56 protein-coding genes (2 of these 56 only partly in view) are annotated in these 57671 nt (G+C 36.1%); 51 read left to right on the top strand and 5 right to left on the bottom strand.

Features of this window, described 5'->3' with window-relative positions; translation table 11 throughout:
* From ACZSMY_RS08490 to ACZSMY_RS08365, 26 genes are all read left to right on the top strand, one after another.
* Positions 1-1236 carry the 3' portion of a helix-turn-helix domain-containing protein gene (locus ACZSMY_RS08490; protein WP_042533064.1) on the top strand. The gene continues 33 nt to the left of window position 1, outside the view, so only the last 1236 of its 1269 coding nucleotides appear in the window; its start codon lies beyond the left edge, outside the window; the stop codon is at positions 1234-1236.
* 956 nt (positions 1237-2192) lie between these two features.
* Positions 2193-2483, top strand: a complete 291-nt coding sequence (gene gatC / locus ACZSMY_RS08485) for an Asp-tRNA(Asn)/Glu-tRNA(Gln) amidotransferase subunit GatC (protein WP_042533066.1) — start codon at positions 2193-2195, stop codon at positions 2481-2483.
* 18 nt (positions 2484-2501) lie between these two features.
* Complete coding sequence (gatA, locus tag ACZSMY_RS08480) at positions 2502-3968, top strand: Asp-tRNA(Asn)/Glu-tRNA(Gln) amidotransferase subunit GatA (protein WP_042533068.1); 1467 nt, start codon at positions 2502-2504, stop codon at positions 3966-3968.
* Positions 3968-5398: an Asp-tRNA(Asn)/Glu-tRNA(Gln) amidotransferase subunit GatB gene (gene gatB / locus ACZSMY_RS08475; protein ID WP_465147659.1), complete on the top strand. Its 1431-nt coding sequence runs from the start codon at positions 3968-3970 to the stop codon at positions 5396-5398. The genes gatA and gatB overlap by 1 nt, the downstream gene beginning before the upstream one ends.
* Before the next feature lie 495 nt (positions 5399-5893).
* Positions 5894-6808 (top strand): diacylglycerol kinase, encoded by a 915-nt coding sequence (locus tag ACZSMY_RS08470; RefSeq protein ID WP_193063861.1) that lies wholly within the window; start codon positions 5894-5896, stop codon positions 6806-6808.
* A gap of 146 nt (positions 6809-6954) precedes the next feature.
* Positions 6955-8352: a 23S rRNA (uracil(1939)-C(5))-methyltransferase RlmD gene (gene rlmD, locus ACZSMY_RS08465; protein WP_368901396.1), complete on the top strand. Its 1398-nt coding sequence runs from the start codon at positions 6955-6957 to the stop codon at positions 8350-8352.
* A 274-nt stretch (positions 8353-8626) separates the two neighbouring features.
* Positions 8627-9688, top strand: a complete 1062-nt coding sequence (locus ACZSMY_RS08460; RefSeq protein ID WP_066186241.1) for a DNA cytosine methyltransferase — start codon at positions 8627-8629, stop codon at positions 9686-9688.
* An 82-nt stretch (positions 9689-9770) separates the two neighbouring features.
* On the top strand, positions 9771-9965 hold the full coding sequence (locus ACZSMY_RS08455; RefSeq protein WP_066186238.1) for a hypothetical protein: 195 nt from the start codon (positions 9771-9773) through the stop codon (positions 9963-9965).
* Between the two features lie 19 nt (positions 9966-9984).
* The gene (locus ACZSMY_RS08450; RefSeq protein ID WP_066186235.1) at positions 9985-10164 is read left to right on the top strand and encodes a hypothetical protein; all 180 of its coding nucleotides are present in this window, start codon (positions 9985-9987) and stop codon (positions 10162-10164) included.
* 193 nt (positions 10165-10357) lie between these two features.
* Positions 10358-10672 (top strand): YdcP family protein, encoded by a 315-nt coding sequence (locus tag ACZSMY_RS08445; RefSeq protein ID WP_066186233.1) that lies wholly within the window; start codon positions 10358-10360, stop codon positions 10670-10672.
* Between the two features lie 29 nt (positions 10673-10701).
* Positions 10702-11085, top strand: a complete 384-nt coding sequence (locus ACZSMY_RS08440; protein ID WP_066186230.1) for a YdcP family protein — start codon at positions 10702-10704, stop codon at positions 11083-11085.
* Between the two features lie 2 nt (positions 11086-11087).
* Positions 11088-12425, top strand: coding sequence for an FtsK/SpoIIIE domain-containing protein (locus ACZSMY_RS08435; RefSeq protein WP_130860294.1), 1338 nt, complete (start codon positions 11088-11090; stop codon positions 12423-12425).
* A 222-nt stretch (positions 12426-12647) separates the two neighbouring features.
* Positions 12648-13865 (top strand): MobT family relaxase, encoded by a 1218-nt coding sequence (gene mobT, locus ACZSMY_RS08430; RefSeq protein ID WP_042533091.1) that lies wholly within the window; start codon positions 12648-12650, stop codon positions 13863-13865.
* 15 nt (positions 13866-13880) lie between these two features.
* Complete coding sequence (locus ACZSMY_RS08425) at positions 13881-14102, top strand: hypothetical protein (protein ID WP_042533092.1); 222 nt, start codon at positions 13881-13883, stop codon at positions 14100-14102.
* Positions 14103-14267: 165 nt separating this feature from the next.
* Positions 14268-14777 carry an antirestriction protein ArdA gene (locus ACZSMY_RS08420; RefSeq protein WP_042533093.1) on the top strand — a complete coding sequence of 170 codons (510 nt, stop codon included), beginning with the start codon at positions 14268-14270 and terminating at the stop codon, positions 14775-14777.
* Between the two features lie 57 nt (positions 14778-14834).
* On the top strand, positions 14835-15335 hold the full coding sequence (locus ACZSMY_RS08415) for an antirestriction protein ArdA (RefSeq protein ID WP_042533094.1): 501 nt from the start codon (positions 14835-14837) through the stop codon (positions 15333-15335).
* Positions 15336-15394: 59 nt separating this feature from the next.
* The gene (locus ACZSMY_RS08410; RefSeq protein ID WP_042533096.1) at positions 15395-15775 is read left to right on the top strand and encodes a conjugal transfer protein; all 381 of its coding nucleotides are present in this window, start codon (positions 15395-15397) and stop codon (positions 15773-15775) included.
* Positions 15772-18219 carry a conjugal transfer ATPase TcpF gene (gene tcpF, locus ACZSMY_RS08405; protein WP_042533098.1) on the top strand — a complete coding sequence of 816 codons (2448 nt, stop codon included), beginning with the start codon at positions 15772-15774 and terminating at the stop codon, positions 18217-18219. The genes ACZSMY_RS08410 and tcpF overlap by 4 nt, the downstream gene beginning before the upstream one ends.
* A gap of 4 nt (positions 18220-18223) precedes the next feature.
* Positions 18224-20401, top strand: a complete 2178-nt coding sequence (locus ACZSMY_RS08400; RefSeq protein ID WP_465147658.1) for a CD3337/EF1877 family mobilome membrane protein — start codon at positions 18224-18226, stop codon at positions 20399-20401.
* Positions 20398-21429, top strand: a complete 1032-nt coding sequence (locus tag ACZSMY_RS08395; RefSeq protein WP_042533103.1) for a bifunctional lytic transglycosylase/C40 family peptidase — start codon at positions 20398-20400, stop codon at positions 21427-21429. Before ACZSMY_RS08400 ends, ACZSMY_RS08395 begins: the two co-directional genes overlap by 4 nt.
* 17 nt (positions 21430-21446) lie before the next feature.
* Complete coding sequence (locus tag ACZSMY_RS08390; RefSeq protein ID WP_042533105.1) at positions 21447-22358, top strand: conjugal transfer protein; 912 nt, start codon at positions 21447-21449, stop codon at positions 22356-22358.
* Positions 22359-22624: 266 nt separating this feature from the next.
* Positions 22625-22861: a hypothetical protein gene (locus tag ACZSMY_RS08385; RefSeq protein WP_042533107.1), complete on the top strand. Its 237-nt coding sequence runs from the start codon at positions 22625-22627 to the stop codon at positions 22859-22861.
* 363 nt (positions 22862-23224) lie between these two features.
* The gene (locus tag ACZSMY_RS08380) at positions 23225-23593 is read left to right on the top strand and encodes an ArsR/SmtB family transcription factor (RefSeq protein ID WP_042533109.1); all 369 of its coding nucleotides are present in this window, start codon (positions 23225-23227) and stop codon (positions 23591-23593) included.
* On the top strand, positions 23586-25742 hold the full coding sequence (locus tag ACZSMY_RS08375) for a heavy metal translocating P-type ATPase (RefSeq protein WP_042533111.1): 2157 nt from the start codon (positions 23586-23588) through the stop codon (positions 25740-25742). The genes ACZSMY_RS08380 and ACZSMY_RS08375 overlap by 8 nt, the downstream gene beginning before the upstream one ends.
* Positions 25743-25811: 69 nt before the next feature.
* Complete coding sequence (locus ACZSMY_RS08370; protein WP_042533113.1) at positions 25812-26432, top strand: CadD family cadmium resistance transporter; 621 nt, start codon at positions 25812-25814, stop codon at positions 26430-26432.
* A 33-nt stretch (positions 26433-26465) separates the two neighbouring features.
* Entirely contained in the window at positions 26466-27500 is a 1035-nt protein-coding gene (locus tag ACZSMY_RS08365; RefSeq protein ID WP_042533115.1) for a flavin-containing monooxygenase, read from the top strand.
* 360 nt (positions 27501-27860) lie between these two features.
* Here the strand turns inward: ACZSMY_RS08365 and ACZSMY_RS08360 are convergent, their stop codons facing one another.
* Entirely contained in the window at positions 27861-28814 is a 954-nt protein-coding gene (locus tag ACZSMY_RS08360) for an arsenic resistance protein (protein ID WP_042533117.1), read from the bottom strand.
* Between the two features lie 123 nt (positions 28815-28937).
* Here ACZSMY_RS08360 and ACZSMY_RS08355 point away from each other — a divergent pair, with 123 nt between their 5' ends.
* From ACZSMY_RS08355 to ACZSMY_RS08310, 10 genes are all read left to right on the top strand, one after another.
* Entirely contained in the window at positions 28938-29492 is a 555-nt protein-coding gene (locus ACZSMY_RS08355) for an Ada metal-binding domain-containing protein (RefSeq protein WP_078059879.1), read from the top strand.
* A 437-nt stretch (positions 29493-29929) separates the two neighbouring features.
* Positions 29930-30022: a DUF961 family protein gene (locus ACZSMY_RS08350; RefSeq protein WP_434059225.1), complete on the top strand. Its 93-nt coding sequence runs from the start codon at positions 29930-29932 to the stop codon at positions 30020-30022.
* A 96-nt stretch (positions 30023-30118) separates the two neighbouring features.
* Positions 30119-30568 (top strand): MarR family winged helix-turn-helix transcriptional regulator, encoded by a 450-nt coding sequence (locus ACZSMY_RS08345; protein WP_042533119.1) that lies wholly within the window; start codon positions 30119-30121, stop codon positions 30566-30568.
* A 53-nt stretch (positions 30569-30621) separates the two neighbouring features.
* Positions 30622-31668, top strand: a complete 1047-nt coding sequence (locus ACZSMY_RS08340) for a flavin-containing monooxygenase (protein WP_042533120.1) — start codon at positions 30622-30624, stop codon at positions 31666-31668.
* A gap of 56 nt (positions 31669-31724) precedes the next feature.
* Positions 31725-33071 carry an NAD(P)-binding domain-containing protein gene (locus ACZSMY_RS08335; protein WP_235817428.1) on the top strand — a complete coding sequence of 449 codons (1347 nt, stop codon included), beginning with the start codon at positions 31725-31727 and terminating at the stop codon, positions 33069-33071.
* Positions 33072-33129: 58 nt separating this feature from the next.
* The gene (locus tag ACZSMY_RS08330) at positions 33130-33327 is read left to right on the top strand and encodes a hypothetical protein (RefSeq protein ID WP_042533122.1); all 198 of its coding nucleotides are present in this window, start codon (positions 33130-33132) and stop codon (positions 33325-33327) included.
* Between the two features lie 89 nt (positions 33328-33416).
* Positions 33417-33761 carry an ArsR/SmtB family transcription factor gene (locus ACZSMY_RS08325; protein ID WP_042533123.1) on the top strand — a complete coding sequence of 115 codons (345 nt, stop codon included), beginning with the start codon at positions 33417-33419 and terminating at the stop codon, positions 33759-33761.
* Between the two features lie 16 nt (positions 33762-33777).
* A complete protein-coding gene (locus ACZSMY_RS08320) occupies positions 33778-35076 on the top strand; it encodes an arsenic transporter (protein ID WP_042533125.1) in 1299 nt (432 codons plus the stop codon).
* A 14-nt stretch (positions 35077-35090) separates the two neighbouring features.
* Entirely contained in the window at positions 35091-35510 is a 420-nt protein-coding gene (gene arsC / locus ACZSMY_RS08315) for an arsenate reductase (thioredoxin) (protein WP_066186216.1), read from the top strand.
* Positions 35511-36038: 528 nt separating this feature from the next.
* On the top strand, positions 36039-36278 hold the full coding sequence (locus tag ACZSMY_RS08310; RefSeq protein WP_042533132.1) for a hypothetical protein: 240 nt from the start codon (positions 36039-36041) through the stop codon (positions 36276-36278).
* 69 nt (positions 36279-36347) lie between these two features.
* On the opposite strand, the gene ACZSMY_RS08305 is transcribed toward ACZSMY_RS08310, so the two are convergent.
* The 3 genes from ACZSMY_RS08305 to ACZSMY_RS08295 all read right to left on the bottom strand — a co-directional run bounded on the left by ACZSMY_RS08305 (position 36348) and on the right by ACZSMY_RS08295 (position 38822).
* Positions 36348-37259 (bottom strand): C40 family peptidase, encoded by a 912-nt coding sequence (locus ACZSMY_RS08305; RefSeq protein WP_042533134.1) that lies wholly within the window; start codon positions 37257-37259, stop codon positions 36348-36350.
* Positions 37260-37570: 311 nt separating this feature from the next.
* Positions 37571-37918, bottom strand: coding sequence for an AbrB/MazE/SpoVT family DNA-binding domain-containing protein (locus tag ACZSMY_RS08300; RefSeq protein WP_042533136.1), 348 nt, complete (start codon positions 37916-37918; stop codon positions 37571-37573).
* Between the two features lie 298 nt (positions 37919-38216).
* Entirely contained in the window at positions 38217-38822 is a 606-nt protein-coding gene (locus ACZSMY_RS08295; protein WP_042533140.1) for a YdhK family protein, read from the bottom strand.
* A gap of 238 nt (positions 38823-39060) precedes the next feature.
* Here ACZSMY_RS08295 and ACZSMY_RS08290 point away from each other — a divergent pair, with 238 nt between their 5' ends.
* From ACZSMY_RS08290 to merA, 8 genes are all read left to right on the top strand, one after another.
* Positions 39061-39324, top strand: a complete 264-nt coding sequence (locus ACZSMY_RS08290; RefSeq protein WP_042536130.1) for an SHOCT domain-containing protein — start codon at positions 39061-39063, stop codon at positions 39322-39324.
* 177 nt (positions 39325-39501) lie between these two features.
* Positions 39502-40233: a cytochrome c biogenesis CcdA family protein gene (locus ACZSMY_RS08285; protein ID WP_042533142.1), complete on the top strand. Its 732-nt coding sequence runs from the start codon at positions 39502-39504 to the stop codon at positions 40231-40233.
* 9 nt (positions 40234-40242) lie between these two features.
* A complete protein-coding gene (locus tag ACZSMY_RS08280; RefSeq protein WP_042533144.1) occupies positions 40243-41631 on the top strand; it encodes a sensor histidine kinase in 1389 nt (462 codons plus the stop codon).
* Positions 41624-42298, top strand: a complete 675-nt coding sequence (locus tag ACZSMY_RS08275) for a response regulator transcription factor (RefSeq protein ID WP_042533146.1) — start codon at positions 41624-41626, stop codon at positions 42296-42298. The genes ACZSMY_RS08280 and ACZSMY_RS08275 overlap by 8 nt, the downstream gene beginning before the upstream one ends.
* Positions 42299-42398: 100 nt before the next feature.
* On the top strand, positions 42399-44528 hold the full coding sequence (locus ACZSMY_RS08270) for a copper-translocating P-type ATPase (protein WP_042533148.1): 2130 nt from the start codon (positions 42399-42401) through the stop codon (positions 44526-44528).
* Positions 44529-45358: 830 nt separating this feature from the next.
* Positions 45359-46885, top strand: a complete 1527-nt coding sequence (locus ACZSMY_RS08265) for a multicopper oxidase family protein (RefSeq protein WP_465147657.1) — start codon at positions 45359-45361, stop codon at positions 46883-46885.
* A 439-nt stretch (positions 46886-47324) separates the two neighbouring features.
* On the top strand, positions 47325-47726 hold the full coding sequence (gene merR / locus ACZSMY_RS08260; RefSeq protein WP_042533153.1) for an Hg(II)-responsive transcriptional regulator: 402 nt from the start codon (positions 47325-47327) through the stop codon (positions 47724-47726).
* A 38-nt stretch (positions 47727-47764) separates the two neighbouring features.
* Complete coding sequence (merA, locus tag ACZSMY_RS08255; protein ID WP_042533157.1) at positions 47765-49405, top strand: mercury(II) reductase; 1641 nt, start codon at positions 47765-47767, stop codon at positions 49403-49405.
* A gap of 273 nt (positions 49406-49678) precedes the next feature.
* Here the strand turns inward: merA and ACZSMY_RS08250 are convergent, their stop codons facing one another.
* Positions 49679-50191 (bottom strand): CueP family metal-binding protein, encoded by a 513-nt coding sequence (locus tag ACZSMY_RS08250; RefSeq protein ID WP_042533159.1) that lies wholly within the window; start codon positions 50189-50191, stop codon positions 49679-49681.
* Between the two features lie 258 nt (positions 50192-50449).
* Here ACZSMY_RS08250 and ACZSMY_RS08245 point away from each other — a divergent pair, with 258 nt between their 5' ends.
* The 7 genes from ACZSMY_RS08245 to ACZSMY_RS08215 all read left to right on the top strand — a co-directional run.
* Positions 50450-51895, top strand: coding sequence for an MATE family efflux transporter (locus tag ACZSMY_RS08245; RefSeq protein WP_042533161.1), 1446 nt, complete (start codon positions 50450-50452; stop codon positions 51893-51895).
* A gap of 95 nt (positions 51896-51990) precedes the next feature.
* On the top strand, positions 51991-53652 hold the full coding sequence (locus tag ACZSMY_RS08240) for a CoA-disulfide reductase (protein ID WP_042533163.1): 1662 nt from the start codon (positions 51991-51993) through the stop codon (positions 53650-53652).
* Positions 53653-53867: 215 nt separating this feature from the next.
* Complete coding sequence (locus ACZSMY_RS08235; protein WP_374705724.1) at positions 53868-54194, top strand: metal-sensitive transcriptional regulator; 327 nt, start codon at positions 53868-53870, stop codon at positions 54192-54194.
* A gap of 167 nt (positions 54195-54361) precedes the next feature.
* Complete coding sequence (locus ACZSMY_RS08230; protein ID WP_052485021.1) at positions 54362-54697, top strand: metal-sensing transcriptional repressor; 336 nt, start codon at positions 54362-54364, stop codon at positions 54695-54697.
* Positions 54698-54767: 70 nt separating this feature from the next.
* Positions 54768-54974, top strand: a complete 207-nt coding sequence (copZ, locus tag ACZSMY_RS08225; RefSeq protein ID WP_042533165.1) for a copper chaperone CopZ — start codon at positions 54768-54770, stop codon at positions 54972-54974.
* 128 nt (positions 54975-55102) lie between these two features.
* Positions 55103-57529, top strand: a complete 2427-nt coding sequence (locus tag ACZSMY_RS08220; RefSeq protein ID WP_042533167.1) for a heavy metal translocating P-type ATPase — start codon at positions 55103-55105, stop codon at positions 57527-57529.
* Positions 57530-57531: 2 nt separating this feature from the next.
* A protein-coding gene (locus ACZSMY_RS08215) for a hypothetical protein (protein WP_244882382.1) crosses the window boundary here: on the top strand, positions 57532-57671 show its 5' end (the start). 763 nt of this gene lie beyond the right edge of the window; the window shows 140 of its 903 coding nt (coding positions 1-140); its start codon is at positions 57532-57534; its stop codon lies off the right edge, out of view.

The raw sequence follows: 57671 nt of genomic DNA, 5'->3' as shown, positions 1-57671 counted from the left end.
CGTACAAAGCAGAAAATGACTCTAGGGGAGCTATCGGAGGGAATTGTTTCTTTATCCTATTTATCGAAGATTGAGAATCAAAAAACAGAACCGAATGAGGATATTATCCGAAGGCTGTGTCACCGGCTTTGTATTACAATAGATCAGAGCCAGGAGGAGAAAATCGGCGAACTCTGTAAGAATTGGTATGAGATGCTTGATGAGAATACCAAAGAAAAAGACATGGAAGCTGCCTATCAGGAAATCCAGATGCTGATGGATAAAAATTATTCTAATCATCTCATTATGTTTGAGATTCATAAGATTAATTATTTTTTATTCATTGAAAGAATCGATTTGGCTGCCAATAAAATTACGCAGTTAAAAGAGGTTGTAAACACGTTTAGTGTAGAAGAACAGTATTACTGGTATTTATTTAATGGACGCTACAGCTTTGCGGTGAAGAATTATTATCATTCCATGTATCAATATAAACGGGCAGAAAAAATTACAGAGGATCATCGCCTGGAGGAAAAGGCAGAGGCCGACTTGAAGTATTATATTTCGATGGCACATTCTAAGCTGAGGAACTCCCTTGAAGCAATCGAATATGCAGAAGAGGCTCTGGAAATGTATATGAAGCAATATAGCTTCCTGCACTGTGCACGTGCCCATAATATTTTAGGAATTTGTTATACTCATATTAAGCTTTATGAAAAGGCAATTAAAAATTTCACACTTGGTCTGCAGCTTGCAGAAACCATTCATGATAAAAAAGTCGTTCAAAAGATTCACCAGAATCTTGGTTATCTATATGCTTCAAAGGGTGATTCGACAAAAGCGATTGAATACTATAAAGGGATTTTAAATGATTCAGACGTGTCAGCGAATACCAAAGTGGAGATCACAGCTTCACTCGTACGTGAATATTATCATTCGAATTATTATGATGAGGCAGAAGAGTATATTGATTACGGATTAAGTGTATTCTATGATTTAAAGGATAAACAGCCATACCTTGTGTATAAATACATCTTGCGCAGCTATAATTATCTGCTTGAAGAACAGTTCAATCTGTTTGAACAATTATTGGTCAAAGATTTACTTCCATTATTAAAGAAGCAAAAGGACTACGGGAATTTTATTCTTTATTCCGAGCTGCTGGCAAAACGCTATGAAGGTAATAATAATTACAAGGACGCGGCACAGTATTATAGAGAAGTAAACCAAATGTATAAGCATATTGCTCACATTTGATATAATTTTATGTCTAAAACCAAGTTATTCTATAATGTTAATTATAAATTATAGTATAACTTGGTTTTTTTGAGGTGTAAGAAAGATAAAATTTTGCATTTTAAATTATTTATTCAAAAATAACCATGTCCAGATCCAAGCGCCAAAAATCAGGAAACTTCACGTTGTGCCCTACGATAAAGAAGACTCAGCGATTGGCAAGCCGTCAGGCGCAGACAGAGCTGAAGCCGCACTTATGCTCCGCGAGCGAAAGTCATCATCGGTTCGTTACCTCACCGTGATTCCTTTATCTCGTAAGTAAAGGAAGTTCGACCAAGGTCGAACCACCCCCAAAGACCGGGGGCGCAGTTTCTACGTTTTTAAACGGGCGCTTTGCGCTTTTCGTTCTTATGCAGCAATATAAACTTGCCTTGTATAAGCAAGTTTTGCTATTATCATAAGTGGAATCCGTGTTAATAACGGTATTATTGCTATATAATTTGAAATTAATATTCTATCTTCTAGCTATCGCTGCCGAAAAACACTACGCTTTCCATGGGCCCCGAGCTCATCTCTTTCAAAGAAGACTTGCTGATTGGCAAGCCGACAGGCGCAGACAGAAGCAAAGTCGCACTTATGCCCTGTGGGTAGAAAAAAAGAAGTACGCTTTTTTCTGCGGGGTCTTCACCTTGGGACTGGGACTGCGATTACTCGCCCCATCAAAACCGTCGCTAGTTAGAGTGCTTAATTATAGGGGAAATAATTTATTTTACTTGGAGCAAAAGGTAAATTAAATAATTTGTCTTATAAAGCAACATTAATATCATTATTAATATAAAACATCTTATAAAAATGATATAATGTTGTTTTAATGAGTGTATAGGCTGAATGATGTTTATTCTAAATGCACGCTCGAATATAAGTGCTATTTTTATAGCATATTATAAATAAATACGATTATTTTGGAGGTTAAGCAAATGGCAGAGATTTCAAAAGAGCAAGTAAAGCATGTAGCTAATCTCGCACGCTTGGAATTTGATGATGAAGCTGTGGAACAAATGGCGAATGAGCTGAGTGCTATCATTGAATATGCTGAGCAGCTGAATGAATTAGATACAGATAATGTGAAGCCAACCACACACGTATTAGATTTGAAAAATGTGATGCGTAAAGATGAACCTAAAAAGTGGATTACACAAGAGGATGCATTGAAGAATGCTCCTGACCAAAAGGATGGACAAATCCGTGTTCCATCGATTCTAGAATAAAAGGAGGCAAACATATTCATGTCTTTATTTGACTATACGATAAAAGAATTGGAAGCAAAATTACATAATCAAGAGATTACTGTAGAAGACTTAGTGAAAGAATCTTATCAGCAAATTAAAGAAGTGGACGGAGATGTGCATGCATTCCTGACACTTGATGAAGAAAAAGCGCTGGAGAAAGCAAGAGAACTGGACAAACGTGAGAATAAATCCGGTGTATTATTTGGTATCCCGGCTGGTATTAAAGATAATATCGTAACGAAAGGACTTCGTACTACCTGTGCAAGTCAATTTTTAGATAATTTCACGGACCCGTTATACAATGCAACCGTTGTTGACAAGCTGGATGCTGAAAATCCGGTTGCAGTCGGTAAATTAAATATGGATGAATTTGCGATGGGATCTTCCAATGAAAACTCCGGCTATGAGCCGACTCGTAATCCTTGGAATACAGATCACGTTCCGGGCGGTTCCAGCGGTGGTTCTGCAGCAGCAGTCGCAGCAGGGGAAGTATTATTCTCACTTGGATCGGATACAGGCGGATCGATTCGTCAGCCGGCAGCATTCTGCGGTGTTGTAGGAATGAAGCCTACTTATGGACGTGTATCCCGCTTTGGACTTGTGGCGTTTGCATCCTCTCTGGACCAAATTGGCCCATTGACCCGTACGGTAGAGGATAATGCACGTGTACTGGAAGTTATTGCAGGACATGACAAAATGGACTCTACCAGTGCAGATGTAGAAGTTCCGGCTTATACAGAAGCATTAACTGGCGATGTAAAGGGATTAAAAATAGCTGTTCCTAAAGAATACTTAGCAGAAGGAGTTTCCGAAGAAGTAAAAAATGCTGTTTTAGAGGCGTTGAAGGTCTATGAATCCCTTGGTGCCACTTGGGAAGAAGTATCCTTGCCACATTCTAAATATGCACTTTCAACTTATTACTTATTATCATCCTCTGAGGCTTCTGCGAACTTAGCCCGTTTTGACGGCGTACGCTATGGTGTCCGTTCAGATAATGCAGAAAATATGTTGGATATGTTTGTGAAATCCCGCAGTGAAGGCTTCGGTGATGAAGTAAAACGCCGTATTATGCTTGGAACCTTTGCCCTCAGCTCTGGTTACTATGATGCCTATTATAAAAAAGCACAAAAAGTACGTACATTAATTAAAAATGACTTTGATAAAATTTTAGAAGAATATGATGTGATTGTTGGACCGACAACACCGACACCGGCATTTAAGGTCGGTGAAAAAACAAGTGATCCATTAACGATGTATGTGAATGATATCTTAACGATTCCTGTCAACTTAGCAGGCGTTCCCGGTATTTCTATTCCTTGCGGTTTCTCCGAGGATGGATTGCCAATCGGCTTGCAGGTTATCGGAAACTATTTTGATGAGAGCACTGTTTATCGTGCTGCACATGCATTTGAACAAGCAACAGAACACCATACAAAACGACCTCAACTAGGAGGTGCCAAGTAATGAATTTCGAAACAATTATTGGACTTGAGGTACACGTAGAATTAAAAACCGCATCAAAAATATTCAGTCCGAGTACAAATGAATTTGGTTCCGCGCCAAATACGAATGTCAATCCGATTGACTTAGGTTATCCGGGCACACTGCCAGTCTTAAATGAAGAAGCAGTCAACTTTGCGATGAAAGCGGCAATGGCACTCAATTGTGAAATTGCAACAGATACGAAATTTGACCGTAAAAACTATTTCTATCCAGATAACCCGAAAGCTTATCAAATCTCGCAATTTGATCAGCCAATCGGCGAGAATGGCTGGATTGAAATTGAAGTAAACGGCAAAAAGAAAAAGATCGGTATCACCCGCCTGCACCTGGAAGAGGATGCAGGAAAATTAACACATGGGGAAGACGGTTATTCCTATGTCGATTACAATCGTCAAGGAACACCATTAGTTGAAATTGTATCTGAGCCGGATATGCGTTCTCCAGAAGAAGCATATGCATACTTAGAGAAGCTGAAAAATATTATTCAGTATACAGGTGTATCGGATGTGAAGATGCAGGAAGGCTCCCTGCGCTGTGATGCCAATATTTCACTTCGTCCAATCGGACAAGAGGAATTTGGTACCAAAGCAGAACTGAAAAACTTAAATTCTTTCTCCTTTGTTCAAAAAGGATTAGAATTTGAAGAAACACGTCAGGAAAAAGTATTATTATCCGGCGGAGAAATCCTGCAGGAAACACGCCGTTACGATGAAAAAACAAAAGAAACGATTCTGATGCGTATCAAAGAAGGTTCGGATGATTATCGTTATTTCCCTGAGCCGGACCTTGTACCATTATATATTGATGAGGCTTGGAAGGAACGCATCCGCAGTGAAATTCCTGAGCTTCCAGATGCCAGAAGAGAGCGTTACGTAAGCGACTTAGGCTTATCAGAATATGATGCGAATGTGTTAACGGCATCTAAGCAGATGTCTGATTTCTTTGAGGAAGCAGCAGAGCACGGAGCAGATATCAAACAAGTATCCAACTGGTTAATGGGAGAAGTCTCTGCCTATATGAATAAGCATTATAAAGAGATTGAAGAGCTGGCAATTACACCAGATGCCCTGGCGAAAATGGTTAAATTGATTGAAGACGGCACAATCTCTTCTAAAATTGCGAAGAAGGTATTTGCAGAGCTGGTTGAAAATGGCGGCGACCCAGAAAAAATTGTTGAAGAACAAGGCCTGGTTCAAATCTCAGACCCAGAGCAATTGAAGCCAATCGTGAATGAAATTCTTGATCAAAACGAACAATCTATCATTGATTTCAAGGATGGAAAGAAAAAAGCAAAAGGATTCCTTGTCGGACAAATTATGAAAGCAACAAAAGGACAGGCGAACCCGCCGCTGGTAAATGAAATTCTTGCTGCGGAGCTGGAGAAACGATAAGCTTTCTTGGTAGAATGGTAATAAAATAAAAGAAGCAACAAGGGAAGGCTGTCGCAGAAATGAAATGTGGCAGCCTCTCCAATGTGAAAAAAGATGAAAAGAAAATGGACCATCATTGTAGAAAAACAACACATTTTATCGAGACTTGTTATTTTTTGTTCATTTTGCTTTTCAAACACATCAAAAAAGTCTATGATATGGATTAGACGAGTTTATTTAATACGATTATAATTTCAACATAAAGGAACTTCATAGGTTATTCATGTCAGATCATGGATAAATACTGCTTTTTATTATGAATCTATTTTGAGAGAGATTTCAGTGAATATCACCGTTCTGTAATACGTATAGTAAATATTTGCTATGGAATGTTGTGAGGTTCTCTAGGTTTCCTTTCATCTAAGGAGAAGAAAAGCAAAGAATGAAGTTATACTTTATATAATACGTGTCTGTAAAGAAGCAATTGCAAGATGGACCGTATGGGGAGGAAAGAACATGGAGAAGGCCCGAATCATTTATAACCCAACTTCGGGACGTGAAGCAATCAAAAAAGCATTACCCAATATTTTAGAAAAGCTGGAAACTGCCGGCTATGAAACTTCCGCACATGCGACAACATGTGAAGGGGATGCTATCGACGCTGCAAGAACTGCTGTAGAAAGAGGCTATGACTTAATTGTTGCGGCTGGCGGCGATGGTACGATCAATGAGGTCGTACATGGCGTAGCCGAACAGGAATATCGGCCAAAGTTAGGGATATTGCCTGCTGGAACAACAAATGATTTTGCCAGAGCACTTCAAATTCCCAGAGATATTAATAAAGCTGTAGATGTTATCTTAGAAGGCAATTCGCTGAAATTAGATATCGGAAAAGTCAACGAGCATTATTTTATTAATATTGCCGGCGGAGGAAAACTGACAGAATTAACATATGATGTCCCGAGCAAATTAAAAACAATGTTAGGTCAATTAGCATATTATATGAAAGGCATTGAGATGCTTCCTTCTTTAAAGCCGGCGCATGTCAGAATTGAGTACGATGAACATGTACTGGAAGAAGATATCATGCTATTTCTAATCTCTAATACGAATTCCGTCGGCGGTTTTGAAAAGCTTGCTCCCGATGCACGTTTAAATGATGGGTACTTTGATGTTCTTATTCTAAAGAAAACAAATCTTGCAGAATTTATTCAAATTGCATCACTTGCCCTTCGAGGGGAACATTTAAAAAGTAAAAACATCATCTATACACAGGCAAAGCGAATTAAAGTGACGAATGAGGATAAAATGCAGCTGAATATTGATGGGGAATACGGCGGTATGCTGCCGGGAGAATTCATCAATCTTCAGGAACATATCGAGTTTATGGTCCCAGCAGAATTCATCGAGCATCAAGAAGAGCTGGAATAAAGATGAAAGTCTCTAAACATACAGTTGTTTTAGAGGCTTTTTTGATTGCTCCTGTCTCCTTGAGCATAGGAACAGTTGTTGTTTGTTAAAAGCCTGTGATAGAATAAAGTGAGCAAAAGTGATTACGGAAATAGAGGAAGATGACAATGGCAAAAACAACAGGAAATACCCCTGTTCAAAAAAATGAACAATTGACTATTACAATTGAAGATATTACCCATGAAGGAAGCGGCGTAGGAAAAGTGGACGGCTATCCTTTGTTTATTCCAAAGACCTTACCGGAAGAAGAAGCCGTTATTAAAGTGGTTAAAGCAAATAAAAAATATGGATTTGGAAAGCTGTTAGAGCTGAAGAAAACAAGCCCGGAACGTGTGAATCCAACCTGCCATGTATATTGTGGAGGCTGTCAGCTCCAGCATATGAGCTATGCCCTTCAATTACAAATGAAACAGAATCAGGTCCATAATGTGATGAAAAAAGTAGCCCATCTGGAGCATGTCCCCGTGCATCCAATCATTGGGATGGAAGATCCTTCTCATTACCGAAATAAGATACAAATTCCTGTCGATGAAAAAAACGGTGAATTAATTACAGGCTACTATCAGAAAAGAAGCCACCGGATTCTGCAGAATCAGGACACCTGCCATGTGCATAGTCACGCAATGAATGAGGTGCTCCCATTTGTTCGACACTTAATGAATAAATATGGTGTTCAAGCTTATAATGAAGAAACACATCGAGGCGAACTGCGTCATATTATGATACGGACAGGCCATTTTACAGGAGAAATGATGGTTGTTTTTGTAACGCGTACAGCCAAGCTTCCCGGCAAAGAGCGAATCATCGAAGAACTGACAAAGAAGTTTCCATTTATCCGTTCGATTGTGCAGAATATCAATGACCAGCGCACGAATGTGATTTTAGGGAAGAAGACAAACGTATTGTGGGGAGCAGCTTATATCCACGATACAATAGGCGATTTAACCTTTGCGATTTCGCCAAAGTCCTTTTATCAAGTGAATCCTGTTCAGACGAAGGTGCTTTATGATAAAGCTTTGGAGTATGCAGCTATTGATAAAAATGATGTAGTGATCGATGCATATTGCGGCATAGGAACAATCTCGCTCTTCCTTGCCCAAAAAGCAAAAAAAGTATATGGAATCGAGGTTGTTCCAGAAGCCATTGAAGATGCAAAGAAAAATGCAGCATATAATGGAATAGATAACGCGGAGTTTACCGTTGGACAGGCTGAAAAAGTGATGCCTAAGTGGAAGAAGGAAGGCTTAGATCCAGATGTGATTGTTGTCGATCCTCCGAGAAAGGGTTGTGATCCGGAATTTTTGGATGCGATGATGGAGATGAAGCCGAAGCGGATTGTTTATGTTTCCTGTAATCCTTCGACACTGGCAAGGGATTTGCGTATTTTAGAGGACGGCGGTTATGAGACGAAGGAAGTACAGCCGGTGGATATGTTTCCGAATACGGGGCATGTGGAGGTTATAGTTTCGATACAACGGAAGAATACGTCGAAATCCTTAGTATGACAGTGTTTCACAAGCATTACCAATTTATACCTGATGGTCAAAATGGGCGAAAAAAAGTGCTAAAACATCATGTTGACGTTTCAGTGGGAATCAATCTGGTATATGGAGACACAACAAAATAAAAATTCCATAATAAGTAAGTTTAAAAATTTTAGGCGTTCAGAAAAATGAACGTCTATTTTTTTATGTCAAAATTGGAAATTTATTTTGAGAATTTATTGATTTTCTTATAAAAAATGAACCTCTAATAAATGAAATAAAGGTTGTGATTGATATGAAACTTCTTACGTTAGGAAGTTTATTTGATGGAATCGGTGTATTTCCTTTAGCTGCTTCTTTTTATGGAGTGAAACCTGTTTGGGCAAGTGAAGTTGAGAAGGCACCAATTGCAATTACGAAACGTCATTTTCCTAATATGCTTCATCTTGGAGATATTACAAAAATAGATGGTGGAGAAATACCACCTGTTCATATCATTACCTTTGGTTCTCCTTGTCAGGATTTATCTAACATTGGTAAGCGAGAAGGCCTTGCTGGAAGTAAATCCAACTTATTTTATCAAGCATTACGAATTATTGAAGAAATGAGGTGTGCAACGAATGGTGTCTATCCAGTTATCGCTGTTTGGGAAAACGTCATGGGAGCTTTTTCATCAAATAACAGGATGGATTTTAAAGCCGTGCTGGAATCTTTCACAGGTTCCAAAATTCCAATGCCTACTTCTGGAGGATGGGCAAACGCCGGAATGGTTCGAGGGAACAACGTTGATGTCTGTTGGCGATTGTTGGACGCCCGATATTGGGGAAAGCCCACTCTCGCTCAAAGAAGAAGACGTATCTTCCTCGTGGCAGATTTTAGAGGAAACCGTGCCAAAGAAATATTATTTAAAGCCCGTGATTTGCAATCGTTTCCTGCGTCTTGCGGAAAAAACAGGCTGTCCTCCGCCGGCTCCTGTGGAATACCTGTTAAAGAAACAAGGAGGAACATACCCATCATCCGACCCTTTCAAGAAAGACGTATGCGAAGTGCCGCAAAAGAAAAAAACGAAACAGGATTCATTGGAAGTTTCGGAAAGACAGATGACCCTTTTCCAACAATGCTAGCTGGTTCCGTTAATCTTTTTTCGTTTTGGTATGAAGGGAAAGAAAAAGAAGGTTTTATTCGGCAGCTTACTCCATTGGAATGTGAACGTTTGATGGGATTGCCCGAAGGCTGGACAGCTTTTGGAGAACAAGAAAAAGCAATCAGCGATTATGCCAGATATAAAGCACTTGGAAATTCAATTGCTGTACCATGTGCCGAATATATTATGGCTGGTGTTGCAGAAAGTTTATAGATAATTAATTTCTTAGCTTGTTGGATTATGGTCATCTGACATGCTTTTTTAATGGATAAAGACGCAGGAAAGGAGAAGGAACATGATGTCTTTGAAAGAGGAAGAAATATACGAAGATAAGGTCATGGAATGGATTGATGACCATTTTGTGCTGAATGAGGTTGAGATTGAAGAGTATCCGTTTTTTCTTCATGGAAAATTAGTGCGTGATAAAAAAGGGGAATCCATGATTGTTTTTTGGTGTGTAATATACGGACGTGTTGATTATCGTTTTTAATTATAAAAGGAGAATGATTATGAATATCACAACTTTTATTTGTGTACTTGATGATAATGTAAAGGCAGAAATAGAAAAGGATTTAAGAGCAGCAGGTCATTCAGAAGAAGATGTACAAAGAGGATTGGATAGCCGTCTTTGCGATTTAGAAGACACAATAGATATTCAAAAATATAAAGAAATGCTTCAAGATAGTTAATTTATGTAGCTTAAAGATTCTTTTATAGAATTCTTTCTGTATAAAAAGAATACAGAGAACAAGTATTTGGTTAAGAAAATGAAGTGACAGGAGGTCATTTGATATGATTATTTATTATTCACGTTCTCCTCCGCTTTTATCGTTTTTGTTATGTATTTAAGAAATAAAATAATAAAGAAAAGAGGTCATTATTATGGAACTAAAATATGTCATCCCAAATATGGAGAAAACATTTGGAAACTTAGAATATGCAGGAGAAGGAAAAGTAGAACAACGACGGATTAATGGACGTATGACAACATTATCCCGCAGTTATAATCTGTATTCCGATATTCAACGGGCAGATGATATTGAGGTTGTTCTCCCGAATGAAGCTGGGGAAAAATTCTTTGAACATGAGGACAAAGTAAAACTGGTGAATGCACGTATTACCGCAGAAGGCTATAAAATCGGTGATCGTGGTTTTACAAATTATATACTACATGCTGACAACATCGTCAAAGCATAACATAGTCAACATATAAGGAGGAATATCACATGAGATTAGCACAAGGAATTGTGATTGATAAGGAAAAAACATTTGGGGTATTGAAATTTTCTGCTTTACGACGCGAAGTGTTCCTTCAAAATGAAGATGGTACTGTTTCTACAGAGGTAAAGGAACGCACGTATGATTTAAAGTCCAGGGAACAAGGACGCATGATACAAGTAAGTCTTCCTGCTTCTGTTCCATTAAAAGAGTTTGATTATAATGCAGAAGTAGAAATTATGAACCCTATTGCGGATACGGTCGCCAATGCTACCTTTCGTGGTGCGGATGTCGATTGGTATATAAAAGCCGATGACATCGTGTTAAAAGGAAAAGCAACTTCAACTATTGGAGAAAAACCATCAAAAACACCACCTAATAAGGATAAATAAGAATGAAACCTTTCAAAAAACGAGGGAAACGTATTAGAGAAAAAGACGCTTCTCTCGTTTTTCAATTTGTGTTTATATCGCTGGTTGGTATATGGCTTCTATTCTTCCTCCCTTTTCACTTATCTTTTTTATTGTCTACAACATGGGAACTTGAAGAACTACAAGCACATTTTATTAGCAAGTATGGATTAGTGGCGTTGTGTATTAGTCTCGTTTTAACGGCAGCTTGTGCTTTTGTTTATTATCGTTATTGCTATAACCACTTCAAACAGCTTATTCATCGTCAAAAACTTGCTAAAATGGTTTTAGAAAACAGCTGGTACGAAACAAAACAAGTCACGCAAGAGAGCTTCTTTAAGGATATCCCATCTAATAAATCAAAGGAGAAAATCAGTCATTTTCCGAAAATCTATTATCGGTTTGAAAAGGGTTTGTTTTACATTCAAGTAGAGATTACACTTGGCAAGTTTCAAGAACCATTATTAAATTTAGAAACCAAACTGGAAAGCGGTTTGTATTGTGAATTGGTATCGAAGGAATTACGTGATTCCTACGTGGAGTACACGCTTTTCTATGATATGATTGCGAACCGCATTTCCATTGATGAGGTTATCGCACAGGATGGAAGTTTAAAATTAATGGAGTCTTTTTATTGGGAGTATGATAAGTTACCGCATATGTTGATCGCTGGCGGTACAGGTGGCGGAAAAAGCTATTTTATTCTGACACTGATTGAAGCTCTACTCAAAACAGACGCAAAACTATATATCCTAGATCCTAAAAATGCTGATTTGGCAGACTTAGCTACCGTTATGCCTGACGTGTACTACAAAAAGGAAGATATGACAGCTTGTATTGATCAGTTCTATGAAGACATGATGAAACGGAACGAAGAAATGAAGCAAATGCCAAATTATAAGACTGGTGAAAACTATGCCTATTTAGGCTTGCCAGCCCGTTTTTTAATCTTTGACGAGTACACCTCATTTATGGAAATGGTCGGGAAAGAAAGCGTCAAAGTCATGAGTAAACTGAAACAGATTGTTATGTTGGGTAGGCAGTCAGGCTTCTTCTTAATTCTTGCTTGTCAAAGACCAGACGCAAAATACCTTGGGGATGGGATTCGTGACCAATTTAATTTCAGGGTAGGTTTAGGGCGTATATCAGAACTGGGGTACGGAATGCTTTTTGGGTCAGATGTGCAAAAGCAATTTTTTCTTAAACAAATCAAAGGACGCGGCTATGTAGATAAAGGAGATAATGTGATCTCTGAATTTTACACACCATTTGTCCCTAAAGGACATGACTTCCTAAAAGAAATAGGTAAACTCACAAACTAAAGGCTGCCCAGTGCGGCGCCGTGCGAAGCGAAAGGCGCTGTGCTGGGTTAAGCCTGCGTGGCGACAGCCACGCTTTAACCCCCCTTATCTAACAGGGGGGTAGAAAAACAATTGAAAACTGTTCCAAAAGCCAATAAAGCCTGATGGCACAACGGTTAGGGATATATCACAAAGATGTCAGCTTTTAAGTCAAAGTTGACATCTTTTTTTTAGTTAGGAGGAATGCAAGTGTATCAAATGCCTTGGTATCACGTATTAAGAGAAAAGAGATTGGAATATGGCGTATCCCAAAATAAATTGGCGATACACGTTGGGATTTCAAGACAATATCTAAGTGAAATTGAGACAGGAAAAGTGACACCTTCAGAAGCTATTCAAACTACTTTGTTTGATATTTTAGAACAGTTTAACCCAGAAGCACCTTTGGAGATATTATTTGACTATGTGCGAATTCGATTTTTAACAACGAATCCTACACCAGTGATTGAAGATATTTTGCAGTTAAAAAAGAGTTATATGCTTCATGAAGATTTTGCTTTTTACTCGTACTTTGAGCAATATGTCTATGGAGATATTGTGGTAATGGTATCTCCTGACGAGGACAAAGGATGTCTGCTTGAACTAAAAGGGAAAGGTTGTCGTCAATTTGAAAATTTCCTTTTAGCCCAACAACGCACATGGTTTGATTTTTTTATGGAAGTGTTTCGTGTGGGTGGTGTCTTTAAGCGAATTGACCTTGCCATTAATGATAAGACAGGAATTTTGGATATCCCCTTTCTCACTCAAAAATGCAGAAATGAAGAATGTGTCACGGTATTTCGCAATTTTAAAAGCTATCGTTCGGGTGAACTAGTTCATGCAGAAGATAAACCTGACATGGGTCATACCTTATATATCGGTTCGTTAAAAAGCGACGTATATTTTAGTATCTATGAAAAAGATTATGAGCAGTATGTGAAATTTGGTACGTCTATCGAGGACACCGAGGTGAAAAATCGTTTTGAAATTCGACTTAAAAATGATCGAGCCTACCATGCGATTGTTGACTTAATGACTTATGAGGACGCAGGAAAAACCGCCTTCTCCATCATTAACCGTTACATTCGTTTTGTAGATAAGGATGAGAAAAAACGGCGGAGCAGTTGGAAAATGAATGCAGATTGGCAACGCTTTTTGGATTTAGGTGTGAATCGAAAAATTTCTTTAACGACAAAACCAGAACCGTACACATTTGATAAAACGTTGAGATGGTTAGCTCATCAGGTTGCTCCTACTTGGAAGTTAGCAACAGAAGTGGATGAAATCAATCAAACCACTGTCATCAAAGATATGTTAGCACAAGCAGAGTTATCGGACCGTCATCAAAAGATACTTTTGCAACAAACTGTTCCTGTAGAGAAAGCGATTCGCCTTCCGTCCACTAAAAATGATGAAAAATAGAAAGGAGACAGTCAAATGAATTTCGGGCAGAATATTTATAACTGGTTTTTGGACAACGCACAATCCTTAGTGTTAATGGCTATTGTTGTGATTGGCATTTATTTAGGATTTAAGCGTGAGTTTTCCAAATTGATAGGTTTTCTGATTATTGCTCTCGTTGCTGTTGGACTAGTCTTTAACGCTTCAGGTGTAAAAGATGTGTTATTAAACCTATTTAACAGGATAATAGGGGCTTAAATTGTACCGTTTGTCTGTGGAAGATAAGTGCTTTCCTTATGTTCTGCAGACAAATGGTGATCCAAGCGGTAGCGCGGAAGGGATAAATAAGTTTATGTGATGTACCAGTAAACACCTTGCTGGTGCTTTTTTTATGATTCTTTTTTAGAAAAGAGGTGAATTTCCATGAGAATGCAAGTTTTTATTGTGAATCTTGATAGATATAAGGAGGATCAAATCAGAGGATCTTGGTTTGAACCACCTATTGATTTGGAGGAAATGAAAGAACGTATAGGTTTGGACGGGGAATACAAAGAATATGCCATTTTTGATTATGATTTACCCTTTGAAATAGACGAATCCACACCTGTTTCTGAAATCAATCGTTTATGCGGAATGGTGCAAGAAATGGAAGGTTCCCCCTTATACGACGCTCTTCCCGAAGTACAAAAACATTGGTTTAATAGCTTAGAAGAATTACTTGAAAATCAGTATAAAATCCTTTATTACCCTGATTGTACCGATTTAATAGATATAGCGAAATTTTGGATGGAAGAATCAGGTATAACCCGTCTATTTGCAGAAGTCCCTTTTAATCTTGAAGACTATATTGATTATCAAGCTATTGGGCGAGATTTTGAGATTCATGGCAATTTTCTTGTGACTGCCAATGGTATATTTGAATATCTAAAATAAATGGAAAAGCAGCTTGTACTAACAGGCTGTTTTTCTTTTGTTAGGAGGCTTTAAAACATGGAAATGCAAGTGTATATAGCAAACCTCGGAAAATATAATGAAGGAGAAACGGTTGGTGCTTGGTTTACGCCACCTATTGATGTAGAGGAAGTAAAAGAACGAATTGGGTTAAACGGTGAATATGAAGAATACGCCATACACGACTTTGAATTGCCGTTTGAAATCCATGAGTACACGCCGATTTCCGAAATCAATCGTTTATGTGAAATGGTACAGGAAATTGAAGGCACTCCCTTGTATGACGCTCTCTCCGAAATACAGAGTTATTGGTTTAATAGCGTCGAAGAATTATTGGAACATCAAGATGCTATTGAATGTTACTCTGATTGTGAAAGTATGGAAGATGTAGCTCGGTATTATATAGAGGAAACTGGAATGCTTAGTGGTGTAGATCCCAGTTTACAATACTATTTTGATTACAGTTCATACGGACGTGATCTTGAAATCAATGGTGATTTTCTTGTTACCTCCCATGGAATCTTTGAATATAAGCAATAAATAGAAAGGCAGCTTGTTTAGACACAGGCTGCTTTTTTCTTTGGAAAGGATGTTAAGACGTGAAAAAATTAAAGAGCTACACACGAATTTGGTCGGTGGAAAAAGTCATTTATGCGATCAACGATTTTCGTTTGCCCTTTCCTGTCACTTTTTCGCAGATGACTTGGTTTGTGCTTTCTCTTTTGGCCGTTATGTTACTTGGAAACCTTCCTCCCCTCTCTTTGATTGATGGAGTACTATTAAAATATGTTGGTGTTCCAGTAGCGTTGACATGGTTTATGAGTAAAAAGAGCTTTGACGGCAAAAAACCTTATGGTTTCCTAAAGTCTGTTATCACGTATTGGTTTCGCCCTAAAGTGACCTATGCAAACAAGCCAGTCAAATTTAAAAAACAATCGGTCAATGAAACCATTACAGCGGTAAGGGGGAAAATCGTATGAGTTATCCAATTAAATATATCGAAAATAACCTTGTTTTTAATCATGATGGAGAAGCATTTGCTTATTACGAATTATTGCCATACAACTATTCCTTCTTATCTGAAGATGAAAAAATGCAAGTACACGAACACTTTCGTCAACTCATTGCCCAAAATCAAGATGGAAAAATCCATGCCTTACAGATAAGCACCGAGAGCAGTATTCGTTCGGTACAAGAACGAAGTAAAGAACTTGTAACAGGAAGGCTGCAAGAAGCAGCTTACAATCGAATTGACGATCAAACAGAAGCCCTTGTTTCCATGATTGGAGAACATCAAGTCGATTATCGTTTCTTTATTGGATTTAAGCTTTTGTTGAATGAAGAAGAAGTCAGTATGAAATCGATGGGAGAATCAGTAACGGCGTCTCTCTCAACCTTTGTTCGAGACGTGAATCATCATTTAATGGGTGATTTTGTTTCTATGCCACATAGTGAAGTTGCTCGTTTTCTAAAAATGGAACAATTATTACAAAATAAAATCACTAAGCGTTTTAAGGTTCGGCCTTTAACGAAAAATGACATGGGGTATTTAATCGAACACTTACACGGACAAACGGGTATTGCCTTTGAAGATTACAGTTATAACCTCTCTTATGAGAAAGGTGAAAAAGAAACTTACGTCAAACGTTATGACCTCATTAAACCCACACGCTGTCTGATTACAGAAAAACAGCGTTACATCAAGTTGGAACAGGAAGATACAACAACTTATGTTGCTTACTTTACCATTAATTCCATTGTTGGTGATTTGGAATTTCCCAGTGATGAAATCTTTTACTATCAGCAACAACAATTCACGTTTCCAATCGACACCTCTATGCATGTCGAGATAGTCACCAATAAAAAAGCATTATCAACCGTACGCAATAAGAAAAAGGAATTAAAGGATTTAGATAACCATGCGATGGATTCAGATAATGAAACGGGAAATAACGTGTTGGAAGCTTTGGAACAAGTCAATGAATTAGAGGATGTCCTCGATCAGACGAAAGAATCCATGTATAAGTTAAGCTATGTCATTCGGGTATCTGCTTCTAGTTTGGATGAACTCAAACAACGCTGTAATGAAGTCAAAGATTTTTATGATGACTTAAATGTAAAACTTGTTCGCCCATTTGGCGATATGTTGGGTTTACATGGTGAATTTATTCCTGCCAGTAAACGCTATATCTCCGACTATGTACAGTATGTCACTTCGGATTTTTTAGCTGGCCTTGGATTTGGTGCAACGCAAATGTTAGGAGAAAATGAAGGCATTTATTTTGGGTACAACTTAGATACGGGAAGAAATGTCTATCTCAATCCTAGTCTCGCTAGTCAAGGTGTAAAAGGCTCTGTCACGAACGCTTTGGCCTCTGCTTTTTTAGGTTCACTTGGTGGTGGAAAATCGTTCTCCAATAACTTACTGGTATACTATGCCGTTCTTTTTGGTGGTCAAGCATTGGTTGTCGACCCTAAGGGCGAACGTGGCGGCTGGAAAGAAGCTTTACCTGATATTGCTGATGAAATTAATATCGTTAATTTAACCAGTGAAGAAAGCAATCAAGGGCTGCTTGACCCGTTTGTCATTATGAAAAATAAGAAGGATTCGGAAAGTTTAGCGATTGATATTCTTACCTTCTTAACGGGTATTTCCAGTCGGGATGGTGATAAGTTTCCTGTCTTACGACGAGCTATTCGAGCAATCGGTCAACAAGAGGAACGCGGCTTAATGCTGGTGATTCATGAACTAAGGAGTGATCCAAATCCGCTTGCTTCCACTATTGCAGATCATATCGAAAGTTTTACCGATTATGACTTTGCCCACCTTCTCTTTTCAGACGGAACGGTTCAAAATTCTATCAGCTTAGAAAAACAGCTCAATATTATACAGGTGGCAGATTTAGTATTGCCTGACGCGGAAACCAACTTTGAAGAATACACGACAATGGAATTGTTGAGTGTCGCCATGTTAATTATTATTTCTACATTTGCCTTAGACTTCATTCACTCTGATCGCAGTATTTTTAAAATTGTAGATGTTGATGAGGCCTGGAGCTTTTTACAAGTGGCACAAGGGAAAACACTTTCTAATAAACTGGTACGTGCTGGCCGCTCCATGAATGCAGGTGTGTACTTTGTTACCCAGAACGCTGACGATCTAACAGACGAAAAATTGAAGAATAATATTGGTGTGAAATTTGCGTTTCGTTCCAGGGATAGTACAGAAATTAAAAAAACGCTGCAATTTTTTGGCGTGGACGCGGAAGATGAAGCCAATCAACGTCGATTAAGAGAATTGGAAAATGGACAATGCCTTATGCAAGATTTATATGGACGAGTTGGGATTATTCAGGTTCATCCTGTGTTTGAAGATTTATTTGACGCTTTCGACACTCGACCACCTGTCCTAGAAAGGCAGTGATAAGATGAACAAACCAAAACTGAAAAAGATTGTATGGATGACGGTACTCATTGGTGCGGTCATTTTTTTATTGTTTCTTTCCCTGTTTACTGTAACACAGGCTGCTGGATTAGTTGATGATACGGTATCAGAGGACAATCTTTATTCCTTGTATCCACTCGACCATTATCAGTTAGATTTTTTTGTGGATTCGGGGTGGGATTGGCTGCCGTGGAATTGGGATGATGGAATCGGAAAACAAGTCATGTACGGACTGTACACGATCACCAATTTTATTTGGATTATCAATTTATATCTTTCCAATGCCACTGGTTATTTAGTACAACAAGCGTATTCTCTTGATTTTATTTCTGAAACAGCAACCGCCATCGGACAGAATATGCAAACATTGGCTGGAGTTACTGCACAAGGTTTTGGAACAGAAGGTTTTTATGTTGGTTTCCTTCTTCTCTTTGTATTGATTGTTGGAATTTATGTTACCTATACAGGTCTCATGAAACGAGAAACAACAAAGGCTTTTCGTGCTATTTTGAATTTCCTAGTGGTGTTTATCGTATCAGCGGCTTTTATTGCGTTTGCCCCAACCTATATTACAAAAATTAATGATTTTTCCGCAGATGTAAGTGAAGCAGCACTTGACTTAGGTACAAACATTCTTATGCCTAACTCCAACAGTCAAGGAAGTGATAGTGACGATATGATTCGAAATAACCTTTTTTCCATTCAAGTGGAGCAACCATGGTTATTATTGCAGTTTGATAACTCGGACAAAGAAGCGATTGGAGAAGAACGAGTGGACGCTTTAGTTTCCATCAGTCCTGATACAAACAATGGAGAAGATCGAGAAGCAGCCGTGCAAGCAGAAATTGAGGATCACGATAATAAAAATTTGACCATTACCAAAACGACTACTCGCTTAGGGATGGTTTTTTTCTTGTTTATATTTAATATCGGGATTTCCATATTTGTATTTCTTTTATCGGGGATGATGATTTTCTCCCAACTTCTATTTATTGTGTTTGCGACATTTCTACCTATTAGTTTTCTGCTTTCCATGATACCGACTTTTGAAAACATGGGTAAACAGGCCATTTTAAAACTGTTTAACGTGATTATGCTGCGTGCTGGAATCACACTCGTGATAACGATAGCTTTTAGTATTTCGTCCATGCTGTATAGCTTAACCAGCTCCTATCCGTTTTTCTTAATTGCTTTTCTGCAAATTGTGACTTTTGCAGGGATTTATATGAAGCTTGGCGACATCATGAGTATGTTTCGTTTACAAAGCAGCGACACCCAACAAGTTGGACGGAGCGTTATGCGTCGCCCGAAACAGATGGCCTATCGCAGTGGTCGAAGGTTACAACGTTCCATTAGTCGTACGTTAACAGGTGTAACGGCTGGAGCAACCGTTGGCAAAATGATGAGTAAATCAGGAAAAACACAACATTCTTTCTCTCTCCGTCGACCTATACAAAGTCTGCACTCTATGCGGTCAAACAAAACAGAGAAACCTAATCAGGAGCGAAAATCATTTAGTCAAAAGATCGGACAAACCACTGGAAAAGTGTTAGACACGAAAAATCGTGTACGAGCGAATATCAACCACAGAAAACAGCAAGTCAAAGATTTACCAACCACAACGAAATACGCTTTGGCTCAAGGAAAAGAAAAAATTCAACGGCCAGGCAAGGATTTTAAACAAGGAGTGTCACAAGCCAAAGAGCAGCGACAACGTGAAAACACCGAACGCACAAGTAAACATCGAAAGACGATTGCGGAAAGACGACAAGCTTTGGATAAAAAGAAGAAAAATATCACTGCTTACTCCAATAAGCCTACGGTACAAAAGAATTCTCCTTCCTCATTCACAAAAGAGAAACAGAAAATGAAGCCGAAAGAAAGTCTGAATCCTGAAAGTCATAAAAGAAAACAAGTGCCTGTGCAAAAAGAAAAAATTCAAAGATTACAGAATCAAAATAGAAAAGTGAATCAGCCTTATCAAGTATCCACAAAAAGAAAGAAGCAAAGTCAAAGAACACACCCTACCCGACTGCCGAAACAAACATCGAAAGGAAAAGAACAACAGGTGATTAAGCGACCTGTCCTTCCTAGAAAACGAACACGTCAAAAAGTGAAACCTCCACGCCAGAGACAAACCGTTAGGAGGAAAAAATCATGACATTCTTAAAGCTTAAAATCATGCTGATTATCGGTGGGATAGGTTTCTTGGCATTCTTAGGATTACTTGCCTTTGTTGCTATCTTTATTTCCGATGAAGCAGGAGATTTTGATTCTTCCATGGATTTAGGTTCACCAAATGATTGGCAAAATGTATCTCTATCCAAAGATGTGCTGGCTCATCAACCAATGGTGGAAAAATACGCAAATGAATATGGAATCAGCGACTATGTGCCGATTTTACTTGCGATTATTGCTGTTGAAAGTGGTGGTAATGCCGAGGATGTTATGCAATCAAGTGAATCATTAGGATTACCACCGAACACGTTAGATACGGAAGCTTCTATTAAACAGGGAACGAAATACCTTGCGAACTTATTGCAGTCAGCAGATACAAAAGGTGTCGATGATTCGACCGTACTTCAAGCTTATAACTATGGCGGGGCTTTTATTGATTATGTGGCAGGACGAGGAAACTCTTACACTTTTGATCTAGCTGAAAGCTTTGCGAAAGAGCGATCAGGAGGAAAGAAAGTCAGCTACTCTAACCCCATTGCGATAGAGAAAAACGGTGGTTGGAGGTACGGCTATGGCAATATGTTTTATTTAGATTTACTTCAACCTTATCTTCGTGAAACGCCGTCCTTTGATGATGATACCTTTCGACTGGTGATGGAAGAAGCCTTAAAATATGAGGGTTTCCCATATGTTTTTGGTGGGGCTCATCCTGATACTTCATTTGATTGTAGTGGACTTATACAATGGATTTTCCGTGAAGCAGGAATTAATTTACCTCGTACCGCTCAAGAACAGTATGAAGCTACAGAACACATCCCTCTATCAGAAGCAAAGCCAGGAGATTTAGTATTTTTCCATTCGACTTACAACACCGCCAACTACATTACGCATAATGGAATTTATGTTGGAAACAATCAAATGTTCCATGCGGGGAATCCGATCGGTTATGCGGATTTAACATCTTCTTACTGGCAAGAACATCTAGTAGGTGCTGGACGTATCAAAAACTAAGGAAAGGTTGGGATAACATGAAGCTGCCTTTTAGTATAAAAGAAAAGCAAAAAAACCCGAAGAAAACGAAAAAGATAAAAGTAAGAACGATTGGGAAACGAAAAAAATCCGTGTTGTTTTTATGGATATTGCTTCTTAGTAGTCTTGCGTTTGGGATCTACAAAAACTTTACAGCGATTGACCAGCATACGATCCATGAAAGAGAAATTATAGAAAGCCGTATTCAAGATACAACTGCCATTGAAAGTTTTACAAGAAACTTTGTAACAGACTACTATTCTTGGGAAAATGAAACTGAAGCATTGGAAGAACGAACCGAAAAATTGAAAGATTATTTAACCGAAGAATTGCAAGCTTTAAATAGTGATATGATTCGAGAGGATATTCCTACTAGTTCTACTGTAAAAGATATAAATATTTGGTCAATAACGGAAGAAACAGAAAATACGTTTTCCGTCATTTATTCCGTACAGCAAGAAATCATGGAAGATAAAGACAGCTCATTAACAAGTTCAACTTATCGTATTGTACTCTATCAAGATGAACAAAAGAATCTGGTCATTACGCAAAACCCTACTCTGTGGAATAAGCCCGAAAAATCTAATTTTACACCAGAACAAGTGGAAAGTGATGGAACGGTAGAATCAGAAACGGCAGAAGAAGTCATGGAGTTTTTAGTGACGTTCTTTTCCTCTTACCCAACAGCAACGAATCAAGAACTTGCTTATTATGTGAAGAACAATGCCTTACCAGCCATTGAAAAAGATTATACGTTTTCTGAGCTTGTAAATCCAGTATTTCAAGAACAAGATAATCAAATTAAAGTATGGGTTACTGTAAAGTATTTGGATAATACCACAAAAGCAACACAACTTTCACAATATGACCTCACATTAGAGAAAGATTCTAACTGGATGGTTGTTGAATAAGAAGATTTTTAGCCGGAAAGTATAAAGAATCACTACCTGTTCAATCTACAATAAATAGGTGATGATTGCCATTTGTTATTATCAGATTTAAATGCTCACCATGAAGTTTAGTGAATGGATAGTTTTTTAACACTAAATTGTTGTCTATAGATTATAGAGTGTGGTTATATCAAAATCTCCTTAAGTGCTGACTTTATACTAGAGGGCACAGTATAATTGATTAAACATTTTTTCACAATGTATGATTAAAAAATAGTAAGGATTTGATGTTATTTAAAAAAACAGAAAGGAATCTACTTGCTCATCAGTTAAATCGAAAGTTATATTTTGCAGAAATAGAAGAAAAATTAATTAAAGTCACCTATTGCCTAATGGCAGATGATCTATATACGGTAGATCATGCTATTCCTGAATTAATTAAGATAATTGACCAATTAGAACTAGAAAAACGGGCAATAATGAATGAAATTGGACGATTAGAGGATTCTGATGGTCGAGCATAGTAATATAGAAATAAAAGAAATTTTGTATAAAGAGTATGAAAAAATGTATAAGCGATCATCACTTGCTCTGTTTGGTACTAGACAAGTGGTGATCGCTTTATACAACCAAATTTCATATATTTTCTTAACATCTTAATTACTTAAAATCAATGATTTATTCTAATGTAAATAAATATGCCATTTGTGAGGAGTCATAAAGCAAATTATCAATACTTATTTTGGTTGGGTAGGAAACTCATATTCCAAGATTTAATAATTGAAAGAAATTTATCCTTCATGATATTCAAATAAATACTTGAATGATTAGAAGAAAAGGACTATACTATAATCAAATAAACATTTGAATGTAATGGAGTGAAGAAAATGAGTAATAAAGATATGTGTGAAATTTTTTGTTATGACGAAGAAAAAGTCAATCGAATACAAGAAGATTTGCTACAACATGATATTTATAGTATTTCTCGATTATTTAAAATACTTGCAGATGAAAATAGAGCAAAGATTTCCTATGCTCTATGTCAAGAGGACGAGTTATGTGTATGTGACATCGCCAACATTATTGGTTCTTCGATAGCTACAGCTTCTCATCATTTACGAACTCTTCATAAACAAGAAATTGTGACATATCGCAAGGAAGGAAAATTAGCATTTTATTCATTGGAGAATGAACAAATTAAACAATTAATGGCCATTACGCTGGTTCAGAAGAAGGAAGTGGAAGCAAATGTCTGAATCATTACCGAAAGAAACAATGAGCACTTATCGTGTGCAAGGGTTTAGTTGTGCAAGCTGTGCCCAAACCTTTGAAGATAACGTAAAAGCATTAGAAGGTGTACAAGAGGCCAAAGTAAACTTTGGAGCCTCTAAAATTTCCGTTTACGGGGAAGCAACAACAGAGGATCTAGAAAAAGCAGGAGCTTTTGAAAATCTTAAGGTGACTGCTGAATATGGAGGGAAAGACCCAAAAAGTGAAGAGCTTGATAAGGAGGAAAAAATTCCATTTTATAAAAAACATAGTACATTACTGTACTCGACCTTATTTATGGCTTTCGGTTTCCTTTCTATGTTTGTAAACGGAAATGAAAATATCGTTACAGCATTGTTATTTATCACATCTATGTTAGTAGGCGGATTATCGCTGTTTAGAGTGGGTTTGCAAAACTTAATTCGATTCCAGTTTGACATGAGAACCCTCATGACAGTTGCTGTAATCGGTGGTGTCATTATTGGGGAATGGGCGGAGGTTGCCATTGTCGTTATACTCTTTGCTATTAGTGAAGCGCTGGAACGGTTTTCCATGGATAGAGCAAGGCAATCCATCCATTCATTAATGGATATTGCACCAAAGGAAGCTATTGTCAGACGGAATGGACAAGAAATAACTATTCATGTAAATGATATTGCAATTGGGGATATTATGCTTGTTAAACCAGGGCAAAAAATTGCTATGGATGGTGTCATTGTAAATGGATATTCGTCTATTAACCAAGCAGCGATAACAGGCGAATCGGTTCCTGTTGAAAAAGCCGTTGACGATGAAGTATTTGCAGGAACGCTTAATGAAGAAGGGCTGCTTGAGGTCAAAATTACAAAGCTTGTTGAAGACACAACGATATCAAAAATTATCCATTTAGTGGAGGAAGCGCAAGGAGAACGTGCGCCGTCTCAAGCTTTTGTGGATAAATTTGCTAAATATTATACGCCAAGCATTATGGTTATTGCAGCATTAGTAGCTATCGTGCCGCCTTTATTCTTTGATGGAAGTTGGGGGAACTGGGTGTACCTAGGTCTAGCCACGCTGGTTGTTGGATGTCCTTGTGCGTTGGTTATTTCGACTCCCATTTCGATTGTTTCAGCAATCGGCAATGCTGCAAAAAAAGGTGTTCTGGTCAAAGGCGGTGTCTACTTAGAAGAAATAGGCGGATTAAAAGCCATTGCATTTGATAAAACAGGAACACTCACGAAAGGCGTTCCCGTTGTAACAGATTTTAACTTATTAAATAAACAGGTAGAAGAGAAAGAGCTGCTTTCCATCATTACAGCGCTTGAATACCGTTCGCAACACCCTCTTGCTTCAGCAATTATGAAAAAAGCAGAGCAAGAAAATATCCCGTACTCAGATATAAGTGTAACAGACTTTTCTTCTATTACAGGCCGGGGTATAAAAGGAATTGTAAAAGGAACAACCTATTATATAGGAAGCCCAAAACTCTTCAAGGAATTATTTGTTCCTGATTTTAGCCAAGATTTTGAAGATAAGGTTAAAAATCTTCAAAATCAAGGGAAAACGGCCATGATTATTGGAACGGAAGAAAATATACTTGCCGTTATTGCAGTTGCTGATGAAGTACGTGAAACCAGCAAACATGTGATTCAAAAGTTACATCAGTTAGGTCTCAAAAAGACAATTATGTTGACTGGTGATAATAAAGGTACTGCTGATGCAATCGGTACACACGTAGGCGTATCTGATATTCAAGCAGAATTAATGCCGCAGGATAAATTGGACTATATTAAACAATTGAGAGCGGAGTATGGTAATGTAGCCATGGTTGGTGATGGTGTCAATGATGCCCCAGCATTAGCAGCTTCTTCAGTTGGAATAGCAATGGGCGGTGCTGGTACAGATACAGCACTTGAAACGGCAGATGTTGCTCTTATGGGTGATGATTTAAGAAAGCTTCCGTTTACTGTTAAACTCAGTCGTAAAACACTAAATATCATCAAAGCGAACATTACCTTTGCTATTGCTATTAAAATAGTGGCCTTACTGTTGGTTATTCCGGGTTGGTTAACTCTGTGGATTGCCATTCTATCTGATATGGGAGCAACCCTTTTAGTTGCTTTAAATGGATTGAGGCTTATGAGGGTAAAAGAATAAAATGAACAGAGCTCTCTATACATCGGGAGCCCTTCAAGATTATATTTAAAATTAAGCGGGTGCATGCTAATGGGTACAACAGTCTTATCTGCTATTGTAGTTTATATAGCGACAGGAATTGATTATTTAATTATTTTAATGCTTTTGTTTACGCAGTCAGTTAAACAAAAGCAAACAAAGCATATCATTGTAGGGCAATATTTAGGTACAGCAATCATTATATTGATAAGTTTGTTGGCAGCTTTCGGTGCAAACTTTATTCCACAACAGTGGGTTATAGGCTTGCTTGGACTATTACCAATATATTTAGGTATAAAAGTATGGCTTAAGGGTGAGGAAGATTCAGATGAGAGCAACATTTTATCTCTTTTATCATCTGAACGATTTAATCAACTATTTCTAACTGTCACCTTTATTGTATTAGCTTCTAGTGCTGATGACTTTTCCATTTATATTCCGTATTTTACAACATTAAATATAGTTGAAATTGCAGTTGTCAGTCTCGTCTTTTTCATCATGGTGGGGGTCTTATGTTATGTCAGCTATCAAATGGCATCTATGAAATATATCTCAGAGAAAATTGAGAAATATGAACGCTGGATTGTCCCGATTGTTTTCATAGGTTTAGGGATTTATATTATGATGGAGAATGGCACCTTCAGCGCATTATTTTCGATTTTCTCAAATTAGAAGATAAAAATATTTCTTATAGGGAGATATTCAATGGAATATGAAGTTATTGTAATTGGTGGAGGGCAAGCAGGGTTAGCTATGGGATATTCGCTAAAACAGAAAAATGTAAGTTTTATAATTATTGATGAGAATGAGCAAACGGGCATTTCTTGGCGAAAACGTTATGATTCATTACGCTTATTTACTCCTAGGAATTACAGCCAATTACATGGGTTTCATGTTCGAGGAGATCCAAAAGGCTTTCCAGATAAAAATGAAATGGCAGATTACTTAAACGTATTTAGAATAAAGAATGACTTGCCGATAGTTCATAATGAAAAAGTCATAAAACTATCAAAAAATGGGGAGAAAAAGTTCTCAGTAATCACTCAAAGTAAAACGTATAAAGCTAAACAAATAGTTGTTGCCACTGGAGCTTTTTACAATCCTTTTGTTCCAAACATTCATGATGGTACAGCAAGTTTTGATATCCATGCTTCTAAATATCGTAACCCTTCCCAAATACCTAAAGGTAATGTTTTAATCATAGGTGCAGGTAATACAGGCGTTCAAATTGCGGCGGAATTAAATAAAACACATCAGGTTACATTGTCCCAAAGTAAACCAATGAAAAGTGTTCCTCAGGTTATTGCTGGAAGAAGTCTCTTTTGGTGGTTAGAAAAATTCCGAATTGGTCGGGCAAAGCCAAATTCTTTTATAGGAAAAATATTAAGGGAAAGAGAGCCGTTAATAGGAAATGACTATAAAACGGTTAAAAAAAATGTAGAAATCGTAGGCAGGCTAATAGAAATTAAAGAAGGTAAGGCATGCTTTAATAATGGTATATCTAAACAGGTTCAAAATGTGATATGGGCAACTGGTTATCGCAATGATTATTCATGGATACAAATCGAAGGAGCTTTAAGTAGTCACGGGAGACCGTTACACTGTTTTGGTGTTACTAATGTAGTTGGATTGTATTTCATAGGGCTAAGCTGGCAGAGTAAAAGAAGCTCAGCCCTTCTATATGGTGTTAGTGATGATGCAAAATATATAGCTGAAAAAATTCAGCAGCAAGAAATGTAAAAGCAAAAACTATCGAGATATTATTATGAGCAAATTAAGGAAACTTTCATTATAGTTAAATTTGCTATTAATTATAACATGTATATATAGGCAGTAACTTAAGGTCAGTAAAAGCTATAGATTTGAATAGATGTAAAGAAAATTACATATATCTATAATCACACCTAAAACGTCATCTGTCGGTAAATACCGTTCAAATGACGTTTTAAGTGTGATTATCTAATGAGAAATCAAGTGATTTAATGTGAACTTTCTTTGCTATCGGTTCTCTCTTTTTATGCAATTTAATAAATAGAAAGATGAGATAAGAAAATATAGAACCTCGAAAGGAGATTATTCTTACATTAAACTAAAGAACATTTACTTTACTAGTTTTCTAATTCTCAATAAACTTTGAGATACTATCGCCAATACTGGTAATTCTATTAAGGGACCAATTATAAGTGCAAGAGCAATTAGTGGTTGGTCTGGGAAAGCTGTTACTACTATTGCTAAAGCAACAGGTGAATTTCTTGCAATAGTTGTCATATTTAAACTTACTGTATCTTCATAGCTAAACTTAAATACTTTTCCTACCGTTTGAGCAACAAAAAAGTTTATTATGAAAAATAGTAAAAGTGGAATAAGGATTAAAAAGATCACTTCCAAATTATTTATTAAATAATAGCCTTGCGAGGCAAACATTGCTACAATAGCTAAACACAAAAATACAATTTGTGATAAGGAAAAAAATGGAATTAATTTCTTTTCTAAGAATGCCTTCTTCTTATTAAATAAATAACGTGTTATATTGGCTAGTAAAAATGGGACAAATAAGACAAAGATGATACTTTCTATTATAGTGGATAACCCAACTGTCTCCATTGTGCCTGCAAAAATGAATAAATAAGCCGGCAGCAACATAACTTGCAAAATTAAGTTAACTGGTAATACCGATGTGGAAAGAGACATATTCCCTCTCGCAATGGATGTAAAGATTAAATACCAATCTGTACATGGAGTAACAAGAAATAAAATAAAACCGAGCCATAAAGCTGGATGATCAGATAAAAAAATTGCTCCTAATCCCCATGCTAACATTGGTGTCCATACAAAATTAAGTACAGTACTTGTACCTAAGAATTTTACGTTTTTTAAAGCAGCTTTAAGGTTTTGTAATGGAATAGTTAAAAATAACCCATACAGCATGAATAATAAAAATGGAAGAATAAAAGTTTCTGCATTCTTTTCAAAGATACTATACTGTCCTAAAAATAGTCCTACTCCTACAGCTATCAAAATCACTACGGATTGAAATTTTTCAATAAAATTCATATAATAATCTCCTTCACATAATGGAGGTAGATGTGCACAACCGACCTTTTGTTTTAACTGTACATGAACTTTTAAAATATAGCATTATAGATATTGACTCCGAATTTAGAAGGAGAGATTGAATTGAACAAGGAACAATGGAAAGCAATCAAAAATAACGATGAAAAATATGATGGTATGTTTTATTATGCCTTATCGACAACCAAAACAGTGTGTCGTCCTTCTTGTACAGCTAGAACTCCTAACCCAAAACATGTCATTATCTATAAAGATTTAAATTCAGCTATTAACGAAGGATTCAGACCTTGTACTAGATGTAAGTCAAATCAAATGGATTGGCTAGGATATAAAGAGGAAATCACAAAAGATGTACTGAAATATATACAAGAACACTATAAAGAAAAGATAACTTTAAAATTGCTAGGTAATATTTTGAATAAAAATCCCTACTATATACAACGTAGTTTTAAAGAAATAAAGGGAAAAACTCCCTTAAATTATATACACGAACTAAGAATGGAAGAAGCCAAAAGGTTATTTTTCTTTAAAGAATTATCAATAACAGATATTGCCTTAGAAGTTGGGTATAGTGACAGTACTCAATTCTCTGTAAAGTTTAAAAGACATCAGGGAGTCTCGCCAACTAATTATAGAAATTCATTATTGGAAAAACAATAGTAATCAAAACAGACTACATGTTTTTATAGAATTATAAACCTTTATTACAAAACCAATAAATACACTTAAAACGTCATTTGATCGGTATTAACCGACAGATGGCTTTTTTGATGTTAGCTAAAAAATAATAGGAGTGATTTACAATGAACGTTTCTCATTCTCGTCCTCTCCTTGTTCTAGTTTTTTTGTAGCTCTATTAAATGAAAAATAAAATTATGAAGAAAAGAGGTAATCTAGATGTAATTAAAATATGTGATTCCGAACATGGAAAAAAACTTTGGAACTATGGAATTGCAGGAGAAGGTCAGATGAACAAAGTTGCATTAACTTACATATGAAAACATTTTTTCGACGCTATAACCTTTATTGGGATATTTAGCGAGCGGATGATATTGAAGTAAGAAGTTGAAGAACAATTTTTAAAAGCCGAACGAGAAATAAAATTAGTCAATGCACATATTACCGCAGAAGGTTATACAATCGAAGATCATGGTTTTACAAATTACATTTTACATGCTATGGCAACTTGATTATGTTAAACTTTAACCTATTAAAGTTCAATTAATAAAATTTACTTGCATTTTGCAAATAAATATTGTATAACAAATAAAAGAGGTGATTTAAATATGGAAAATACTCGTGACCTTTTTCAAATGATAACACGTCGATTTGGTCTTTTGAATAAAAATTGTTGTTCAGCAGATGGACTTGATATCTCATTAATTCAAAGCCATATTCTTTATGAAATCAATCGTCAACTCGCTCCGTCTGTCCAAGAAGTTGCAGAAGCCTTAGGGACGGATATTACTACTTTTAGTCGTCAGGTTCAATCTTTAATAAAAATGAATTTAGTTAATAAGACACCAAGTCTAAATGATCGCCGTATTCATACGCTTGAGTTAACGGCGGAAGGAACGAATATAGCTGAAATCATTGACGAACAGATAAATACTTATTTAGAAGAAATATTTGCCCATATGACTGATTTTGAAAAAGAAACGGTGCTTCGCTCTATTCAGCTACTTAATAATACAATGGGTAAAATTGGTTCTTGCTGTGCTCCTGCTCCAAGATAGATAAATTTATAAAAAAATAATGCTTGCATTTTGCAAATAAAAGGAGGAACAAAATGATTTATGACTCTATCATCATTGGTGGAGGACAGGCTGGCCTTGCGTCGGGGTATTACTTAACAAAATACGGATTGAATTATTTAATACTTGAGGCAAATACGCAAGCAACTGGTTCATGGTCTTATTATTATGATAGTTTAAAGCTCTTTTCTCCTGCACGTTTATCTTCTTTACCAGGCATGAGAATGAAAAATGACAAGCGAGGTTATCCAACCAAAAAAGATGTTATAAGTTACTTGAACACCTACACCAAACGTTTTAAATTGCCCATCTTAACTAATCAACGGGTTTATGAGGTCAGTCGTAACCAAAAAGGATTTTCTATTGAAACTTCTGACGGAAAATCCTATAAAGCAAAAACGATTATTAATGCTACCGGTTCTTTTCATAATCCTTATTTACCACAAATGAATGGCATGAATACTTTTCGTGGCAATTATCTTCATTCTTCTTCCTATCAAAAGCCTGATCAGTATATTGGTCAAAGAGTAATCGTTGTTGGAAGTGGAAACTCAGCTGTTCAGATTGCTATGGAATTATCAGAAGTGAGTAACACTACACTTGCAGTTCGTAAGTCTGTGCAGTTAGTAAAACAAAAAATATTAGGAATAGATTTACACTATTGGGTGAAGGCAATCGGCTTTGATAAGTTTCCTTTCTGGAGGTTCGGAAAAGCAGTTCCAATTCCTAGCTCAACAGTTGATTTGGCTGGATACAAAGAAAAGTTAGAAGTTGGTAACCCTAATCAAAAAAAGATGTTCGAACGTTTCTATTCTGATGGTGTTGTCTGGTCAGAAGGCAACCAAGAGCCTGTAGACACTGTGATTTTCGCTACAGGATATCGTTCTGATTTTGGATATCTAAAGACAATAGAAAAATTTGATGTGGAGGGAAGACCACTACAGAAAGCTGGTATCAGTCAAAATACTCCCGGACTTTATTATGTTGGACTTGAAGGGCAACGATCTTTTTCTTCTGCGACATTAAGAGGGGGAGGCTCTGATAGTAAGTTCGTAATAAAGCATATAAAACAGAATTTATAAAGAAGATAGGATAACAATGGAGAAATAATTAGTGAAAATTTAGGAGGATGATGAACGTGAAACCTATAGAAATTAAAACAAATTGTTGTCAACCGCAAGAAGAACTACAACAAGTAAGCAATCATCAATATAACAAACATTTACCTATTGCAGTCATTGGTGCTGGACCAGTAGGTCTTGCCGCGACAGCCCATTTAGTTAGTTACGACCAACCTTTTATTTTATTAGAATCCGGCTCTAAAGTGGGAGAGAATATTTTAACATGGGGGCATGTCCAAGTCTTTTCACCTTGGAAATATAATATTGATAAGACGGCATTGAAGCTTCTTAAAAAACAAGATTGGAATGTACCGAATCAAAATGAATTACCTACTGGTAAAGAGTTAGTTGACCAATACTTAAAACCGTTATCGAATACACCAGAAATCAAAAATTCTTTGTTTATGAATACTAAGGTTATTTCCATTAGCCGCAAAAATACAGATAAAATGAAAACAGCTAATCGAGATCAACAACCTTTTGTGATTTATGCAGAACAAGGTAACGAACTGGTACAATTTGAAGCAAGAGCAGTCATAGATGCGACCGGAACTTGGGGAAACCCTAATCCTGCAAATTCAAATGGAATATGGTTAAAAGAAGAGAAAGATATAAAAAATCAAATTTTCTATGGCATTCCAGATATTCTTGGTAAAGATAAGGACCGTTATCTAAACAAACGTGTTGCTGTTGTCGGAAGTGGTCATTCTGCTATTAATTCGTTATTGGAATTAGCAAAATTAAAAGAAGAACATCCTGCAACGGAAATTATATGGATTTTAAGGAAAAACAGCGTAAAAGATGCATTTGGAGGAGAAGAACTGGATGCACTTGAGGCAAGAGGAGCATTAGGAAGTCATATACACAATTTAGTAGATGCAAATACATTTGAAGTAATTACTCCTTTTAGAATTCAACGTATACATGAAAAAGAAGGCAAAATAGAGCTTATAGGAGAATCGAAAGGAGAGTTAACAACGATTTCAGATATAGATGAGATGGTTGTTAATACTGGCAATCGTCCAGACTTCTCCAATTCAAGTGAGCTGAGAACCCGTATTGATACAGCAACAGAAAGTGTTAAAGACCTTGCACCTTTAATTGATCCAAATATACACAGTTGCGGAACAGTACGCCCGCATGGAGAAAAAGAATTGCGACAACCTGAAAAGGATTTTTATATCGTGGGAGCAAAAAGTTATGGTCGGGCACCAACATTCCTAATGGCAACTGGACATGAACAGGTTCGATCCATTGTAGCTTATTTATCGGGGGATTATGAAGCCTCTGAGAAAGTCGAACTGGAATTACCTGAAACTGGTGTATGTAGTACGAATTTAAATGCTGCCAATTCGTGTTGCTGAAATAAAAAACAAAGGGAAAGTATCATTTACTTTCCCTCCCTTTTTGGAGGTGGTCTGAATGATTATTAATAAAGGCGGAGATTTAAGCAAAGAATACTTTATGGCATATTTTTCTTTGCTTATGAACAGCAGACAATGTACTTTAGAGAAGGCAAAGGAAATCACGTTTGATCGTCTATTTCGCAATGATGAAAATACGTTTGGAAACATTTCTTTTCAACATTTTATGGAAGCCTATGAGGAATTAAAAGAATAGGAAATAAGATTGCACTAAATTTTTTTATTTGAATATATAAGTGTATAGTTATATACTTATATTATTATTTCATAAAAAGGGGGATTTAAATGCTGCAAACTACAATTGAATTGGAGAAAGCTGCTGGTATTTTAAAATTACTTGGCGATAAAACAAGGCTGACTATGCTGAAATTAATTAATGAACAAACTTGTTGTGTTTGTGAGTTCGTTGAAATATTTCAGTCCAGTCAACCATCCATTAGCCAACATTTACGCAAACTGAAAGATTTGGGGTTAGTGAAGGAAGAAAGAAAAGGACAATGGATATTTTATACGGTTAATAGTAAGAGTGAGTATTATTCATTTATCAAACCGATTTTGAATCAATTACCCGATCAAGATGATAAATTAAAAGAACTGGAAGAGAAAGGCACACGAATTTCTTGTTGTTAGGTTTGGAGGTCTTATTTTGTCAGCAACACTTATACTCGCCATTATAATATTTGTTTTAACCCTAGTCCTAGTCATTTGGCAGCCAAAGAATTTAAATATTGGATGGTCTGCCATGGGAGGAGCTATTATTGCTTTACTCGTAGGAGTAGTGGGATTTAGTGATGTACTTGAAGTTATTGGCATCACTTGGAATGCAACATTATCATTTGTCGCCATTATTCTTATTTCATTAGTATTAGATGAAATTGGATTATTTGAATGGGCAGCATTACATATGGCACGGATAGCAAAAGGGCATGGAATAAAGATGTTTGTATATATTAGCATTTTGGGTGCAATTGTCGCAGCTTTATTTGCGAATGATGGTGCAGCACTCATTCTAACACCGATTGTACTTGCGATGGTACGTCATTTGAATTTCAAAGAAAAAATGATTTTTCCATTTATCATGGCAAGTGGGTTTATCGCTGATACGACATCTTTACCGTTTATTGTTAGTAATTTAGTTAACATCGTTTCAGCCGATTTCTTTGGTATCGGTTTTGTCGAATATGCTTCAAGAATGATTATTCCAAATTTATTCTCTTTAATCGCAACGATTTCGGTATTATTAATTTATTTTAGAAAAAACATACCTAGAGATTATGATGTATCAAAATTAAGAACACCAAATGAGGCGATCAGGGACTTAAAAATGTTTCGCCTATCATGGCTTATACTTGGTATATTAGTAATTGGGTACTTTACGAGTGAATTTGTTAATGTACCTGTTTCTATTATTGCTGGGGTCATTGCGATTTTCTTTATTTTGATGGCAAGACGCAGTACCGCTGTTAATACAAAAGAAGTAATTAAAGGGGCACCATGGAATATTGTATTCTTCTCCATTGGAATGTACGTGGTGGTCTATGGATTAGGGAATGCAGGGCTTACATCGGCACTTGCAAGTATGATTCAAACCGTAGCTGACCAAGGTTTATTTGTTGGAACGGTTGCCATGGGATTTATTGCAGCATTCCTATCCTCCATTATGAATAACATGCCTACCGTAATGATTAATGCATTAGCCATTGCGGAAACAAATACATCTGGTGTGTTACGTGAAGCACTTATTTATGCGAATGTAGTTGGATCAGATTTAGGTCCCAAAATCACACCGATTGGTTCTCTGGCAACATTAGTATGGCTGTATGTATTATCACAAAAAGGCGTTAAGATTTCATGGGGAACTTATTTTAAAACAGGTATTATTTTAACCCTTCCTATCTTATTGATTACATTAGTAGGACTATATTTAACACTGATTCTATTTTAACAAGGAGAATGATTATGTCTAAAAAAACAATTTATTTCTTATGCACTGGAAACTCTTGCAGAAGCCAAATGGCTGAAGGCTGGGCGAAAAAATATCTTGGAGATGCTTGGGAAGTGAAAAGTGCAGGTATTGAGGCACATGGTTTAAATCCCAATGCAGTAAAGGCAATGCAAGAGGTCAATATTGATATTTCGAACCAAACATCTGATATTATCGACCCGGAAATCTTAAACAATGCGGACTTTGTAGTCACTTTATGCGGAGACGCTGCGGATAAATGTCCAATGACACCGCCACAAGTGAAACGTGACCATTGGGGTTTTGATGATCCAGCCAAAGCTCAAGGGAATGAAGAAGAAAAATGGATTGTATTTCAACGGGTTCGTGATGAAATAGGGAAAAGAATCAAACGTTTTGCTGAAACAGGAGAATAGTATATGTATATGTTTATTTCATATTGAAAGGTGAAAACTAGATGATTGTAGAATAAAGAGGAATCGTTTCATAAAAAATATATGTTATCTAGTGAACTTGCCTATTATGTAAAAGATAATGCTTTGCCCTTAATTGATCAAGAATATGCTTTTTCTGAGTTAATCAACCCTGTATAAAGAGAACCAAATAAAGGCCTGGGTAACAGTGAGATATTTAGATTAGACAATAAAGGCAGTGCAATTTTCACAGTATGAATTGACCTTGGAGAAAGATAGGAACTGGTTGATTATAGAGTGAAAATAATCATTTTTTATTATTCTTCGTTATAACTAGATAAAAAAGATGATTCTAATAATAGGAAACCCACATGGATTCATTGTTTTTTATTTATAGGTCTGCCTTATGCAGTTAAACGAATACTTGTTTTAAATTCCTTTTTTATGCTGACTTTCCGTTTTAAGGCACGATATAATTAAATAAAATTATGTGTATGTGCTAGGAAATAGGTTAATTGAAGGAGGAATTAGATGGTTAAAGATAATGAAAAAGGCCGCTTATTAACACATGAATTGAATCGGAAATTGTATTTTGCGGAAATGGAAGAAAAATTGGTTAAGGTCACTTACTGTTTGATGGCAGATGACCTGTATACGGTAGATCATGCTATTCCTGAATTAATAAAAATAATTAACTTATTAGAACAAGAGCAGAGAGCTATCATGAATAGTATTATTTGTATAGAGAAGCAAATAAAAATAGAAAATTGACAAAAGTGTGAGAGTATTATAAAAGCCATCAAATTATGATGGCTCATTTTTTGTTTCAATCGTTTTTTATTATCTATAAGATTTTGCACCAATATAGTGACTTTGCCAGTAATCAATGCTAATATCTGCTACGACAACCCCATTATCTCCGGAATGAATCATTTGATTGTTTCCAATATAGATACCGCTATGGGACGCACCTTGTACGTCATAAGTACCTTCAAAGAATACAACATCCCCCACACTAGGAGAGTTAACACGTACACCAGTATTTACCCAATTATCACGGTGTGTACGAGCAACATCAATGCCTACTTGATTAAATACATATTGAATAAAACCGCTACTATCTAATCCGGAAGCAGTAGTTCCACCCCATACATAAGGTGTTCCGAGAACACTCTCTGCTGCAGCAACAATATTATCATGACTAGGGGAAATAGCTGCCGATTCGCTTGATTCACTAGATACATTTGTGTTAGTTAATTCATTGGAATTTCCAGTCTCTTCAAGGGCAAGTTCCTCATCATTAGTCTCAGATATGGTGTCTTGAGGTAAAGAAGGTGTATCAGCAGGTAATGCTAATGCATTCTTTGTATTTGACCCAATAATACCATCTACTTGCAAACCTTGATCCGCTTGGAAATCTCTCACTGCTTGTGCAGTAATATCACCAAAAACCCCATCTACTTGATAAGAATAGTAACCAAGTGATTGTAGAGTATTTTGTACATGTTCTACCTCAGATCCTACACTGCCTTGTTGGAGTATAGATGTGTTTACAATTTCAGTTGTAGTTGGTGGTTGCTGCTCTACTTGAAAATTGGATAAGTTGCTTTCTTCAATAGAAATATCGCCTTTAGAAGAGCCTTCGCCAGCGCTTGCAAACACACTATCTCCTAAAAATGGAGTTAATGCTATAGAAGTAGCAAGTGCACTTGAAAGTACATATTTTTTCACTCTAAGATTGGGTGTTGCCATAAGTGTTCCTCCTTTTAATGTTAGAAATTCTAGTTATTTTGTAGTTAAGTTTGAAATTCTATGTAATAGATTTTTCGCTCTTAAATAGATTTTAGCATGTGCATATCACAATAGAAATCATAAAAAAATTACATAAAGATTACAAAATGTGATCATATGTTACAGTATTGTATAAAGATTATAACAATAATCGACAGTATTTTATTTTTATGAAGCCTCTTTCGTGTACCTCGTAAAGTTCTAAAAAATTGATAGAAGAAGGAAACGTTTTGAAAACAACTGTCTTTAGCTTGACGATTGAATTGCCTATCTCATGATTGTTTTCTCAACAAAACGATTTGCTTCTCTCTATTAAGGTATAGGCTAAAAATGTCGCCTATTTCCAAATTGAGAAATTTAATAAATTCTTTTGGTACTCTAAATGAGCCTCTTTCATTTAATATCATTATATTTTCTATTGAATTTCCACTAAATTTTTGCACTATTAATTCATTAGATTTATGTTTTGAACTAATTATCACCTCATCTCCAGGGCTTAAGTTTAAAATATCTCTAATGGGTTTTGGAATAGTAACAGAATAACTACTGGTTATCATACAATGTAATCCAGTTGGATTTATTTGGGGATTTTTTTCATTTATAGGACATGAATCGTACATAAATTTAACACTCCATTTGAATATATTTTTTTAATAGTAATGGGAAGTTATGCAGATTCTTTGCAGAATAAAAAATTATAGAAATAATTTTCTTGTCAAATATCAAATCCTTTTATCGTATTCAATAAAAGAAGACAAAAAATTACAGAAGATATCTTTTATAGAAGATTTCTTCTGTAATTTGCTTATAACCCTTCAAAAGGAGGGGACATCTTCCTCCTCTTGAATATATTTTTAAATGGGATTGTATTGTTTACAAAAAGGTGAGTTAGAAATTATATGCTAGTTAATTCTAATTTCATTCTACTGAGGATAATTCACTTTCTGTTACCCATTTGTGGTTTGTGACTTCTTCTCCATTTGTAGTTAAAACAAAATCTACCATATATACCGTGGTTTCTTCTGCTGAATCAATTTCAGCTGTTGCCCCATTCATGCCTTCCATATGATCAGCATTTATAATAGCTTCATCACCAGATTCTAACGGTGTTTCACTAGGGTCTTCTAATTCTTCATGAATGACCCACTTATGATTGGTTATTTTCTCACCACCTGTTGTGGGTATATAAGAAACTGTATAAACTGTGGTATCGTAGGCTCCTACTATTGTTGCCTCAGCACCTTTCATACCTTCCATGTGATCCGATTCAATTATAGCTTGACTGCCAACTTCATAAGTTGGATTGTTTGCTTCCTTTAAACCTTCGGGTACATCTCCAGAGCCAGACATATGCATTTCGGAATGGTCCATGCCTTCCATATCGTCCTGTGTACTTTCCTCGGAGTTTTGTTCCGTGTTATTTTCATTATTTGTATCTTCCGTTTCCGTTTCTCCCGCACATGCGGATAGTACGGAGATTGTAAATAAAGATACTAACCCTATTATAATTTTTTTAATTGCCATTTAATGTTGCTCCTTTCATTATTTTGAATTCATTGTTACAGTACCCTATTATTTTGCAGTTTATGTGCAGATTGTCTAAAGTTCTAAAGATTATTTAATATTTATCTGATATAAAGTAAAGATTCAGCTTTGTAAAACAGGGGAATTCATTTTTCTTGGCAGGCCTGCATATTTTCTTGATAAATAAAAGCTATAATAAATGATAATAGACCAAATGAGAAGGTGATGTAAATTGCATATGATGAATGGGTATGGATCATTTTGGACAGTGATTCTAATGATTATTTTCTGGATAGGATTAATTAGTTTTGGTATTTTTTTAATAGCAAGTTTTATTAAAGGAGATAAAAAGAGAACACCATTACAAATAATTAAAGAACGCTTAGCTAAAGGTGAAATTAACGAGTTGGAATATGAACGACTAAAATCAATAATAAAGGAAAAAAAGAGTAATGATTTGAAAGTGAACAGTAGTATAAGTGAAGGTGATGTAGATAGTTAGCTTTACCATCCTAACAAATATACTTTTTCTTAAACATGTCTTTGCAACGGTATATTATCAAGATAGCCTCATTCTCATTTTTTCGGAGCGACACATATATCAAGAAGTTAAAGAAAAAATCATTTAATTATTACCAAGGTCAAGTGATAAAATTATTATATAGTGAGTTGAATATATATGTTTGAACTATTTAACCAGATAAGTAACACATTAATGGAACCAATAATAGATCTCGCTAATGGTTTAGAACATTTACCATTATTATTTGCCTTTTTTCTTGGGGTGATTGGAGCTCTTGCACCTTGTCAGCTTACAAGTAACCTCAGTGCAATTACGATTTATGGTAATAAATCATTAGTTGATAAAGTTCCATGGTTGCATGTATTGTTATTTGTCTTAGGGAAGGTCGTAGTTTATTCTATACTAGGGATTATTGTTTGGTTGTTAGGTAGAGAGGTATATAGCACGCTTTCACAAATTCTACCCATTATACGTAAAGCAATAGGTCCAATGCTAATTATAGTAGGGTTATTTATGATTGGGATATTTCAATGGAAGAAAACATGGCGTATTTTTCATTTTCCCACAAAGGTACTTAAAGATAGTTATTTAGGCAGCTTTTTAATGGGAGTAAGTTTTACATTAGCTTTTTGCCCAACCATGTTTGTGCTCTTTCTTTTAACATTAATGCCAATTGTATTGATAACTTCGTATGGTGCAGTCCTTCCAGCTGTGTTTGGAATTGGCACTTCTCTTCCGCTATTGATTGTTATATTTTTAATTTGGTATTTTGGTGCAAGTGGTGCCATATTAAAAAGAAGTAGAAAAATAGGAGCTGTCACCCAAAAGATTGCTGGTTTGTTACTTTTAATTCTTGGTGTGTTGGATACACTTACTTATTGGTTATAGAGGTGTAGTATGTTTAATAAATTATCTTTTAAAATTGGATTACTGTTTTTTGTATTTATTCTGGTTATTGAATCTTTTTTGTTTTTTATTTTATATACGAACCTAGTAAATGATCGTATTGATGAAGTTATGAATAGTCTGCTGGCACGCGGGAACACACATCGTGACGTTTTAGAAGATCATTTCGATCAACCTACATTAGAACATGTCGGTATTATGGAATCAGCGTCTGAATTTATCGTTATCATTACAAATGAGAAAGGTGAGATTATTATTTCATCTGACCCTGTAAAACAAGAAATGATTAATGTGGTAGAACATACTAATGATGAAGAAATACCTACAGAAGGTAAAATAGTTGAAGATAGGTGGAGTGAAGGAAATTATATCGTGACAGATAGTCCGATTACAATAAGCGGGGAACATAAGGGGCATGTGTTTATGTTTGCCGATACAAGTTATGTAAAAAGAACAGTTGATCAGCTTAGCAATCAGTTTTTGATAATTAGCTTTATCACTGTGTTGTTAACAATTATGACTATATTTATTTTGTCTCGATTTATTACACAACCGTTAATTAAAATGAAAGAAGAGACAGAACAATTAAGTAAGGGAAGACACAATATAGCACTACATACAAAAAGGAAAGATGAATTAGGTGAATTAGCTAATTCCATCACCAAGCTATCACAGGAGTTGAAAGAACTAAAACAGGCTAGAAATGAGTTCCTGGCCAGTGTGTCACATGAGCTGCGGACGCCATTAACATATATCAAAGGATATGCAGATATCATTAATCGTCAAGGTACGTCTGAAGAACAAGTTAAAGAATATGTTGAAATAATTCGAGAAGAAACAGAGCAATTAACGGTATTAATTAAGAACTTATTTGAATTAGCTAAAATAGATCAAAATAATTTTCGGATTAGACGCGAACGAGTGAATTTATGTGAGCTTATTCAAAGAATAATTGAACGTATTCGACCAGCGTTAGCTGAGAAAAAAATATTACTTCATGTGAATTGCCTTGATGAAATAAAAGCTTATATTGATCCAGAACGTTTTCAACAAGTGTTAATAAATATCCTAGATAATGCGAAAAAGCATTCTAAGGAAGGTTCAAAAATCTTAATAGAGGTAAAGCAGACTGATCAGTATATCATTATTACAACTACAGATGATGGAGAAGGAATTCCTGCACAAGATCTTCCATATATATTTGACCGGTTATACCGTGTGGAAAAATCACGTTCAAGACAAAGTGGAGGAACTGGGCTAGGTCTAGCTATTTCAAAAGAAATTATTGAATCCCATGGTGGTAGTATTGAAGCAAAAAGCGAAATAGGACTGGGCACAAGTATCATTATCAAGTTGGCAAGGGGGAAAAGAAATGAATAAAGTTCTTATCGTTGATGATGAGAAGCGAATGTTAGATTTAATTGCGTTGTATTTACAACCTCATAAATATGTTTGTAAAGAAGCATTAGGTGCTACTGAAGCATTGTCCTATATAAATCAAGAAACATTTGACATTGTTTTACTAGATATTATGATGCCTGAGATGGATGGATGGGAATTATGCCAAGAAATTAGAGGCATTTCTGATGTACCAATTATAATGTTAACTGCCCGTGACCAACATGAGGATATTGTAAAAGGATTGCGGTTAGGTGCAGACGATTATATCACAAAGCCATTTAACGAAGAAGAATTATTGGCTAGGATGTCAGCTATATTACGTAGAAGAGAACCAAAGAGTTATATTGAGGTGAATGGTTTAATTTGGAATAGGGATCAGTTTGAATTATCCTATAAAACTAACCCAATCAAGGTAACGCCTAAAGAATTTATTATGATTGGACACTTTATGAAGAATCCGAATCAAGTATTTGCTAGGGAACATTTGATTGATTTGATTTGGGGGTTTGATTCTGAAACAGGGGGAAGAACAGTTGATTCACACGTGCGGAATATGAGAGAGAAAATCCGTCAAACAGGATTTCCAATAGATGACTATTTTAAAACTGTGTGGGGTGTAGGATATAAGTGGGTTAATAACCCTTGACAGGGGAATTTGTATGATGTCTTAGTAATAAGAAAATTACCTATTGCACACTATATAGAAAATGATCTTAACATAATTATTCACTAGGAGGATTGATAGCATGGCAAATCACGATAGTAAGAAGAATAACCAAAGCCATAGTGAACACGATGGGCACAAGCACCATAATCACGAACATCATAACCACGAGCATCATGATCATGAACACCATAGCCATGATCACCGTGAGCATCATAATCATAATGGTCATGACCATTCGGGACACGGACATGGAGGAGGACATGCCGGTCATCATGAGCATATGATAGATGATTTTAAAAAGCGTTTCTGGGTATCTTTAGTGTTAGCGATACCGATTACTTATCTGTCACCGATGATCCAAATGTTATTCAACTATGAAGTAAACTTTACGGGTAACACGATAGTACTTTTCTTACTTTCTACCATAGTGTTTTTCTATGGTGGAAAACCGTTTTTACTTGGTGCATGGGATGAAATAAAAACAAAAACACCAGGGATGATGTTGTTAATTTCACTTGCCATTGTAACAGCCTATATTTATAGCACCTTAACAGCCTTCTTGATTGATGGCAGTGACTTTTATTTTGAGGTAGCTACGTTAATTGTCATTATGTTGTTAGGTCACTGGGTAGAAATGAGGTCCATAATGGGTGCTTCAAAAGCACTCGAAGAATTAATTAAACTAATGCCAAAAGAGGCACATAAAATTGACGCGTCCGGAAATATTGTAGAAGTGTCTGTTGAAGAATTACACCCTGGAGATGAGATTCTAGTTAAATCAGGAGAAAAAATACCCATTGATGGGGAAATTTTTGAAGGAGAATCTACCGTCGACGAATCTATGTTAACAGGTGAATCCGTTCCTGTGGAAAAAGGACCTGGAATGAAAGCAATAGGTGGGGCCGTTAATGGTGAAGGTGTATTAAAAATTAAGGTAAATAAAATTGGAAATGACACGTATTTATCTCAAGTTATTCAATTAGTAAGCGAGGCGGAAAATACCAAATCAAAAGCACAGGGGTTTGCTAATATTGCAGCAAAATGGCTATTTTATGTGGCGGTGGTTGCTGGAATCATCACGATTGCTTACTGGAGTACGACAGGGGATTTTGAATTTGCGCTAGAAAGAATGGTTACCGTTCTGATTATAGCTTGCCCGCATGCACTTGGTCTGGCTATGCCTTTAGTTACTTCAAGATCAACGTCTATTGCTGCTAAGAATGGTTTGTTGATTCGTAATCGTACCCCATTTGAAAATGCTCGAAAGCTAGATCGGGTTGTATTCGATAAGACAGGCACCCTTACTGAGGGAAACTTCGGGGTTACTGATATTCATCCAAGTAACAATGTAAGTAAAGATGAATTAGTGAAGTTAGCTTATTCAGTTGAGACCCAATCCGATCATCCAATTGCAAAAGGAATTGTGAAGGAAGGAAAAAATCGTAATTTAGAGCTATATGAGGTAACGAATTATAGAAATTTAACTGGTAAAGGATTAACTGCTGATGTGAAAGGAACTGAAATCGCAGTCATTAGCCCTGGAGCGATGAAAGCGAATAATATAGATTTCGATGAAGAAACGTATGAAAAGCTAGCCCAACAAGGGAAAACAGTTGTTTTTGTATTAAGAGACAATGTATTGCAAGGAATGATTGCTTTAGCGGATATCATTCGTGAATCCTCTTATGAAGTTATCAAGCAATTAAAAGATAGTGGCATTGAAACAGTTATGATGACAGGTGATAATAATCGTGTTGCAAATTATGTAGGTGAAAAACTTGGACTATCAAAAGTTATTTCAGAGGTTCTACCACATGATAAATCGGATAATGTGAAAAAACTGAAGGAAGGTGGCAAAAAGGTTGCCATGATTGGTGACGGAATCAATGATGCGCCTGCCTTAGCTGAAGCTGATTTGGGTATTGCGATTGGTGCTGGTACAGACGTTGCAATTGAGACAGCGGATGTTGTTTTAGTAAATAGTGATCCTGTTGATATCTTAAATATTTTGAAGTTATCGAAAGCTAGTTATAGAAAAATGATACAAAACTTAGGATGGGCAGCAGGTTACAACGTGATAGCCATCCCACTAGCAGCAGGTGTATTATATAATGTCGGTATCGTTATTACACCAGCTATTGGTGCTGCTGTCATGTCATTAAGTACAATTATTTGTGCAATTAATGCCCAATTGTTGAAGATTGATTAAAATTTAGTATGAAAATGAAATATAGGTTAAGTGTTAATAGTATAATGCTATTATTATACTCGGAAAAAAGCTCAATCTGTAAAGAAAAACTTTAGATGTAAAGGTTCAAAAGTTTCATTGTAAAATTTGAAAGAAGTTGTTTAAGATTAAGGTTATGAATTTAGTGTCTAAATATAAAAATGAAAAAGCTGGTTTTCCGTTAGGTGAAAATCAGTTTTTTCTAGTTGAAAGATTAAAGTAATGTGAGAAAAAGCTGACTTGGGTAAAGGTGACCGCTGCAATAGCTGATTTCGTTTTAATGGATAATGTAAATGAGTAAAATACAATCGACGAATCACTTCTGATCCACAAAGTATATTAACGCCTTTATGGAAAAAGGTTGATTGTTAATAACTTTTAACGTTCTAGTTGATTTCCGGAATAGATAAAGAAATGTACATCTATGTTTTGCATAATATTTGTAGTCCCCATATATGATTAAAGATTTATCATTAAGGTGAAGGGTTTAAAACTGTAAATGATTCTCCATTTAGATATTTTATGATTATATTTAATTATGTAATTCATCAAACATTAACTTTTTCTTGATAAATTCTCGATAGTTTTAAAATATAGTTACGTCATAAGGATAATGAATCATTAACATAAATTGGTATCAAGTATCTAATGAAAGGAGAAAAGTTAACATCTATAATCGTAATTTAAGTGATGAAACAATAATCAAATATAATTCTTGAATCAAGTAAATTGGCTAATAGTCAAGTGTTATTGAATGTTAGCCTTTAAAGATGGATTAATATGTAAAATTTTCTTAATGGGAGTTATGGTATATGAAAAGAAAATCATTATTAATAAGTTTAATTTTTTTATTGACAATACTTGTCTTATCGGCTTGTGCAGGGAATGTTGAATCACCACCTGAAGAAAACTCAGATATGGAACAAGAGTCTGATTCCATGGAAGAAGGAATGGATCATTCATCTATGGATGATGATGCAATTGAGAATGGTCATATGAGTCATGATGAGGTGGTAAGTTTAAATGGTTCAACAGGGGAAAATGAATTGAAAATACCTCCTTTGCTTGAAAGCGATAATGAAGAAGAAGTTGTATACACTGTTCGAGCACAAGAAGGAGAGACTGAAATATTCGATGGTACTAATACGAAAACATATGGATACAATGGGTCATTTTTAGGACCAGTGCTTCAATTTGAAGAAGGCGATACGGTGAAAATTAGAACGATAAATGAGTTAGATGAGGAGACAACTTTTCATTGGCACGGGCTGGAAGTATCAGGTGAAGAAGACGGTGGGCCACATAATTCATTAAAGCCAGGAGAAGAAGAGCTGATCGAATTTGAAGTGACACAAGAAGCCTCGACGTTATGGTTCCATCCCCATCCAGAAGGGAAAACCTCTGAACAGGTTTACAATGGACTTGCAGGATTGATTTATATAGAAGATGACAACTCTAAGAGTCTTGGATTGCCAAATGAGTATGGAAAGAATGATATTCCCTTGATTTTCCAAGATAAAACATTTGATGATCAGAAACAATTGAATTACAGTGCTGCTATGAATGATGATGGAACAATCGGTGATACGTCATTGGTAAACGGGACGTTAAATCCGAAGTTGACCGTAGGGAAAGAAAAGGTTCGTCTTCGTCTCTTAAATGGGTCCAATGCGAGGAATTACACTTTTAAATTGAATACAGGGGATTCCTTTGTGCAAGTTGCAACGGATGGAGGTTTCCTGAATAAACCAGTGACACTAGATGAAATTACACTGACCCCATCAGAACGGGCGGAAATAATTATTGATTTTTCGCAGCTTAACTCTGAAGATGGGTTGGCGTTAATAAATGAGGAGGATGGTTCGATCCTTTTACCATTTGAAGTTTCTGGTCAAAGTGGAGAGGATAGCAGTATTCCAGAAGAGATGAATGATATTTCAATTACAGAAGAAGAGATGAGCTTACCAGTAACAAAAAACGTGGAACTCTTTGGAATGATGGATATGGTAACGATAAATGGAAAGAAATTTGATCCGGAAAGAATTGATTTCACACAAGATCAAGGGGTCACTGAAGTGTGGGAAATTTACAATAAACCTGACATGATGGGCGGAATGATTCATCCATTTCACATTCACGGAGCTCAATTTAAAATACTTTCTCGAAATGGAGAAGAACCACCAGAAAATGAGCGGGGATGGAAAGACAGTATTTCTATTGAACCAGATGAAACAGTTAAAATAGCTATACAATTCAAGCAAAAAGGCGTGTATATGTTCCATTGTCATATTCTTGAACATGAAGACAACGGCATGATGGGACAGGTGAAGGTAGAATAGAGTATGGTCCATAATATAGCGTTAGACATGTAAAAAAGAATTATTAAGCTGCCAGTGTGATTAGTTCATACTGGCAATTTTAAAATTCATTAATCGATGAAAAAGGGGTATTTTACTTTTTTCCATGTTACATGATATCTATCAAGTCTGATGTTCAATTTATGCCCAACTTTTTACTCGCTCCATTGTAAAAAAGACGTGATATTTATAAAATATTTGAGTAATTTTCCCCATTTGGATTTTGATTTAAACGGATGTTCCTTATAAAGGACTTACTTAATCAAACAGTTAATTGTATACTGAATTTATCAAAAATTACATATATTATTTTTATAAATGTACTTAAACTAATTGGTAGGATACTTTAAAAAAAATTTAATAATATACTTGACTGTGTATCTAGATACACGGTTTATTATTTTTATAGGAGGTGAAATATGTGAGTTATCGTATTAGTGCATTTGCAGAAAAATGTGGAGTGAATAAAGAGACAATTAGATATTACGAACAAAAATCATTATTAAAGGAACCTTCTCGAACAAATGCTGGTTATCGGGTATACTCAGATAATGATGTTAGGCGAGTAGGTTTTATTAAACATATTCAAGAGCTTGGTTTCTCTTTAAATGAAATTTATAAATTACTTGGGATTGTAGATAAAGATGAAGTTCGCTGTGAAAATATGTTTGAATTTGTTTCCAAAAAAGAAAAGGAAGTACAAAAAAAAATAGAAGATTTAAAGCGAATTGAAGTCATGCTAAAAGATTTAAAACAACGGTGCCCAGATGAAAAACAACTACATGAATGTCCAATAATTGAAACACTGATTGGGGAACAATAAAAGGAATAAGAAAAAATATAGAACAGGATGATGAGTAAATGAATAAATTTAAGATAAACATTCACGGAATGACTTGTACAGGTTGTGAAGAGCATGTAGCATTAGCACTTCAAAATATAGGAGCTAATAATGTTGAAGCTAGTTTTCGTCGTGGTGAAGCAGTATTTGAGTTACCTGAGAATATTGGAGTTAAAACTGCAAACAAGGCGATTAAAGAAGCAAAATATCAACCTGGAGAAATAGAAGAAGTACCATCACAAGAAAATATGGTGCTAGGTAATGAAGGGGATTATGACTTACTTATCATTGGTTCTGGTGGTGCAGCTTTTTCGGCTGCGATTAAAGCAATTGAATATGGGGCGAAAGTAGTCATGATTGAACGTGAAACCATTGGAGGAACATGCGTGAATACAGGTTGTGTTCCATCAAAGACACTTCTTAGAGCTGGGAAAATCAATCATTTGGCTAAGGTGAATCCATTTAAAGGATTGCAAATTTCCGCGGGAGATGTAGAATTAGCACCTTTAATCAGGCAAAAAAATGAATTGGTTAATAGGCTTAGGCACCAAAAATACATTGATTTAATTAATGAATATGGCTTTGATTTAATTAAGGGTGAAGCTAAATTTATTGATAAAAATACAATTGAAGTCAACGGAGAGAAACTTTCTGCAAAGCACTTTTTAATTGCAACAGGTGCTTCTCCTTCTTTACCGGAAATTTCAGGACTTAAAGAAGTGGATTATCTAACAAGTACAACACTACTTGAATTAAAAAAGGTGCCTGAACGCTTAACGGTTATTGGTTCAGGATATATCGGAATGGAGCTTGGGCAACTATTTCATAATTTAGGTTCAGAAGTAACGCTTATGCAAAGAAGTGAACGTCTTTTAAAAGAATATGACCCAGAGATTTCAGAAGCTGTAGAAAAGGCTTTAGTTGAACAGGGTATAAATCTTGTGAAAGGGGCAACCTTTGAGTGGGTAGAACAAGTTGGAGGAAACAAAAAGATTTACGTAACGGTAAATGGTAAGAAAAAAGTTGTGGAATCAGAGCAGTTACTTGTGGCAACAGGGAGAAAACCAAATACGGATTCTTTAAATTTAAGTGCAGCAGGTATTGAAGTTGGAAAACGAAAAGAAATCGTGATAAATGATTATGCTAGGACAAGTAATGAGAAGGTTTATGCAGCAGGAGATGTAACATTGGGACCTCAATTTGTTTATGTAGCAGCCTATGAAGGTGGAATTGTTGCTGACAATGCGATTCGTGGGTTAAATAAAAAATTAAATTTGTCTGTTGTTCCTGGCATAACGTTTATAAATCCGGCAATTGCAACAGTTGGTTTAACAGAAAAACAAGCAAAAGAAAAGGGATATGAAGTCAAAACATCTGTGTTGCCTTTAGACACCATTCCAAGAGCGTTAGTAAATCATGAAACAACAGGGGTTTTTAAGCTTGTTGCTGATTCAAAAACATTGAAAGTGCTTGGAGTTCATATTGTATCTGAAAATGCAGGAGATGTGATTTATGCAGCTACATTAGTCGTTAAGTTTGGATTAACCGTAGAGGATTTAAAAGAAAGTCTTGCACCGTATTTAACAATGGCAGAGGGTTTAAAATTAGCTGCTCTTACATTTGATAAAGATGTATCAAAATTATCATGCTGTGCCGGGTAAAAACTCCTTATTGATAATAGCTTCAATTAATTGAATAAGTATAACTTCACTATTTTATGCTTTACTCGAACTATAGAATCCATTTTGATTAATCTTTTTCCAAAATGGATTCTTTTATTTAACGTAAAACACGAGTTTACATGGTATTTTTAATCAAACCTTATTTAAAAGCCACATATTGCCCAATCTAAAGTTTTTCTAATGATATTCTTATTATTAAAAGAAAACCCTAGCTCTAGGGTTTTTCAAACTCACAAATGCTTTCTATCAAATTTAAATAAGTTGCATTGTCGTAATACAAGTTGGGTCATCCTCGAATGTAGATATGGTTGATTCTACCTGTTTGTCATCTAAAGTAATAATGACTTTAAACTCCTGATCTCTTGGTAGCCATAAATCAATAAAGCCGTTGTCAAAGGATTCAATCGATTCATCAATAAGTACATTTCCATTGGCATTTTCGATATAAACTTCAAATGGAGTATTCACTAGCTCACCTTGACATCCTGTAAGACTATGGAATGTACATGGGTGTGTTTCATTGATAAAGGGAGCAATCGATACATAAAACTCATCATCAGGTAAATCATAATTGACTTCTTTATTATCTTTTTCAACTACTAATTGGCTAGTATCTACTGAAGCAGAGGTAGCACTTATTTGATCTGTGCTGTAATCGTGTATTAATGATTTAACATCTACTTCAGATGATTGATTAGTATTACTGTTACAAGCTGCTAAAATAACCAAAAGAAACAAACAAACAAACACTATTTGATTTTTCAAATAGACAACTCCTTACCATATAAAATATATAGCATTATTATAACACCTAAATAAAATAAAAAGTTCATGTTCATAGAATTGTTAAAATTATTAAAAATTCAACGCTGAGGACAATGAGAAATGAAAGTAATGCAAAATTATTTTCTGTAAATTTTTTCTTGTTGAATACTATACGGGGGTATGATATTATGTTTTTAAGGAAACTTTAAATATATTAATGAAAAGCTCCTGTAATTAGATTGAATGGAGGGCTGTTTGATGAATGTTGCAGATCAAACATTAAAGAAAGGGCTAAGTACCAATGATAAGATAAAAATAATTATTATATTAGCGGTTCCGGCTGTAATAGAAAACTTTTTTCAGACGATGCTAGGATTTGCAGATACATTTTTTGTTGCTCAAATTGGTTTGGATGAAGTATCTGCAGTTGGGGTAACGAACGCTATACTAGCAATTTATTTTGCAATTTTTATGGCAATAGGTGTTGGTGTCAATGTGTTAATGGCTAATGCAACTGGTGCAGGCGACTATGAACGTGCCTCAAAAGTTGCACAGCAAGGAGTAATTTTGACCACTATTGTAGGTGGCCTAACAGGTATGTTAACACTGATTTTTGCAGAACCTCTTTTAAGCCTTCTTGGTGTAGAACAACAAGTGTTAGAGATTGGTGTAGTATACTTTAGAATTGTTGCTGTTCCTTCTATACTCATGGCTTATATGTTTGTGATGAGTAGTATTTTAAGGGGAGTTGGAGATACAAAATCACCAATGAAAGCAGTTATTATTGCAAATATTGTCAATATTATTTTGGATTATATCTTTATCTTTGGCTTCTTGTTTATACCTGCACTAGGTATCGTAGGGGCTGGATTAGCCGGAGTAATTGCACGTCTGGTTGGTACATTTGTGCTTATTTTATATATTAAGAAAAATAATCAGATTATGTTTCAAAAGAACTGGTGGAGGTTTGATAAGGTTTATCAAAAAGAGCTTTTAGGTTTAGGTGCTCCAGCAGCAGGTGAGCGCCTGGCAATGAGAATAGGGCAGGTCGTTTATTTTGGCTTCATTGTTGCATTAGGTACAAGTACATTTGCAGCACATCAAATAGCAGGGAATATCGAGACATTTTCTTATATGATTGCTTATGGTTTTGCTGCTGCCGCAACTATTATTGTAGGCAAACAAGTAGGAGCAGGTAATTATGAAGAAGCTAAAAGTTATGCAAAATTAATCTCCATTCTATCAGCTGTATTTATGGTTTTCATGGGAGTATTATTATTTATTCTTGGAGAATGGATAGGCGGTTTTTTCAGTGAAGATCCAGTAGTTGTATCTGAAATAAGTATTGCACTAAAAATAGCAGCATTATTCCAGCCTTTTCTAGCGATATTGCTTATTCTTACAGGAGCATATCAAGGTGCTAGAAATACAAAATACCCTATGTATTTAACAACGATTGTGATGTGGTTGATTCGAACACTTTTTGTATATCTCTTAGCAATTCAAATGCAGTTAGGGATAGCAGGTGTCTGGGTAGCAATCGGTATTGATATCGTGATACGCGCCGTTGTTATGTGGTACAGAATGGAAAAAGACAAATGGATTAAATCCAAAAAGAAGATGTCATTTAAAGATAAAGTAGAATGTCAATGTCATCCAAAGACAAAACAACCAAACATGAATGAATGTGTTAATAATTATTAAAATGTCATTTTTAATCAAAAAAAGATGTTACTTTATAACTGGTTATGGACGGATTAAGGTCCAGATTTCAATAAATGACTTGGGAGGGAAATATCATGACAAAAAAAGTTGTTATCATAGGTGGTGTAGCAGGTGGGGCAACAGCCGCCGCAAGGTTAAGAAGAATAAGTGAAGAAATAGAAATTGTGCTTTTCGAAAGAGGAGAACATATTTCATTTGCGAATTGTGGATTACCTTACTACATCGGAGAAACAATTAAGGATCGCAATAAATTATTAGTACAAACTGTGGAAGGTATGTCGGAACGATTTAATCTCGACATACGTAATTTGAGTGAAGTAGTGAACATCGACACAGATAAAAAACAGGTGACAGTTAATAACCTAAAAAGCGGAGAAACGTACAAAGAATCCTATGATAAATTATTGTTATCACCGGGAGCCAAACCAATTGTACCTGCGATACCAGGGTTAAAGGAAAATAATTCGTTATTTACATTAAGAAATATTCCCGACACAGATGCTATCAAACGTTATGTGGATAATCACCTGCCACAAAGAACTGTCATTGTTGGTGGTGGATTTATTGGTGTTGAGATGGCGGAGAATCTTGCTAACAGAGGGATAAAGGTTACCATAGTTGAAATGGCCAATCAAATCATGGCACCGATTGATATGGAAATGGCAGCTATTCTGCACACGCATTTAAGAGAAAAAGGGGTTCAATTGATTCTGGACAATGGAGTTCAATCATTTGCAGAGGAAGGAAAGAAGATTATACTTTCTGATGGGACGGAACTTCAAACAGATATGACGATTCTTTCTATCGGTGTTATGCCGGAAAATGAACTGGCGAAATCAGCAGGACTTTCATTAGGGCAACGTGGAGGAATCATCGTGAATGACTATCTGCAAACATCCAATGATCATATCTATGCGGTTGGGGATGCGGTCGAAGTAGCAGATTATATCACAGGCACAAAGACAATGATTCCACTTGCTGGACCAGCGAATCGACAAGGTCGTATTGCGGCTAACAATTTAATGGGTAAAAAAGAGAAATATCAAGGGACAGTAGGCACATCCATTGCAAAGGTGTTTGATTTGACCGTTGCATCCACAGGAAATAATGAAAAAACACTTAAACGGCTAAGGATTCCCTACGAAGTGGTCCATGTTCATCCAAGCTCTCACGCTAATTATTATCCAGAAGCTGTACCAATTTCCCTAAAGTTACTTTTTGATAAAGAAACAGGAAAAATCTTCGGTGCTCAGGCTGTTGGAGAAGAAGGCGTGGATAAACGCATGGACGTTATCACTACAGCCATAAAAGGCGGGTTAACTGTAGAAGATTTAACAAATTTAGAGTTATCCTATGCACCGCCTTATTCATCAGCAAAAGATCCAGTGAATATGGCAGGGTATGTAGCTGCGAACATCATAGACGGGGAATTAGAACATATCCAGTGGCATGAAGTAGACCAGATTGTTGCTGATGGGAGGTTATTAATTGATGTTCGTAACTCAGGGGAACGTGAATCTGGTTATATCAAAGGATCTGTTAATATTCCGCTACATGAGTTAAGAAATTCTCTTGATACTATACCAAAAGATCAGACCATTTATGTAAGTTGTCAAGTTGGTTTAAGAGGGTATCTAGCTAGTCGTATTCTAAAAAATAATGGATTTGAAGTGAAAAATGTAGATGGCGGATGGAAGACGTATTCCTCTGTTTTTGGGAATCAACAAGCATTGTAAAAAAGGGGAGAGAAATAATGTATTACTGGCTGATGGGGTATAAGTAAGCATGAAAGAAAATCGAACTAAAAAGCTAAAGTGTGATTCATTTTTTACCCGCCACTTTTTATGAGCAATGTGTACTCAGGTTTTCGTTACTATGAATTATTTAAAAAGAGAGTAATGATACCTAAATGCGAGATAATATATAAATATAAATTAAAGGAGCGATTATAATGATGAAATCAGAAGGAATAATACAAAATGCAACAGAAGGAAAAAAGGCAGTGGAGCCACGGACAGATAAAGAAAAGGAACGTGTAATTAATCGTTTAAAACGTGTAGAAGGCCAAGTTCGTGGACTTCAAAATATGGTTGAAAATGATCGTTACTGTATGGATATTCTTATTCAATTATCTGCCGTGCAGTCAGCTTTAAAGAAAGTTGGCTTTTCTGTCATGGAACGACATGCAAAAACATGTATGACTCATTCTATTAAGGATGGAAATGAAGAAGAAGTTATTGATGAATTGTTAGCAGTTATTAATCAGTACTCTAAATAATATAAGAGAACAATCCTTCATAAAAAGTTTATAGAGAAAATGAAATAACTTTCTCTATAAGCTTTTTATTTATTTTAAATAAAATACTTGAATACCTTCTGGGGGTATGGTATATTGGCAGTAAGGAAATATAAAGTAATTATTTGATTTTAGAAGGGAGCGTTTACATGAAGGAGATTGCTCAACTAGTCCCCCATATGGATCAAAAGGAAAACTGTTGTAAAGACGGAGAGGTAATTATGTCAGATGATATTCAAAAGCAGCTGATGAATCGAATGAGTCGCATTGAAGGACAGGTAAAGGGAGTAAAACGAATGATTGACCGAAATGTATATTGTGATGATATATTAAATCAAATGGCTGCCGTACAATCGGCATTACATGCTGTTTCTCGATTACTATTGGAAAGTCATATTCATACTTGTGTCATTGAAAAATTGGAAAAAAAAGATCCAGAAGTTATATCTGAATTCATGACGACGATTTCTAAAATAATGAAATAAATTTTTCACTTGACAATACCTAACTAGGGTATGGTAATATATAAATGTAATCAGAAAGGAGGGATGATTCATGACAAACAAAACACTTAACGTACAAGGCATGTCTTGCGGGCATTGCGTCAGCTCCATTGAAGGCAGTGTTGGTGAATTAAACGGTGTTGAATCCGTCAAAGTTCATTTACAAGATGGAAAGGTCGATATCACTTTTGATGGAGATAAAGTGGACTTGAAAGACATCACAGAAGCGATTGAAGACCAAGGATATGATGTTGCATAAGGAATGTGCAGCAAAACATGCTTCATTTTTTTCGTTAAATAAAAAGGATAATCGTGCAAAACCTGCACGATTTCCTTTTCAATTATATTATACCCTGTCCTGGTATGAGGAAGGAGGAAAATAAAAAAATGGAAACACAAAAAGAAGTTAGTTTACAGATTCAAGGTATGACTTGTGCAGCATGCGCCACCAAGATTGAAAAAGGTTTAAATAAAATGGATGGTGTGGCAGAAGCCAATGTCAACTTTGCAATAGAGAAGACAAAAGTTACTTATAATCCATCTGTCACAAGTGTACAGGATTTTGAAGAGAAAATTGAAAAATTGGGTTACCATGTAGCACATGATAAACAAACCTTTGATATTTCCGGTATGACTTGTGCGGCATGTGCTACTAAAATTGAAAAGCGATTAAATAAAATGGAAGGTGTAGCAAGTGCCTCCGTGAATTTTGCATTAGAAAACGTGGCAGTGGATTATGATCAAGGTCAAGTGACGGTAAACGATATGATTGAAACGGTCAAAAAGCTTGGTTATAGCTTAAAAACACAAACTTCTAAAGAAGATACTGCCAATAGTAAGGATGAAGAAATTCGTCATCAGACAGGGAAATTTATTTTCTCAGCCATTTTAACTTTACCGTTATTGTGGACGATGGTGACACATTTTGAATTTACGTCCTTTATTTATTCGCCAGATATGTTAATGAACCCATGGGTACAGTTAGCTTTAGCAGCACCAGTACAATTTATTGTAGGGGCTCAGTTCTATAAATCTGCGTATAAAGCCTTGAAGAATGGCAGTGCCAACATGGACGTTCTTGTTGCATTAGGTACATCCGTTGCCTTCTTCTATAGTATTTTCTTGGGTTACGAGTGGCAAGTACAGGGGCAAGTCGGTATGCCAGAACTCTATTTTGAAGCTGCGGCAGTGATTATCACTTTGATCATTCTTGGAAAACTATTCGAAGTTCGCGCCAAAGGACGTACTGGTCAGGCTATTCAAAAATTACTTGGTATGCAGGCAAAAACAGCTAGGGTAATCAGAAATGGGGAGGAACAAGAGATTGCGATTGAAGAAGTTATCGTTGGTGATACCATCATGGTACGACCAGGTGAAAAGATTCCAGTTGATGGGCAAATTGTCAAAGGGGAATCCGCAGTCGATGAATCAATGATAACGGGTGAAAGTATTCCGGTTGATAAGAAAACAGGGGATGTAGCTATTGGGTCAACGATTAATAAAAATGGTCTGCTGACAATTGAAGCGACCAAAGTTGGTAAAGATACAGCTCTTTCTCAAATTGTTAAAGTGGTTGAAGAGGCACAAGGAAGTAAAGCTGATATTCAAAGGGTAGCTGACCGTGTATCGGGTATCTTTGTTCCCATTGTTGTGTTAATTGCTATTGCGGCGTCTCTAGTATGGTATTTTATCGTTGCACCTGGTGATCTCCGTTCCGCATTAGTTCCTGCTATCACTATACTTGTGATTGCTTGCCCATGTGCACTTGGTTTGGCAACTCCAACCTCTGTGATGGCTGGATCAGGAAGAGCAGCAGAACTCGGTGTTCTATTTAAAGGTGGAGAGTATTTGGAAAATACCCGTTCCCTAACGACGATTGTGTTAGATAAAACAGGAACTGTCACCAAAGGAGAACCAGAATTGACTGATGTTCTTCCGAATCAACATTTCACGGAAGAAGAAGTTCTTTATTACGTTGCCTCGGCTGAAAACAATTCAGAACATCCACTTGCAGAGGCGATTGTTAAAGGTGCAAAAGCAATGGGGGTTCAAGTAAAAGAATCAGATTCCTTTGAAGCAATCCCGGGATACGGTATTCAAGCTTCCATAAATGGAAAAATGATTTATGTTGGAACCAGAAAACTAATGAAACAGCAAAATATAACGGTTGATTCTGTGGAAAACCAAATGACAAAGTTAGAATCAGAAGGTAAGACAGCGATGTTAATTGGAATAGACAACCAATTAGCTGGTGTCATTGCGGTTGCTGATACAGTGAAAGAAACGTCTAAGGCTGCTATTCACCGTATGCATCAACTAGGTTTAGAGGTCATTATGCTTACAGGGGATAATGAACGGACTGCAGAAGCTATTGGAAAACAAGTTGGTATTGATCATGTGATTGCGGAAGTAGTGCCGGAACAAAAGGCAGAGCAAATTAAAATGCTACAAGATATGGATAAAAAAGTAGCGATGGTCGGTGATGGTGTCAATGACGCACCTGCCTTAGCTGTAGCCGATATCGGGATGGCAATTGGTACGGGAACAGATGTAGCGATTGAAGCAGCAGATATAACATTAATGCGTGGAGATTTGAACAGCGTGGCAGACAGTGTGGAAATCAGTGCAAAGACCATGCGTAATATCAAGCAAAATTTATTCTTTGCCTTCTTCTATAATTCGGCTTCCATTCCAGTTGCTGCAATTGGTCTATTAGCTCCTTGGGTTGCTGGAGCAGCAATGGCATTCAGTTCTGTATCTGTAGTGCTTAACGCTTTACGATTACAGCGATTAAAGCTAAAAGGAGGCCAATAATTATGTCCGTAAAAAAGTGGGTATCTCTAGGGATTGTCTATGTAGTCATTGTTTTTGCAGGATATAGTGTGATTACAGGAAACAATCCTTTGGCCAGTGGTGAAATGGAGCACGATGGACATAGTGACGAAGAGGCTGGGCA

The sequence above is a fragment of the Oceanobacillus sp. B139/18 genome (genome assembly GCF_055524595.1).
This window is presented reverse-complemented; position numbering and strand designations above follow the sequence as displayed.

Excerpts from the sequence above, each read along its gene's own strand:
- ACZSMY_RS08290 (WP_042536130.1), top strand. The coding sequence starts at position 39,061 with ATGATGAATGGGTATGGATCATTTTGGACAGTGATTCTAATGATTATT.
- gatC (WP_042533066.1), top strand. The coding sequence starts at position 2,193 with ATGGCAGAGATTTCAAAAGAGCAAGTAAAGCATGTAGCTAATCTCGCA.
- ACZSMY_RS08265 (WP_465147657.1), top strand. The coding sequence starts at position 45,359 with ATGAAAAGAAAATCATTATTAATAAGTTTAATTTTTTTATTGACAATA.
- ACZSMY_RS08440 (WP_066186230.1), top strand. The coding sequence starts at position 10,702 with ATGAGATTAGCACAAGGAATTGTGATTGATAAGGAAAAAACATTTGGG.
- ACZSMY_RS08275 (WP_042533146.1), top strand. The coding sequence starts at position 41,624 with ATGAATAAAGTTCTTATCGTTGATGATGAGAAGCGAATGTTAGATTTA.
- ACZSMY_RS08340 (WP_042533120.1), top strand. The coding sequence starts at position 30,622 with ATGATTTATGACTCTATCATCATTGGTGGAGGACAGGCTGGCCTTGCG.
- mobT (WP_042533091.1), top strand. The coding sequence starts at position 12,648 with ATGCAAGTGTATCAAATGCCTTGGTATCACGTATTAAGAGAAAAGAGA.
- ACZSMY_RS08305 (WP_042533134.1), bottom strand. The coding sequence starts at position 37,259 with ATGGCAACACCCAATCTTAGAGTGAAAAAATATGTACTTTCAAGTGCA.
- ACZSMY_RS08235 (WP_374705724.1), top strand. The coding sequence starts at position 53,868 with ATGATGAAATCAGAAGGAATAATACAAAATGCAACAGAAGGAAAAAAG.
- ACZSMY_RS08360 (WP_042533117.1), bottom strand. The coding sequence starts at position 28,814 with ATGAATTTTATTGAAAAATTTCAATCCGTAGTGATTTTGATAGCTGTA.
- ACZSMY_RS08325 (WP_042533123.1), top strand. The coding sequence starts at position 33,417 with ATGCTGCAAACTACAATTGAATTGGAGAAAGCTGCTGGTATTTTAAAA.
- ACZSMY_RS08310 (WP_042533132.1), top strand. The coding sequence starts at position 36,039 with ATGGTTAAAGATAATGAAAAAGGCCGCTTATTAACACATGAATTGAAT.
- ACZSMY_RS08445 (WP_066186233.1), top strand. The coding sequence starts at position 10,358 with ATGGAACTAAAATATGTCATCCCAAATATGGAGAAAACATTTGGAAAC.
- gatB (WP_465147659.1), top strand. The coding sequence starts at position 3,968 with ATGAATTTCGAAACAATTATTGGACTTGAGGTACACGTAGAATTAAAA.
- tcpF (WP_042533098.1), top strand. The coding sequence starts at position 15,772 with ATGAGTTATCCAATTAAATATATCGAAAATAACCTTGTTTTTAATCAT.
- ACZSMY_RS08455 (WP_066186238.1), top strand. The coding sequence starts at position 9,771 with ATGATGTCTTTGAAAGAGGAAGAAATATACGAAGATAAGGTCATGGAA.
- copZ (WP_042533165.1), top strand. The coding sequence starts at position 54,768 with ATGACAAACAAAACACTTAACGTACAAGGCATGTCTTGCGGGCATTGC.
- ACZSMY_RS08435 (WP_130860294.1), top strand. The coding sequence starts at position 11,088 with ATGAAACCTTTCAAAAAACGAGGGAAACGTATTAGAGAAAAAGACGCT.
- merA (WP_042533157.1), top strand. The coding sequence starts at position 47,765 with ATGAATAAATTTAAGATAAACATTCACGGAATGACTTGTACAGGTTGT.
- ACZSMY_RS08385 (WP_042533107.1), top strand. The coding sequence starts at position 22,625 with ATGTTATTTAAAAAAACAGAAAGGAATCTACTTGCTCATCAGTTAAAT.
- ACZSMY_RS08240 (WP_042533163.1), top strand. The coding sequence starts at position 51,991 with ATGACAAAAAAAGTTGTTATCATAGGTGGTGTAGCAGGTGGGGCAACA.
- ACZSMY_RS08420 (WP_042533093.1), top strand. The coding sequence starts at position 14,268 with ATGAGAATGCAAGTTTTTATTGTGAATCTTGATAGATATAAGGAGGAT.
- ACZSMY_RS08365 (WP_042533115.1), top strand. The coding sequence starts at position 26,466 with ATGGAATATGAAGTTATTGTAATTGGTGGAGGGCAAGCAGGGTTAGCT.
- ACZSMY_RS08400 (WP_465147658.1), top strand. The coding sequence starts at position 18,224 with ATGAACAAACCAAAACTGAAAAAGATTGTATGGATGACGGTACTCATT.
- ACZSMY_RS08245 (WP_042533161.1), top strand. The coding sequence starts at position 50,450 with ATGAATGTTGCAGATCAAACATTAAAGAAAGGGCTAAGTACCAATGAT.
- ACZSMY_RS08380 (WP_042533109.1), top strand. The coding sequence starts at position 23,225 with ATGAGTAATAAAGATATGTGTGAAATTTTTTGTTATGACGAAGAAAAA.
- ACZSMY_RS08425 (WP_042533092.1), top strand. The coding sequence starts at position 13,881 with ATGAATTTCGGGCAGAATATTTATAACTGGTTTTTGGACAACGCACAA.
- ACZSMY_RS08330 (WP_042533122.1), top strand. The coding sequence starts at position 33,130 with ATGATTATTAATAAAGGCGGAGATTTAAGCAAAGAATACTTTATGGCA.
- ACZSMY_RS08375 (WP_042533111.1), top strand. The coding sequence starts at position 23,586 with ATGTCTGAATCATTACCGAAAGAAACAATGAGCACTTATCGTGTGCAA.
- ACZSMY_RS08415 (WP_042533094.1), top strand. The coding sequence starts at position 14,835 with ATGGAAATGCAAGTGTATATAGCAAACCTCGGAAAATATAATGAAGGA.
- rlmD (WP_368901396.1), top strand. The coding sequence starts at position 6,955 with ATGGCAAAAACAACAGGAAATACCCCTGTTCAAAAAAATGAACAATTG.
- ACZSMY_RS08460 (WP_066186241.1), top strand. The coding sequence starts at position 8,627 with ATGAAACTTCTTACGTTAGGAAGTTTATTTGATGGAATCGGTGTATTT.
- ACZSMY_RS08270 (WP_042533148.1), top strand. The coding sequence starts at position 42,399 with ATGGCAAATCACGATAGTAAGAAGAATAACCAAAGCCATAGTGAACAC.
- ACZSMY_RS08285 (WP_042533142.1), top strand. The coding sequence starts at position 39,502 with ATGTTTGAACTATTTAACCAGATAAGTAACACATTAATGGAACCAATA.
- ACZSMY_RS08470 (WP_193063861.1), top strand. The coding sequence starts at position 5,894 with ATGGAGAAGGCCCGAATCATTTATAACCCAACTTCGGGACGTGAAGCA.
- ACZSMY_RS08450 (WP_066186235.1), top strand. The coding sequence starts at position 9,985 with ATGAATATCACAACTTTTATTTGTGTACTTGATGATAATGTAAAGGCA.
- ACZSMY_RS08280 (WP_042533144.1), top strand. The coding sequence starts at position 40,243 with ATGTTTAATAAATTATCTTTTAAAATTGGATTACTGTTTTTTGTATTT.
- ACZSMY_RS08220 (WP_042533167.1), top strand. The coding sequence starts at position 55,103 with ATGGAAACACAAAAAGAAGTTAGTTTACAGATTCAAGGTATGACTTGT.
- ACZSMY_RS08370 (WP_042533113.1), top strand. The coding sequence starts at position 25,812 with ATGGGTACAACAGTCTTATCTGCTATTGTAGTTTATATAGCGACAGGA.
- ACZSMY_RS08390 (WP_042533105.1), top strand. The coding sequence starts at position 21,447 with ATGAAGCTGCCTTTTAGTATAAAAGAAAAGCAAAAAAACCCGAAGAAA.
- gatA (WP_042533068.1), top strand. The coding sequence starts at position 2,502 with ATGTCTTTATTTGACTATACGATAAAAGAATTGGAAGCAAAATTACAT.
- ACZSMY_RS08395 (WP_042533103.1), top strand. The coding sequence starts at position 20,398 with ATGACATTCTTAAAGCTTAAAATCATGCTGATTATCGGTGGGATAGGT.
- ACZSMY_RS08345 (WP_042533119.1), top strand. The coding sequence starts at position 30,119 with ATGGAAAATACTCGTGACCTTTTTCAAATGATAACACGTCGATTTGGT.
- ACZSMY_RS08295 (WP_042533140.1), bottom strand. The coding sequence starts at position 38,822 with ATGGCAATTAAAAAAATTATAATAGGGTTAGTATCTTTATTTACAATC.
- ACZSMY_RS08300 (WP_042533136.1), bottom strand. The coding sequence starts at position 37,918 with ATGTACGATTCATGTCCTATAAATGAAAAAAATCCCCAAATAAATCCA.
- ACZSMY_RS08230 (WP_052485021.1), top strand. The coding sequence starts at position 54,362 with ATGAAGGAGATTGCTCAACTAGTCCCCCATATGGATCAAAAGGAAAAC.
- arsC (WP_066186216.1), top strand. The coding sequence starts at position 35,091 with ATGTCTAAAAAAACAATTTATTTCTTATGCACTGGAAACTCTTGCAGA.